Genomic DNA, 56566 nt, shown 5'->3' with positions numbered 1-56566 from the left:
AGCAGGTCGCGGAAGACGTAGGCGTTGTGCTCGCCGGGCAGGGGCGCGGGCAGGCGCGTGTGGACGGACGTGCCGCGGAAGCGCCAGGGGAGGCGTGGGACTTCGCGCTCGCCCTCCGGGTGGGCGATCAGTTCGAAGAAGCCGCCCCGTCGCAGGTGGGGGTCACGCTGGATGTCCCCGGGCGTGAGTACGGGCGAGGCACTCACCCCCGCTTCCTGGAGCGCTTGCGCCGCCTCTTCCGCGCTGCGATTGGCAGTCCACGCCTCGATATAGCGCCCGAGCTCCGCCGCGTTCTCGCTCCGAGACGGGGCGTCGGAAAGGCGCGGGTCGCGCACCAGCTCTTCCCGGCCGATCGCGCGGCAGAGGGCGGCGAACTCCTCGTCGGACGAGACGGAGACGGCGATGGTCCCCCTCCCGCACGAATAGCAGCCGCAGGGAGCGTCTGAAGCCGAAGGCGGCGCCGGCGCGCGGAGGGCGCGCTCGCCCCGAAACGACGCCGCAAGGGCGTCCCCGCGCAGCGCCACCAGGCTGCTTTCTCCCGTGCGCCGGTGCTTCACGAGCGCTACCAGGACGCCTGCCGCCGCTGCCGTCCCCAGCGTGACGTCTTCGAGCGCGGGCGGCCCGTCGGACGGCGGCAGCGACGCGATGATGAGGTCGGGCTTTGCTTCACGCAGCTGGTCCGCAGATGGCCCCGCGCCGTCAAACGCGACGACGGCGACCTGGCTCAGCCGCGCCAGCCGCAGGAGCATCGCGCGTCCGCGTTCGTCCGCGGCGTCGATAGCGCAGCCGAGCTTGTTGCGGTCGAGGTCGAAGCGGAGGGCGTCGGTCGGTGGCGTGGACGAGGGCCGCTCGACCTTGATCACCTCCGCGCCCAGGTCGCCGAGAATGCGCGCGCAGCGGGCGCCGGCAAGGCCGGCATCGAGCTCGACGACGCGGACGGCGGCGAGGGGTAGACGGCTCATGCTCAGATCACCTCTTTCGCTGCGAGCGAGGCTATCTCGTCAGGAGTCAAGCCGAGCATCTCGCCGTAGACCGCCGCGTTGTCGCCGCCGAGAAGGGGCGCCGGCTGCCGGTAGTCCACGCCCTCGAGCGCGAAGGGCAGCGGTGGATAGGCCAGGCGGCCCGCGAGGGGGTGCTCGGTCTCCACGGACGGGACGGCGGCCGCGACGGCGGGGCGCGGCGACAGTTTCGGTAGGACGCTTGTCGCCGCGAGGCACTCGACGCCCGCGACCCCGACGCGCTGGCCGCGCTCGGAGACGGCGACGCCCAAAAGACCGGCGAGGGTGGCGGCGAAGGCGTTCAGCCCCGCCTCGTACTCAGCGGCGTGGCCCGCGGCCTCGTCCGCTCCGCAGCCGACATCCGGGTTGAGCCGTCCGGCGGCGGCAAGCAGCGTCAAGTTGTCAAGGCGGTAAGCGGCGCGGGAATCCCACGGTCCGTGGGATGTGACGGAGGTGATGACAAGCCGGGGGTTCGTGCGGCGCAGGTCGTCGTAGGTCAGGCCGAGTGAGGCGAGATAGCCGGGAGGCGCCTCTTCGACGAGGGCGTCCGCCTTGTCGACAAGGGCGCGGAGCAGGGCGCGCCCGTCTTCCGCTTCGCAGTCGAGTGTTACGCTCTTCTTGCCCGCATTCAGGAAGAGGAAGAGGGCGCTATTCTCCGGCGCGGGGATGTCCTTCAGGAAGGGGGCGCGGTATCGGAGGGGGTGGCCTTTGCGCGGCGGCTCCACTTTGATGACTTCGGCGCCCGCGGCGGCGAGGAGCGAGCAGCAGTACGCGCCTGCGACGCCTCCCGCGAGGTCGATTGCGAGCAGCCCTTCCAGCGGTTGGTCAGCCATTGCGCGGCGCTCAGATGTTGGAGCGGGACTGGCCGCCGTCCACGTTGATGCAAGCGCCCGTCACCCAGCTCGCCCTGTCGGAGGCGAGGAAAGCGACGACCGCCGCCACTTCCTCCGGCCGACCGAAGCGTCCCATCGGTATGTTCGCCTCGACGAAGCGCGCCATCGCCTCTGGGTCGGCGTCGATCCGGCGCTGCCACGAGCCGCCGGGAAAGGCGATGGAGCCGGGTGCGACGGAGTTCACGCGTATGTTGTCGGGGGCAAGGGCGAGGGCCGTGTTCTTGGCGTGGCTGATGAGCGCCGCCTTGAGGGCGTTATAGGTGAGCGCTCCGCCGGACTCGCGCCCCCATATCGACGCGACGTGGATGATGCTGCCGCCGCCCTGCCGCCGCATGTGGGGCGCGACGAGTCGGGTCGCGCGGACAGCCGCCAGGAGGTTGGCGCGATAGCTGGCATCCCAGGCGTCATCTTCATCGCCGGCGAATGAGCCGCCGACGTTGTTGACCAGCACGTCGACGCGGCCGAAGGCGTCGACGGCGCGCCGGACAAGCGTCTCGACGCCGTCGCGCTGCGTCACATCGACGGCGACGGCGAGCGTCCGCACGCCGCGCCTGCCGACCTCAGCCTCCGCATCTCGGAGCGCCGCTTCGCCGCGGGCGCAGAGGACAACATCGCAGCCCTCGCCGGCGAGGGCGAGGGCGATGGCGCGCCCGATACCGCGGCTGGAGCCGGTGACTATGGCGGCCTTGCCGGCGAGTCCTAGGTCCATCTGAGCCTCCTGCGAACATGGTCAATATAGCACAGCGTCCAGTCAGGGCAGAAAGGAGGTGTGCACGGGCTGTCGTGACGGTATTCTGGCGCTTTTCGACGCTGGCGCGCTCTTAGCGCGGAGCTGGTTGCGCGTGGGCAGCGTGAGAGGTGATCGCCGTTATGTCGGGCGCCTTTCTTCCCACCCACCCGCCCAAGAAGTGTTTTTGGGAAACCAGGGGGACACCCCCTGGACCCCCGGCAGAGGGGGCCGGCCCCCTCTGCACACCCCCAGCTCTCTACTTCCCCGTATGTGCACCCTCGTCGAGGCCGAGCTGCCGGCGGTAGTCCGGCTCGACGGCGCGGATGGAACCCTGCTCGATCATGCGGTCGAGCGGGAAGAGCAATTGCGCCAGCAGCTCCATGAGGTCGGCGTCCGGCGGTATGTCGAGTATGGGCGCCGTGCCGATGATCTGGCGCGCTTCCAGGTCTGCCAGCTCTTCGTCGGAGACTCCCGCCAGCCCTTGCAGGACCTCGGCGTTGTGCTCGCCCATACTGGGGGCCGCCCGGTCGGGCTTCGGGTCCATGCGGTCGAACCTGGCGATGAGGGTGCGGGCGACGGGCCGCGGCCCGAGATCGGTGGGATGGTCCAGCAGGTCGTAGTAGTGGCGTTCCCGCAGGTGGGGATCGAGGAGCATCTCCTTGCCGTTGAGCACGGGGGCGGCCTTGACTCCCGCCTTCTGAAGCAGGTGGAAGGCCTCGATGTGGTCCTGCCCGCGCGTCCAGTCCTCGATGAGGGCGTCGAGGATGTCGTGGTTGCGGTTGCGGGCGATGATGGTGGCGAAGCGCTCGTCGTCGCGCCACTCGGCATGTCCGACCGCCTCGCAAAACGAGGCCCATTCCTCGTCATCGCTGATCGAGATCACCAGCCAGTCATCGTCGCCTTTGCAGCGGTAGCAGCCCTGAGGAGCGGCGACGGAGCTGCGATTGCCGCGGGGGCAAGGGATGCGGCCCGTCATCTGGTACTCCATGAGGGCGGCGCCGATGAAGGGGATCGCCGTTTCCTGCTGCGACATGTCGATGTACTGGCCCTCGCCCGTGCGGTCGCGGTGGCGCAGCGCCATCAGGACGGCCGCGGCTCCGGCTATCCCGGCGATGGGATCGGTGAAGGAGACGCCCGTGCGCGTGGGGCCGCTGTCCGCGTAGCCGGTGATGGAGGCGATGCCGGAGGCGGGCTCCAGCCCCATGCCGTAGGCCCCGTAGTCGCTGTAGGGGCCGGTCTGGCCGTAGCCGGACATCGACATCATGATGAGGTCGGGCCGGAGTTCGCGCAGCACTTCATAGGTGAGGCCGAAGTTGCCCATGACGCGCGGGGAGAAGGCTTCGATAACGACATCGCAGGCAGGCACGAGGCGCTTGACGAGGTTGATGCCGTCGGGATGAAGCAGGTCGAGGGTGATGCCGCGCTTGCCGGGGTTGCGGTAGTGGTAGTAGGGGCCGCGGTTCCAGAGCTCGGCGGTGAACTGGTTTTCGGCGGTCAGCAGGATGTGGGAGATGTCGAGGCGGCTCATGCCTTCGATCTTGATCACGTAGGCCCCGAGAGCGGCGAGGATGGAGGTGCAGGCGGGCCCCGCCCACACTTGGGTGAAGTCGAGGACGCGGACTCCTTCGAGGGGCAGCTTCGCCATGTCTAGATCACTCCCTGACCGCGGAGCACTTCGAGGTCTTTCTTCGTGTAGCCGAGCTCTCCCCCAAGTATCTCCTCGTTATGCTCGCCGAGGAGCGGGGCGCGCCGCAGCGGCGCCTTCATGCGATCGGCCTTGAACAGGTCGCCGGTGTACTTGAGACGGCCTGCCTGCGGGTGATCGATCTCCTGGAAGAAGCCGCGCTCCCTGAGGTGCTCGTTTTCGAGGAGTTGGGCGGCGTTGAAGACGTGGGCGAAAGGCATGCGCAGCGCCTGCGCGAACGAAACGATTTCGTCGGCGGAATTGCTCTCAAGGTATGGCTGAAGAAGCCTCTCGAACTCCTGCCAGCGGAACCAGCGGGCCCAGCGGTCGCGGAAGAGGTCGTTCTGGTCGAGCTCGACGTCGCCGAGGAGCAGGGACATGGGCGAGGCGCCCTGGTCGGTCGCGGTCGGCGACGGGAAGCCCTGAGCGGCGGGGCTGACGACGACGTGGCCGTCCTTGCAGGCGTAGATGTCGGACGGGTAGCTGAAGAGGTGGCGAGAGTAGTAGCGGCGGCGGATGGCGCCCATGAAGGCGTACATGGCGGCGCTGTACTCGTCGGCCGAGGCGGCCGCTTCCATGAGCGAGACGTCTACCTGCTGCCCCGCGTTCTCGCGGTCGCGATAGGCGAGAGCGGCGAGGGCGCCGAGCCAGGCGTACATGCCGGCGAGGTATTCCGCGGGCTCGCCGCCGGTAGTCAGCGGCTCGCGGTCGGGGGCGCCGGTGACGTACATGACGCCGCTGGTGGCCATCGCCGTCAGGCTGTTGCCCTTGTAGTCGCGGTAGGGGCCTGTCTGGCCGAAGGGGCTGATCGAGACGTAGATGAGGCGAGGGAGATCGGCCTTGAGGTCGTCGTAGCCGAGCCCCCACTGCGCCATCTGTCCCGGCGCGCAGTTCTCGATGAGGATGTCGGCGTTCTGGAGGAGGCGTCGGAATGCCAGTCGGCCCGTTTCGCCGGTTATGTCAAGCGTGACGCTCCGCTTGCTTGTGTTCAGGTGGAGGAAGGTGCCGCTTTTTTCGAGGTGGGGGATGTCTTCCGGGAACGGGCCGAAGCGCCGCGAGAGGTCGCCTGCGCCCGGCGGCTCGACCTTGATGACATCGGCGCCGTACGACGCGAGCAGCTTGCCGCAGTAAGGCCCCGCGATGCCCTGGGCGACTTCGATTACGCGCAGGTCTGAGAGGGCTGGGTCCGGCATGAGAACGCTGACTCTCTTCGTCCGGTCTGGAGGCGATAGCCTCGGCTGGCATGATACAGGCGGGACCGGCGTAGGGCAAGCGCAGGCAGGAGGCGGCCCGCCAAGCGTGGTCGGAGTCCCCTTTGTTGACTCTATTTGGGCTGGTTGCTACGATCCCCACGCTCACACCACAGCGGCACCGCGCGCCGAAAAGGCCACCATGACGTACCGGACCCTCACGCTGGAAAAGAAGGGGCATCTCGCTTACGTCAGCCTCTGCCGCCCCGCTGAGGGGAACGTCCTCAATCAGCAAGCGCTCTCCGAACTGGCCTCCGCTGCCGCCGCGATAAACGACGACCCCGACTGCTACGTCGCCATCGTCACGGGTGAAGGCGACGTCTTCTGCTCCGGCTGGGACGTCTCGCGGATCGGCGACGAGACGCCGCTGGAGTGGGCGCGGCGGGAGCGCGTCCTCGGCGGCTCATTCTCGTTCCTGAACAGTCTCAGCCGCCCGGTGATCGCCGCGGTCAACGGCGTTGCTCTCAGCGCCGGCCTGGAGCTTGCGCTCGCCTGCGACGTGCGGATCTGCAGCGACAACGCCCGCTTCGGACTGCCGGAGACGGGCTTTGGGCTCCTCCCCATGGCGGGCGGAACGCAGCGGCTGCCCCGCGTCGTCGGGCGGGCGAAGGCGCTCGAGATGGTGCTCACGGGTGAGGTCGTGGACGCGGCGGAGGCGCTGCGGATCGGTCTGGTGAGCAAGGTGACGCCGCGCCCGCGGCTGATGGCGGAGGCGGAGGCGACGGCGGAGGAGATCGCGCGCCGGGGGCCGATAGCGGTCCGCTACGCCAAGGAAGCGGTGCTGCGGGGCGCCGAGATGCCCCTCGAGCAGGCGCTCCGCTTCGAGACCGACCTCACGATTATCCTCCAGACGACGGAAGACAGGGCGGAGGGCGTGCGCGCCTTCCTCGAAAAAAGAGACCCCAACTTCAAGGGCAGGTGAACTGGATGCAGGTGATACTGGAACCGGACGAAGCGTGGTCAATCATGACGCTTGTCGTCTCGCAGGTGCTGGACAACGTCGAGCTTTCGGCGGAGGCCCGCAGGGAGATAAAGCGCTGGCGGACCGACCGGGCGGAAGGGACGGCGGAGATGAGCGACCTCGCCATCGGCATGAACGAGGCCCTTGGCAACACCCTCGACGAGAAGACGCGGCGATTGCTGCGGCGCAAGGGCTGGTACGTGTCGTCCAAGGAGACATAGGGGATGAAGGTAGAGCTTGAAGTAGACGAGGCGTGGGCGCTGATGTCGCACGTCCTCTCGCGGATGCTGGAAGAGACGCAGATATCCGACGAGGACCGGGCGCGGATACGCCTCTGGCGCAGCCAGGAGATGCAGCCGTCGCGCGAGGGGATGCGGCTGCTGGCGGAGAAGATCAACCAGGACCTGGCTAAGGCCCTGGCGAGCAAAGAGCGCAGCCAGATCCGCAGGCCGGACTGGCGCTAGTCGATCGGCGGCCCCTTGGACGGGTTCGAGACTATACTCTACGAAAAGCGCGGGCGCATCGCCTGGCTCACGCTGAACCGTCCGCAGGTGCTCAACGCGCTCAACTTGCGGATGCGCGACGAGATGTGGACGGCGATGCAGGCGGTGCGCGACGACCCCACGGTCGGGGCGCTCATAATCAAGGGCGCCGGCGAACGCGCCTTCTCCTCGGGCGCCGACATCAGCGAGTTCGGCACCTCCCCTTCGTACGTCGAGGCGCGGCGCGCGCGGCGCGAGCGCGACCTCTGGCAGCTCATGCTCGACATCGACAAGCCGCTCATCGCCGCCATCCACGGCTACGCGCTGGGCGCCGGCTGCGAGATGAGCATGTGCTGCGACGTCCGCATCGCCAGCGAGGACGCGCGCTTCGGCCTGCCGGAGGTGGGCCTCGGCTACATACCGTCGGCGGGCGGCACGCAGCTCCTGGCGCGTACAGTGCCCTTCGGCGTAGCGATTGACATGGTCCTCTCCGGCCGCGAGATCGACGCGGCGGAGGCGGTGCGGCTGGGGCTGGTGAACAGGGTGGTGCCGAGAGAGCGTCTCTACGCCGAGGCGGAGGAATGGGCTGAACGGCTGATATCCAGGCCGGCGCTCGCCCTCGCCTACGCGAAGGAGGCGCTCACCAGGGGCATCGAGCTGCCGCTCGCGGAGGGACTGGCGCTCGAGGAGCGTCTGGCGGCGCTGGCGCTGGCGTCGGACGAAGCGGCGGCGGGCCTCCGGCGGTACAGGGAAAAGCAGGCGAGCGGCTTTCGAGAATAACGCGGCAACCGGGTGTTTGAGGAAATGTGAGGGATGAAATGAACACGGCGGAGTTCCTGCAAATAAGCTCGGCGGTGGTACCCGATAGGGAGGCGCTCGTGTGCGGCGAGCAGCGCATCACCTACATGGAGATGGCGACGCGCGTTAACCGCCTGGCGAACGCGCTGCTATCGCGGGGGGTGCAGCAGGGCACGAAGGTCGCGGTGATGGCCCTCAACAGCCCGCAGTACGTCGAAACGTACTACGCCTGCGCCAAGATCGGCGCCGTCTTCGTGCCGCTGAACTATCGGGCCAAGCGCGAAGAGACGGTGCACATGCTCAACAACTCCGAAGCGTCGCTGCTCTTCGTCGGCGAACGTTATGTCGACCTCGCGCGCTCGCTGCAGCCGGAGACGCCGGGGGTGAAAGACCTCGTCTGCATCGACGGCCGCGTCGACGGCATGCCTGCCTACGATGATCTCCTGGCGTCGGGCAGCGACGAGGAGGTGTTTGTGCCCATCGAAGAGGGCGACGCCACCGTGCTCATGTACACGAGCGGAACGACAGCCCTCCCCAAAGGTGTCATCCTGACTTACCTCACCCTCTCCGTCTACGTGGTCAACACCATGAGCCCCGCCGACCCCGAGCAGCCGCTGGAGGTCACGCTGCTGTCGGTGCCCGTATACCACGTTGCCGGCCTCACGGCGATCATGTCGTCGATCTGGGGCGGGCGGAAGCTCGTCATCCTGCCCCAGTTCGAGCCCGGCCTCTGGCTGGAAGCGGTGCAGAAGGAGAAGGTCACGCACAGCTTCGTCGTGCCCACGATGCTCAAGCGCATCATGGAGCACCCGGACTTCGAAAAGTACGACCTCAGTTCGCTTCAGCTCATTACGTACGGGGCCGCGCCCATGCCCTACGAGGTGGTGCGCAGGGCCGTCGATGTGTTCAAGTGCGGCCTGATGAATGCCTACGGCCAGACGGAGAGCACTTCGACGATGACGTACCTGGGGCCGGAGGACCACCGCATCGAGGGGACGGACGAGGAGCGGGAGAAGAAGCTGCGGCGGCTGCGCTCCGTCGGACGGCCGATGGACGACGTGGAGATCGCGATCATGGACCCCAAGGGCAACGTGCTCGGCCCCGGCGAAGAGGGCGAGATCTGCGTTCGCGGCGCCCGTATCATGCGCGAATACCACGGCCAGGCAGAAGCGACGGCGGAGGCGATCGTGGACGGCTGGCTGCACACGGGCGACGTCGGCTACCTGGACGAAGACAGCTACCTGTTCATCACCGGACGGACGAAGGACCTGATCATCCGCGGCGGCGAGAACATATCGCCGGGCGAGATCGAGAGCTGCCTGGAGGAGCACCCGAAGGTCGCGGAAGCGGCGGTCATCGGCGTCCCCGACGTCGAGTGGGGAGAGAAGGTGATGGCGCTGCTGGTGCTCCAGCCGGGCGAAAAGATGACGGAAGAGGAGGTGATACAGTACTGCAAGGGCCGTCTCGCCAGCTTCAAGGCGCCGAGCGTGGTGGCGTTCGTGGACGAACTGCCGCGCAACCCGCTGGGCAAGGTGCTGAAGACGGAACTGCGAAAGACATACGGCCGGCCTGCGTAGCTACATAAACAAGACCGGACCCTTCACCCTCAGCGTTGCTGTTTAATTCGACCGGGGTGTATGATGATCGGCTGCGACCCATCACCGCAATGGCACCGAATGCGAGGGCCGCAGCGAGAGGAGGAAAACAGTGGCTCCGTCGAACGAGCTTCCCGGAAGCATCTTTTTCTATTTGATCATCCTCGGCTTCGGCGCGTTCTTCGTTCTGACCGTCATCACGCGTCTCATTCCGTTCCTGCAGTCGAAACCGGAGGCGCGTTTTGACCACCTGCCGCAGCGCGTGCGCGATTTCTTCCTGATCATGATCGCGCAGTCGAAGTTTTTCCGGCGGCAGTACTGGTACTCCGGAATACTTCACGTACTCATCTTCTGGGGCTTTCTCGTCCTCCTCGTGCGAAGCCTCAACCTCCTCCTCGACGGCGTCCATGAGGACCTGAGCCTGCAAAGCCTCCTCGGCGACGTTTACACCGGATTCCGGCCCGTTATGGACCTCTTCAACATACTGGTGATCGTCGGTATCGGCATGGCGGCCTACCAGCGCATGTTCATCAAGCCGCCGCGCATTACCCTCAACCGCGACGCGTGGACGATCTTGAGCCTCATCTTTCTGCTGATGGTGACCGATATCCTGGGCAACAGCCTCGAGATATCGCTGGAGCGCGGAAGCGAGGACTACTTCTCGTTCGCGGCGTTCGGCCTCGCGAACTTCTGGGACGCGGTGGGTCTGGGGGAGGGCGCCTCGGAGGGACTGCACACCTTCGCCTGGTTCAGCCACCTGACGATACTCTTCGCATTCCTCTGCTATCTGCCCTACTCTAAGCATTCGCACGTCCTCACTGTCGCGTTCAACGTCTTCTTCCACGACATGGAGCGCACCGGCGTCCTGAAGCCGATCGACATCGAGACGATGATGGAGAAGGCGGAGGAGGGGGCGACCTTCGGCGTGGGCAGGGTGACGGACTTCACGTGGAAGCAGCTCCTCGACTTCTACACTTGCACCGAGTGCGGCCGCTGCCAGTCGAACTGCCCGGCGTACCTGACGGAGAAGGAACTCTCGCCGAAGGAGATCGAGCACGCGGGCCGCGTCGCCCTGCTCGCCAACACGCCGACGCTGCTTTCCGTCCTGACGCTGCGACCGTCCGTGAAGCGCAACGGCGGGGAGCCGCCGCGGCCCATCGACACGATGGGCTTCGAGTCGATATGGGACTGCGTGACCTGCGGGTCGTGCCAGTACTGGTGCCCGGTGATGATCGAGCACGTGCCGGAGATCATCGGCGTGCGACGCTACCTGGTAATGGACGAAGCGCAGATGCCGGAGACGGCGCAGGCGACGCTCATGCAGATCGAGCAGCGCGGCCACCCCTGGCGGGGGACTACGTGGACGCGCACCGACTGGATGGAGGGCATGGAGGTGCCCCTGTTCGACGGCAGCCAGGAGTACCTGCTGTGGGTGGGCTGCTCCGGCGCCCTCTCCGATCGCAACATCCCCATTACGCAGGCGCTGGCGCGGCTCCTCATACGCGCGGGCGTGAGCTTCGGCGTGCTGGGCGAAGAGGAGCCGTGCTGCGGCGACCCGGCGCGCCGTCTGGGCAACGAATACCTCTTCCAGATGCAGGCCCAGCAGGCGATCGAGACAATGAATTCGAAGGGCGTCAAGAAGATAGTGACGGCCTGCCCGCACGGCTACAACATGATGCGGAACGAGTACCCCCAATTCGACGGCCGCTTCGAGGTGGTGCACCATAGCGAGCTCCTGGCGCGGCTTCTGAAGGAGGGGAAGCTCAAGATGGAAGCGGAGGTCGCGGAGCGTATCGTCTACCACGATTCCTGCTACCTCGCCCGTCACAACGAAATCATCGATGAGCCGCGCCGGGTGCTCAGGAGCCTTCCCGGGGCGCAGGTTGTCGAGATGGAGCGGTCGCGAAAGACGACGTTCTGCTGCGGCGCGGGCGGCGGCCACATGTGGGTGGAGGAGAGCAAAGGGCCGCACATCAACCACGTGCGCACCGAGGAAGCGATGAAAACGGGCGCGACGGTTGTGGCGACGGCTTGTCCGTTCTGCATCCAGATGTTCGAGGACGGCATCCCGGCGCTGGAGCCGGACGAGGAGAAGCGCATGCGCGCCCTCGACATCGTCGAGCTGCTGGAGGCGTCGACGAAGTCAAAGAAGGACTCGGTGTGGCTGGAAGAACCCCGCGAGCAGGCGCCGGCTGAGGGTGAAGAGGTAGAGACAAACCCTTGACCTTTTACGCGCTAAACCCGTAAAACTGATGTCGGCATCGATCCTGAGAGTGACCCGCGATTACAGCCAAGGAGGTAGTTCATGGCACTGAACATGATTGTCTGCGTGAAGCAGGTGCCAGACCCGGAAGCGCCGGCATCGGCCTTTAAGGTAGATGAGGCGGCGAAGAGGGTCATACCTGCTGGAGGAGTCGCCCAGGTGGTCAGCCAGTTCGACGGCATTGCCGTCGAGGCGGCGCTGCGCATAAAGGACGCCCTGGGCGATGGGAAGATCACGATCATCAGCATGGGACCGGCATCGGCGCGCGACGCGATCAAGCACGGCCTGGCCATGGGCGCCGACGAGGGCGTTCTCCTGTGCGACGACGCGTTCGAGAACGGCGACAGCTACACTACCGCCCTCGCGCTCGCCAAGGCGATCGAGAAGATCGGCGAGTACGACCTCGTGCTGTTCGGCCGCCAGGCAACCGACTGGGACGCGGGCACCACCGGTTCAGGCGTGGCGGAAATGCTGGGGATCCCCAGCGTCACCCTCGCCAAGTCCGTCACTGTCAAGGACGGCAAGATCGCCGTCGAGCGGGTGCTCCTGGAAGGGTATGACACCATCGAGGCGCCTCTTCCCGCCGCCGTCACCATCAGCAACGAGCTGGGCGAACCGCGATACCCCAAGCTGCAGCAGATAATGCAGGCGGCGAGAAAGCAGGTCACGACGTGGACGGCCGCGGACCTGGGTCTGGACGCCTCGCAGGTGGGCAGACAAGCAGTGAGACTCAACCTTGAGCGTCTGTTCCAGCCGGTCAGCGAGGTCGAGTGCGAGGTCATCGAGGGTGAGACGCCCGAGGAGACGGCCCAGAAGCTGGCCCAGCGGCTGCGCGAAGAGAAGATCCTCTAGCCCTTGTCAATAGAAAGCGAGGAGCGTGAGCTATGGCAAACGGAATAATGGTTGTGGCCGAAACAAGCGGCGGCTCTGTCGCGCCGATCACGACCGAGGTGCTGGGGGCCGCGCGTCGCGTCGCCGACCAGATGGGGCAGCCGGTCCAGGCGGCCCTCCTGGGCTCGGGCGTTGAAGGGCTGGCCAAGGACCTGATAGCGCACGGCGCCGACCAGGTGTACGTGGTCGACGACCCGCTGCTCGAGAAGTACAGCAACGACGGCTATACAGCGGCGATGCAGAAGGTCGTGGCCCAGGCCGACCCGGCCGCGGTGCTCGGCGGGCAGACAGACGTGGGGCGTGATCTGATCCCCCGTCTTGCTTTCCGCCTCGGAAGCACGGCGGCGATGGACTGCCTGAACGTCATGGCGCAGGACGGCAAGGTGATGGTGGAGCGCCCCTGCTATGGCGGGAACGCGCGCGCCATCCACTCGTTCAACACATCCCCCGTTCTGGCGACCATCCGCTCGAAGGCGCAGGACCCTCTTCCCCGCGATGACTCGCGTCAGGGCCAGGTTACGAAGGTGGACGCCGGCCTGGACGCAAGCGCGATCCGCGACAAGATCGTCGCCCATGAGGAAGTGGCCGAAGAGGGGATCCGGCTGGAGGATGCGGAGGTAATCGTGGCCGGCGGGCGCGGCATAGGCAGCGCCGAGGGGTTCGCGATTCTCGAAGAACTGGCGAAGGTGCTGGGAGGAGCCGTAGGAGCTACCCGCGCCGCCTGCGACAATGGGTGGCGCCCCGTTTCCGAGCAGATCGGGCTGACGGGGAAGATCGTCGGGCCGACGCTCTACTTCGCCGTCGGCATCTCCGGCGCCAGCCAGCACATGGCGGGCTGCAGCGGCGCGAAGACCATCGTCGCCATCAACAAGGACCCGGAAGCCATAGTCTTCAAGTCGTCGCGGTTCGGCATCGTCGACGACTACAAGAAGGTCATGCCGGCGCTGCTGGAGGCCTGCAAGAAGCTGAAGGCTTAGTCATCGATGAGGGCTTCCCGGACACCGTCCGGGTGAGACCTGACGGCAAACGGGGGCCAGGTGCAAGCCTGGCCCTCCTATTCAGCGTTGTTGACAGCGATACTACCTGCGGCTATCATCGCCGACAGCGTCTTTCGGAAGCGAGGGGCAAGCAATGAGCAGACTGGGCGACAAGATTAAGAAGGCGCTGCGCCTGGAAGCAGCCCCCATCGGCTTCCGCGCGGCGGCCGGACGGCGCGTACCGCCGCTCCTTGTGGTGCTGCGGCTGGACTCCGCGGACGCGGAAGCCGTTTCGACAGCCGTGGAAAAGGGGGCGGACGCGCTCCTGTTCCGCCTGTCGGAGGGACATCGCGTGGGGTTCTTCACGCGCGGGAAGCGGGAAGAGGGGGCGCTCGCCGAAGCCGCTGAGAGCGCGCGCAAAGCTGTCGAGGCGGCGGGCGACGTCCCGTGCGGCGTCTGGCAGGAGGAGATCGACCGCGAAGGCGTGGCGGCGCTGGTGGAGGCAGGAATCGACTTTTTCGTGTTCAGCGCCGAGAAGACGCCGGCGGCGGCGCTGCTGGAGAGCAAGGCGGGCTACGTCCTGGCGCTGCAAGGGGAAGTCAGGGACAGCCAGCTCAGGGCCATAGAGAGCCTGCCGCTGGAGGCGATCATGCTGAGCGAGCCGGATGACGCCCTCTCAGTATCGGGGCAGATTGAGCTTCGACGGGTCGTCGGGCTGGCGCGCAAGCCGCTCATGATCGCGGCCGCGCCCCCGCTCGAAACGCCTGAACTTGAATCGCTGCGCGACTCCGGAGTGTCGCTGCTGCTGCTGAACGGCAACGAGGCGCAGGTGCTGGAGGCCGTCCCAGAGCTGCGCAAGAGGATCGAGGCGGTTCCAGCGCAGCCGCGGCGTCGAGAGGAACGGGCGGCGACGCTGCCATCGATAGGCCGCGCGGGCGAAGAAGAGGAAGAAGAGGAGGAGGAAGAGGAGTAGCCCCGCGCAGTGAACCGGCTTCAGGCCGTGCCCTCAGGATAGTCCCGGCATCCCCTTTCTTTCCCCGAGTTTCCGCGCCCTAGTGGTGGGACGGCCCGTCGTCCGGCGGCGGCATCTGATCGAGGCCGAGGGTGCGTCGCAGGAGGTACCCCAGGAGGCCGAGGGCGGCGGCCGCGAGCGCCACCGCGAACACCAGCATCTGCACCGACACGAGGTCGTTGTTGTCACCTTCGGCAGCGGCGGTGCCGTCCTGGGGCTCGACGGTCGGGGCCGCCTGTAGCGACGGGCTATTGAGCTGCCGGACCACGTCGGGGCTGAGTGCGCAGAGGCAGGGGGCGCCGGCGTCGCGCGAGCGGGCGGCGGCGGCGAGGGTGGAAACGTTCGTGCAGGGCGGGCCTCCCAGGGCCAGGAAGACAGTCACCATCAGCGGGACCGCCAGGAGCCTCAGCATCGTCGTCATCCCTTCACTTTCGATTATCGGCGAGCAAATGATAGCCGATTTGCCGTGTTAGGGCCAGAGGCTGGCCCAAAGCCGCGCATTCGGGCGGGAGCTAACTGTCTTGCGAAGGCAGCGTTTCCGGAGCGGGCTTTTCTACGAGCGTCTGCGCGGCCACGATCTGTCCTGCCCGGCGGTAGACGCGGGGCACGCGGGCGCTGATACCGGCGAGGATTTCGTAGTTGATGGTGCCGCAGAGCGCGGCAAGCTCCTCCGCCGTGATCTCCTCGTCGCGCTGGCGTCCGATTATCACAACTTCGTCGTCGAGGGCGACGTACGGTATCTCGGTCACGTCGACCACGCACATGTCCATCGCTATCCGTCCGACGATCGGCGCTCGACGTCCCCGGATGAGCACGCTTCCCTTGTTCGACAGTTCCCTGCGGAGGCCGTCGGCGTAGCCGCACATCACCAGGGCAATGACGCTGGGACGGGCGGCTGTCCACGTGCAGCCGTAGCTGACGCTCTCGCCCGGCTCGAGGCGGCGTAACCGCGCGACGCGGCTCTTGAGGGAGAGGACGGGCCGCAGGGGCACGGAACGCGCCTCCGGCGACGGGTAGCAGCCGTAAAGCCCGATACCGGGCCGGACGATGTCAAACGAGAGATCGGGCATGTTGAGGAGGGTAATGGTATTGGCTACATGCCTTAGTGGAATCCAGGGCAAAGCGCCGGCGACGCGCTTGAACCTATCGAGCTGGTAATGCACGTAGCTCTTATCGTCCTCATCGCCGGTGGCGAAGTGGGTGAAGAGCGCCTCGATGCGCAACCCCGGTTCGTCGCGCAGCGACTCGGCGAGCGGCAGGAGCTGCTCGGGCGGCAGGCCGTAGCGGTTGAGGCCGGTCTCCACCTTGAGGTGGATGGGCTGGACAATGCCTTTTTTCCGGGCAAGCTGGGCGAGTGCGTGGGCGAGTTCCGGGGTGCTGACGGTGGGGGTGAGCCCCAGTTCGACGACGCGTTCCGCCTGTGAGAGAGGAGTGAACCCCATGACGAGAATGGGGACGTTGATGCCGGCCCTGCGCAGTTCATCTCCCTCGTCCACGCAGATGACGGCGAGGCGCTCCGCCCCGGCCGCGAGAGCGGCGCGGGAGACGGCGATTGCGCCGTGTCCGTAGGCGTTCGCCTTAACGACGGCCATGAGAGCGGCGCCGCCGGCCTGACGCTTGAGCTGCCGCACGTTTTCGCCCAGGGCGTCGAGATCGATATCGGCCCAGACGGGTCGACCGGACCAGTCGGTGGATTGTGCGGGGGGAGTCTCATCCATGAGAGAGGCGGCGCTAGGGAACGACTTGCCACTCGGCGGGCAGGCGGTACCGAAAGATGGAGTTGGTCATGTTCTCCCCATCGAAGACGCGGCCGCGGCCGTCGCGGCTTATCTCCCGGTACGTGTTCTGAATCTGCACGATCCTCTTAGCGGAGAGGTTAAAGATGATAGCGCCCGCCTTCACGGGGCGCAAGCTCTCCTCTCTCGTGCGGTCGTCGACGATGCGGAAGACGGGCTGCTCGTGGGGCCGACAGACGTCGAAGGCGCTGGCGATGGCGTCGTGGTTGCCGTGGGCGTTGTGTTCATCGAATACAGCCAGGCCGTTGAGGACGTACTCGCGCAAGCTACGATAGTAGGGGTCGACGCCCTCCAGGAGAGCGGTGACGGTGTCGGGACCGTCGGAGCAGGCTTTGAGAAGAGCGGGGAGGGCGTCGCCGTGGGCAACGAAGCTGATTCCTCCGGTGCAATCGATGACGGTAAAGCGAAAAAGGTTCATGGGAGATAGGTGAGGCGCTTTGACGCCGCTACCTTGCGAGTGTAACATTGGACATAATCGATGTCAACTGAACATTGAGGCCTATCCGAGAGCGCGGATATCGTAAGCGACTGAGATGCCCCTTCGTCTTTTCCTTGTGGTCCTCTCCGTGGGGGCCGTCGCCGCCTTCATCCTGTTCCGGTACGATCTCGACGGCGACGACGCCCCTTCGGAAACCGAACTGCTAACGGCGGCGGCCGGCACGTCTCAGGCCACGTCCTCTCCCCCCGATCTGGCGCTGGGGCAGGCGTACTACCGTGACGGCCGGTACGAAGAGGCGCTGGCGGTGTACGCGTCCGTGATCGAGAGGGGCCGCGAGTCCGACCGCCAGGAGGCGCGGCTGGCGTCGGCGCGGATCCTCCTGTGGGAGGAGCGCTACGACGAGGCGCATGAGCAGGCGGCGGCGTATCTGGAGGAGGCAGGGGAAGAGGGCAACCTGGCACCCGGGCATTTCCTATCGGCGCGGGCGCTGGCCGGCCTCGGACGGGACGAAGAGGCGCTGGCGATGTTTTCGCGGTACGTGACCGAGGGTGGCCTGGCGGCGGCATACGCGCGGGTGGAGATGGCGCGGCTTCTGGCATCGATGGGACGGATGGAGGAAGCCTCGCGGGAGGCGGAAGCGGCCCTGTCTGAGTTGCCCGAACGCCGGCGGCCGGCGGTGCTGCTGATGATGGCGCAGGAATTCGAGGTGGGCAGCGACGCCGAAGCCCTCAGGTGGTACGGGCGGTTGCTTTCGGAAAGCGAATCGGCGGCGGACCGCGCGCTGGCGCTCTGGCGCATGAGCGTGATAAAGCGCTCGGCCGGCGATCCGACGTGGGCAAACGACGCGCGGAAGGTCGTGACGGAGTACCCGATAACGTCGGCGGCGAGCGAGGCGCTGGCGTCGTTGCTCGACGCGGGGGTGGAAATCGACCCGTTTGACGAGGGGCTCGTCTACTACCGTCACTTCCAGAACGAGGAGGCGCGGGAGGCGCTGCAGCGGTCGCTGGAAGAGGAAGCGACGGGAGAGAGGGCGGCCGCCGCGCACTACTACTTGGGCGCGATACACGAGCGCTTGGGCGACGACGCCGCGGCGATACGGGAGTACGCGACGGCGTACGAAATGGCGCCGGAGGCCCCGCTGGCAGACGACGCGTTATGGTGGCGGGGACGGCTGCTTGAGAAGGGCGGGCGCCTGGAAGAGGCACTCGAAGTCTACGAGCTGATATCGTCGGAGTACCCGGGGGCCGAGCTGGCGCCTGAAGCGGCGTTTCGGAGCGGGCTGGTGTTGTACCTGGATGGCCGGGTCGCGGAGGCAGCGTCCATTTGGGGAATAGCGGCGGCCCTGGCGCCTTCCGAAGATGAGAGAGGACGGGCGCTGTTGTGGACCGCAAAGGCGGAACTCGCGTCGGGCAAAGAGGAGGCAGGGAAATCGCGCCTGGAAGGGCTCCGCAGCGCTCAACCGCTGAGCTATTACGGGCTGAGGGCGGATGTCCTGCTCAGGGAGAACTTCGCGGGTCGGGAGACGCCGGCTCCCGCCTCCGAAACACCTGAAGCGAAAGACGCGGGCGATTGGCTGGCGGAAGTAACGGGGCAGAGCGGGGGCGACGGCTGGATGCTCTGGCTGGACGAGCGGTGGCTGCGCGGACTCGACCTGATAGCGCTGGGAATGCCCCGCGAGGCAGGCGATGAACTGCGAGAGCTGATGTACGGCCCGAACAGCGCAAGTCGGCTGTTAGCGCTGTCGCGGACGGCGCGCGCTTTCGGGCTGACGGAGATATCGGCGCGGAGCGCGCAGCTCATTCTCGAGAGGGTGCCGGGCGATCGGTTGGGCGAGGCGCCGGGGGAACTTCTTCACCTGGGTTACCCTTATGGCTATGAGGAACTGATGGAGTCGGCGGAGGAGGCGGAAGGGGTGTCGCCGCTGATGATGCTGGCGCTGATACGTCAGGAGAGCTTCTTCGATCCGCTGGCCGGCTCATCGGCGGGGGCAAGCGGGCTGACGCAGGTAATCCCCTCTACGGGTGAGGAGATCGCGCGGGAGCTGGGACGCGAATTCGAGGTGAAAGCGCTGCTGCGGCCGGAGACGAGCGTGCGGTTCGGCGCCCACTACCTGGCTAATCAGCTTTCCACCTTCGACGGCAACCTTTATCACGCGCTCGCGGCCTACAACGCGGGGCCGGGGAACGCCGCTCGCTGGCGCTCGGCGGCGCCGGATGACGTCGATCTCTTCGTCGAGGAGATCGACCTGGGCGAGACGAAGCTATACGTGCGGCGGGTCATAGAGAACCTGGCGGTGTACCGGTACCTCCACCAGGGAGAAGCGTACCCGCGCCTTCCCTACTGACGCGGCGGACTGTCCTTCGATTTGACACGCTTTATGCCCTGCCCTATGATTGTTTGGTATTCTCTATAAGGATCGCGACTTGCCTAAACGCACCTACCAACCGAAACGTATCCCTCGAAAGCGAGAGCACGGCTTCCGTGCCCGCATGAGCACGCGAGGAGGGCGGCTCGTGCTTCGGGCGCGCCGGCTAAAGGGACGCTACCGGCTTACTGTCTCCGGATAAAGGGGGTGGGGCCGGGGCGCCATGCGACGGGCACAGCGTCTCACGAAGTCGAAGGACTTTACGACAGTCCACAAGAAAGGACGCTCCGTCGCCGACAGGCTCCTGGTATTGCGCTTCATGGAGAACAGGCTCGCCCGGAACCGCTACGGTTTCGTCGTGAGTCGGCGCGTCGGGAAGGCTGTCGTGCGGAACCGGGTGAGGCGCCGGCTGCGCGAGGCGATACGGGCGGAAGGGCTGAAGGGGGGATGGGACGTGGTGGTGATAGCGCGTGCGGGGGCCGCTGAGGCCGATTATCAGGCGCTGCGGCGCTCGCTGGTCCGATTGGTGGAAAAGGGAGGCCTGAAAGAAAGCCGGGTCTCGGCGAAAGAGGTCAGAGAAGAGTGAAACGTCTCATACTGGCGACAATCCGCTTCTATCAGCGATCGGTGTCGCCGTTTCAAGCCCCCGCTTGCCGCTTCCAGCCGACGTGCTCGCAATACGGTTACGAGGCGGTGGAGCGGCACGGCGTGCTTAAAGGCGGCTGGCTGACCCTGCGCCGTCTCAGCCGCTGCCGTCCGTTCGGCCGCGGCGGCTACGATCCTGTGCCGGAATGACCGTTTCACGTGAAACGCTAGCGGGAGGAAAGAAGATCTCAGGGAGATTCAAGAGCTTCGCACTGCTGCTGGTTCTGCTGCCGCTGTCGCTGGTCATCGTCGGATGCAGGGCGGTTGCGGGCCCGGAAGGGTGGGCAGGCCCCGCATCATCGGATAGCCTTCTGATCGCCTCCATCGACCACAACCGGCTGGTCGCGCTCGACCTGACGGCCGACAACGAGGAAGTCTGGCGGTTCCCGCCTGAAAACGTGAAGGACGCGCCCGAATTGCTCGGCCTTTACGGCACAGCCGCCGTAGCAACGCAAATGGTCTTCGTGGGCGACTACAACGACGTGCTGTACGCTCTAGACCTGGCAGACGGACGGACGGTCTGGGCTTTGGAGACGGGCGGGCCCATCGTCGGCGGGCCGGCGGTGGAAGGCGACACAGTATACGTCGGGTCGTCGGACGGCTGCCTCTACGCCCTTGCCGTCGATGACGGCAGTGAACGCTGGAAGCCCTTCTGCACGGGAGACAAGGTGTGGTCAACCCCGACTGTGAGCGGGGGCGTAGTCTACTTCGGCTCGATGGACAAAAAACTGTACGCGCTCGACGCCGCCACCGGCCAGCTACGCTGGGAGTTCGAGGCGGACGCGTCGATAACTTCGACCCCGGTGGTCGACGGCGGGCGGGTGTATGTGGGAGCGCTGAACAGCAAGTTCTACGCCCTCGACGCGTCATCGGGGGAAATGGTCTGGTCGTTCGACAGCAGCGACTGGTTCTGGAACCGCGCGGCGCTCGGCGAGGACGCGGTCTTCGTAGGCAACCTGGGCGGCGATGTCTACGCGCTGGACAGGGACGACGGGAAGCTCCTGTGGGACGGGCCTTTCAGGGCAGACGGAGGCGTTCGGGCGGCGCCGGCGCTGTCGGGCGGCACGCTTGTCGTGGCGGATGAAAACGGAGGCATCTACGGCATCAACGCCGCGACCGGTGAGGAACGGTGGTCGAAGGATGCGGGCTCCGGCGTCCTCTCCGATCTGCTGCTGAGAGACGGCACCGTTTACTTGAGCACGAAGGACGGGGCGCTGCTTGCGGTCAGCCCGGACAACGGCGACATCTCCACAATCATTGGAACCGGGGCAGGTTAAAGGTAAGTGGATATCATCAGCTTCATCTGGAACGAGGTGCTGGTCAACCCCATGACCAATGCCCTCATTATTCTCAACAACGTGTTCTTCGGCAGTTTCGGGGTCGCGATCATCGTGTTTACGGTCGTGATGCGGGCAATCATGTTCCCGCTGACGTTGCGGCAGTTGCGGTCGTCGCGGGCGCTTTCGGCGATACAGCCGAAAATGCGCGAGCTGCAAAAGAAGTACAAAGACCCGCGGCGTCGCTCGGAAGAGACGATGAAACTGTACCGCGAGGCGGGCGTGAACCCGCTAGGCTGTCTCTTCCCCATGCTGATTCAGATGCCGATCTGGATCGCGCTGTACCAGGTGATCCGTCTGACGCTGGGCTCTACGCCCGAAAGCCTGATAAGCCTGTCGCATCGGCTGTACCCCTGGTCGTACATCCAGCACGCGGTGCCGCTGAGCGACCGCTTTCTCTGGCTCGATCTGGCGCGGGGCGACCTGGTGCTGGCGCTGCTTGTAGGGGCGTCGATGTTCGTGCAGCAGAAGATGATGACGCCGCCCGCCGCCGACGAGCGTCAGCAGTCGATGAACAGCACGATGCTATGGATGTTCCCGCTGATGTTTGTATGGCTTTCGCTTTCTTTCCCGAGCGGGCTTTCGCTGTACATCTTCGTCTCGACCCTGGTGGGCATCGTGTTGCAGTACATATATGTGGGGTCGAGCGGCCTCAACTGGCGCAATCTGTTTTCGCTGCAACCGGTGGGCGCGCCGCAGCCGGGCTCAGCGGCGAAGCCGGCATCGGTGAAGGAGGAGACGGAAGTGGAGGAGGCGCCGGCAGGCACGGCCGGCGAACGTCGCTACAAGAAGAGGTCCCGTCATGGAAAGCGTAGACGTAAGCGCTAAGACAGTGGACGAAGCCATCGAGAAGGCCCTTGCCCAGCTCGGCCTGGACCGCTCCGAGGTGGAGATCGAGGTCGTAAAGGAGGGCCGGGCAGGGATACTGGGCATCGGCGGCGAAGAGGCGCGCGTCATCGTGCGCCCGAAAGAGACGGCCGCGCTCGAGGGCGAGGACGTGCGGGTGGCGGTGGAAGTGCTCGAGAAGCTGCTGTCGTTGCTCGGTATCGACGCGACGGTGCAGGTGCGGGCGCCGGAAACGCCGGGCGACGGCGTCGGGCTCGTCAAGGCGGTGCTCGACGTCAGCGGCGAGGACCTGGGCATCCTCATCGGCCGCCGGGGGGATACGCTCGCTTCCCTCCAGTACCTCGTGAACCTTATCGTCGGGCGCCGCTTGAAGACGAAGACGGCGTTCGGAATTGACGTCGAAGGATACCGCCGGCGGCGCGAGCAATCACTGCGGAAGCTGGCGCTCAGCATGGCCGAGCGCGTGAAGGCGACGGGACAGACGGTCACGTTAGAGCCCATGCCGCCGAACGAGCGCCGCATCGTTCACCTTGCCCTCGCGAAAGACTCCGCGATCATTACCGAAAGCATCGGCGAGGGGGAGAACCGCAAGGTCGCCATCTACCCTAGCTGATTGGGGGAAGCTCTTCCTCTTTACCAGGGAAGCGGCTCAACGGGAATGACGGACATCGACTTCCTGGCGGTGGGCCACATCGCCAAGGATATTACCCCCGACGGCTGGCGGATCGGGGGCGCCGTTGCGCACGCCGCCGTGCAAGCGAAACGCCTGGGGCTGCGCACGGCCGTCGTGACGCGCGCGGCGGCCGACGTGGACGTGGCGAAAGAGCTGCCCGGCGTCGAGGTGCGGCAGGTGGCGTCGGACGAGACGACAACCTTCGAGAACCATTACGAGAAGGGCCGCCGGACGCAGCACGTATGGGCGCAGGCGGGCCCGATCGGGGCCGAACATGTGCCGCGGGAGTGGCGACAAGCGCGCATCGTCCTTGTGGGGCCGGTGCTCGGCGAGGTGCCGATTGGGCTGGGTCGTCTGTTCAGCCGGTCGGTGCTTGCGTTTTCTCCCCAGGGATGGCTGCGGGAGGTGAGGCCCGACGGTCTGGTGACGCGGCGCCCCTGGCGAAAGTCGGTGTCGCTTAAGGGCTGCCGGGTCGTGGTCGCATCGGAAGAGGATATTGAGGGCGACGAACGCGCCGTGAGGTCGTGGACCCGGGACGTCCCCATCGTGGTGATTACCGACGGCCTGCGGGGAGCGCGGGTCTACGCCGAGGGGGGATGGCGGCGGATCAATGCATTCGCGCGGCGGGAGATTGACCCGACGGGCGCTGGCGACGTGTTTGCGGCAGCGTTCGTCGTGTGCCTGGCAGAAACGGGTGATGTCCCGCAGGCGGCCCGCTTCGCGGCGGCGGCGGCGAGCCTGTGCGTGGCGGGCGAAGGGATCGCCGCGATAGGGAGCCGGGAGGAAATCGAGCGCGTCCTGGCCGCGCATCCGGAGGTAACGCTGCAATGAGCGTCGTCCTGGCCGTCGCCAATCAGAAGGGCGGCGTAGGGAAGACGACAACCGCCGTGAACCTGGGCGCATGCCTTGCCGACAGCGGACAGCGCGTGCTCCTGGTAGACGTCGATCCGCAGGCGAACGCCACCACCGGCCTGGGCATCGACGCTTCGAACGCGAATAGCGTATACGAAGTGCTGGTAAACGGTGTGGCGCTGGAGGAGATCGTGGTGGAGACGGCGCAGAGCGGCCTGTGGCTGGCGCCTTCGAGCAACGACCTTGCGGGCGCGGAAGTGGAACTGGTGCCGGTGGCGAAACGCGAATCACGGCTGCAGGATGCGGTGCGGTCGGTCAAGTCGCGGTACGACATAGTCATAATAGATGCGCCTCCCTCCCTCGGCCTCCTGACGGTAAACGCCCTCACGGCGGCCGACGCGGTGATCGTCCCCGTGCAGTGCGAGTACCTGGCGCTGGAGGGACTGGGGCGGCTGCTGCATACCATCGACCTCGTGCGGCGCAACCTGAATCCCGCCCTGCGCATCCAGGGGCTTGTCCTCACGATGTACGACGCGCGGACGAACCTCTGCCGGCAGGTCGCGGAGGAGGTCAGGAGCCACTTCCCCAATACGTTTGAGACTGTGATCCCGCGCAGCGTCCGGATTAGCGAGGCGCCGAGTTACGGGCTGCCTATTCTCGCGTACGACCGGTCCTGCCGGGCGGGAAAGGCGTATCAGGCGCTGGCCGGCGAACTGCTGTCAGCGCTGCAAAAGGTGTCAGCATAGGAGGGAGAGAGATGGCAAAAGGAAAGACAGGACTCGGCCGCGGCCTCGGCGCCCTCATCCCCAGCCTTACACCCGCAACCGATTCCGTAGACATCAATCTCATCATCTCGAATCCCTTTCAGCCGCGACAGGACATGGACGCCGCGGAGCTGGCCCAACTGGCGGAGAGCATCCGGCAACATGGGGTCTTGCAGCCGCTGCTCGTGAGCCGCATCGAAAAAGACGACGGCGCGACCGCCTACCAGGTGATCGCGGGGGAGCGTCGCTTGCAGGCGGCGCGCCTGGCCGGACTCACGGAAGTGCCGGTGGCGCTCAAGGAAACGACCCCGCGCGAAGTGCTGGAGCTGGCGCTGGTGGAGAACCTGCAACGGGCCGACCTCAACCCGCTCGAGGAGGCGCAGGCGTACCGGCGGCTGATGGACGAGTTCGGGCTGAGCCAGTCGGAGGTGGGGTCGCGCGTGGGGAAAAGCCGCTCTGCCGTCGCCAATGCGCTTCGCCTGCTGGGGCTGAGCGAAGAGATCCGGTCGAGCCTGGCAAAGGGCGAGATAAGCGAAGGGCACGCGCGGGCGCTGCTCGGCCTGCCGGAGGAGGCGCGCCTCGATGCGTGGCGGAGGGTCGTGGAGCAGGCGCTGTCCGTCCGGCAGACGGAGCAGATGGTGCGCGGGTGGTCGAAGGCCCGCCGTCGACGGCCGCGCGAGAGGCGGCGTGACGCCGACATGGCGGCGCTCGAGGAGAGGCTGCGCGAAGCGTTCAGCACGCGCGTGAGCCTCGTGAGAGGACGGCGCGGCGGAAGGATAACGATCCACTTCTACAGCGATGAGGAGCTCGATAGCATAGTCGCCAGGCTGTTGGGCAGCTAGCAAGGAGAAACGCGGAAGATGACTTATCACGTGGACATCGTCGAGGGGCTGAAGACGCTTCCGGACGCGATTGCTGCTGAGGTGGAAGGGCTTTCGGAGGAAGAGCTGGGGCGGAAGCCGGACGGCGAATGGTCGATCAAGGAGGTGTGCGGGCACCTGCTGGACGACTCGTTGGTGTGGCGGCAGCGGCTGCGGATGATGATCACACAGGCCGACCCCATCCTGCCGCGCTACGAGCAGGAGTCGCTTGTGGCGGAGCGCGGGTACCAGCAGGCGGAGTTTGCGTCCATTCTGGGGCAGTTGAGGGCGGTGCGAGTCGAGATAGCGGAGATGCTGTCGGCGCTGCCGCGGGACGGCTGGAAGCGCATCGGCCGTCACCAGGAGCGCGGTCGGCTCAACATACGCCAGGCGATGGAGTGGGTGCTGGAGCACCAGGAGATACACCTGCGCCAGATCCGCGAGGTGAAAAGTCGGGTCGCCGCAGCGGCGCAGGCCTGAAACAAATAGGCGGGGCTTCTAGCCCGGTAGAAGGTAGCGGTCGCCGGCGGGCGCGCGGGCGGGCAAGATGCCCGCCCTATGGTCAAAATGAGGGCGCGCCCTATTGGTGAGGAGGGCCGAGAGCGAGGCCGATCAGGCGGTACGCCAGCTTCGCCGCCAGCACCCCGCACGCGAACGGCCCGAGATCCGGCGCCAGCTCGACGACGTCGCAACCCACAATCCTCCTCTCCCGCGCCACCGCGGTAAGCAAGTCGATCACCTCGTCCCACAGCAGCCCGCCGGGCTCCGGCGTGCCGACGGCCGCCATCTGCGACGGGTCGAGCCCGTCTAGGTCGACGCTCACGTACACGTTCTCGGTCAGCAAGGCGCTTATCGCCGCCGGCGCGCCGACAAGCGCGCGATAGGCCTTCGTCGTAAGAAACGGCAGCTTCCGCTCCTCAATCAGACGCGCCTGATCGGCGCTGGCGCTGCGCATTCCGACCTGGACGGCAGGGCAGACATCGAGGACGCGCCGCATGACGCAGGCGTGATTGTAAGGAGAATCGAGGTACTCCTCGCGGAGGTCGGCGTGGGCGTCGAACGAGAGCACTGAGAGGTCGGGGAATCGGCGCGCGTGCGCCCTGACGGCGCCGACGGTAATCGTGTGCTCTCCGCCCAGCGTCAGAACGAACTTCCCATCGTCGAGCAGCGAACCGACGACCCTTTCCACCCTGTCCACCATTGCCTCCGGGCTGCCGCTGTGGGGCGCCACGTCGGGGAGGGTGTGGATGCCGTGCGCCGACGTGTCGTAGCCGAGGGCGAGGTCGTACGGCTCGAGGTCCTGGGAGGCGGAGATTATCGCATGTGGGCCGTCGCGGGCGCCGGCGCGGGCGGTCACCGTGGAGTCGTAGGGGACAGGCAGGACGACGGCGCGCGACGCCTCGTAGGCGGAGCGCTCGGGGGTGAGAGCGAGAAAGCCGTAAGGCGGGTAGAAGTCTTCTTGTCTCATCGCTTTTCCTGCCAGGGCGGCCAGGCGCCGGGCATTTCCTCGAAGTTGATCACTGGCGGCCGCCGCTTCTTGATAACGTCGGCGCTGCGTTCCGCGAGGGCGCTGACGATGATGGGCAGGGCGACCGTCGCCTCCACGTTCACCGTCACCATCGATGCGTCGGTGGCGATCTTTCGCCACGACTGGGCCTCCTCGAAGGTGCAGCCCGAGAGACCGCCCCACTGCGGCTGGTCCATGGTGATCTGGATGGCGTACTTGTGCCCGGGAAGCTCGCGCTGGAAGATGTAGCCCGCGACCTCCGACTGCTGGATGAAGTTCTTGGGCGTGCCCCCGCCGACGTAGATGACCCCGGTCGCGGGCGCCGTGGCCGAGATGTGGCCCGTTTCCAGCACGTCGCCGATGATGTCGAAGAGGAGCGGCGGCTCCGGCTGCTGCCCCGACTGACCCCGTTTCACGCGCGTCTGGGCGATGGCCAGCCCGTGCACGCTGTCGCCGAGGGCGGGGCTGTAGACCGGCACGCCGTGCTTGGTGGCGGCGGTAAGTATCCCTTCTTCCCGGGCGACCGGCGCCAGGGCGAGGCCGATGAGGCGGAAGTATTCCCGCGTCGTGTATGGGCGGCTGGTGTCGAGTGTGCGCGCAAAGTAGGCGACAAAGTCCTCGGCGGCGGAAAAATCGGCCTCAGGGGCAAGGACGTCGTAGAAGCGGTTTATGCGGCGGCGCCCCAGCTCGAGGTCGTCGCTCTCCGGGCTCCCCTGGTAGTGGGGCTTTCCCAGCGTCTCGTAGACGTCGTGAAAAAGGTTGGCGCCCGTGCTCACCAGACAGTCGATGAGCCGGTTCTCGATCAGGTAGACAATGACCTTGCGCATGCCGCCCGGGACCATCGCGCCTGCGAGGCCGAACATGATGACGACTTCGTCTTCGAGCATGCGCGACCATATGCGGGCGGCCTGGGCGAGGTTTCGCGCCTGGAAGGCGGTGCCGCCCATGCGTTCCAGCAACTCGCCGACCGTCATCCCCTCATCGACGGAAAAGGGCGCAAGGCGGGTATGGAAGAAATCGTCCACCGCTGCCGTTTCTCCTGCGTAGACTCGCCGGGACCTAGGAGGGTAACAAGGGGTGGGCGGCTGCGCTCCCGACGCTGTGCAGGGAGCCAGCGACCCGATGTCGCTCGACGGTTGACTGGGCCGCCGCCGATGCCACCGCCTTAGGGTACTCAAGGCCGCGCGGCAGGACGCGCACCGCGCAGTGCTCGATGGCGAACGTGCGTTTAGCGCTTTCGACGGCGTTCGCGGCGTCGAAGGTCTTGCACGAAAAGATGTCGACCCAGACATAGCCGTGTTCGGGGAAGGTATGGACGGAGATGTGACTTTCGGCGATGAGGACGAAGCCGGAGACGCCCCAGTCCTCGGGTTTAGTGCCGACGTAGCGGCAGATGTGAGGCGGCGCGATCTTGGTCATCCCGATCTGTTCCGGACACGAGTCCAAGAACGCGCGCACCAGGTGTTCATCGGCCAGTTTTTGCGGGTCGCCGTTGTACCCGTCAACGGTAACGTGCATTCAACCCCCCCTTTCCATCCTTGTCCCGCCGGTCCCGAACCGGGTGAGTCCGGCGGGTCTGAAGAACAAAGCTTCGCCCTGGCGGCCGGGGGCCGACAAGACGCAAGCCGCATGATAGCATAGGCGAAATGGGTATGCAATAAGACAGGGGGTTCACTTGATGGCACTTCGGCTTCGAAAGCGGCCTGTGACGTTCCTGCTGCTGGCTGCGGCGCTGGCCCTCATGGCCGCAGGCTGTGGGGAAGGGAAGGGGGAGGGGCGCGAAGGCGAGACTCTCGTGTTCGAGGGGGTGACGTATCAGGCGGCCGGCAGCTTGGGCGTCGACGCCCTTTCAGAGGAGGAAGCTGAGCAGGTGGGCGAAAGCGAGGGCGGGCAGGCGGTCTACCGCCGGAAAGCGCAGGGAAAAGACTGGCAACTCCTGACGCAGGACGAGGGGGGCTGGACGGTATGGGAACCCTCGGCCGTCGCCGTGGCGATCGACGACCTTGCAGGGCGTCTCGACGCGCCGGCGGAGGAGATCGAGGTACAGGAGGTGACGCGGGTCACGTGGCCGGACGCCTGCCTGGGGGCGGCGCAGCCGGGCGAGGCGTGCGCGCAGGTGCTGACCGACGGGTTCAGAATCATCCTGAGCGTGGAGGGGCGGGCCTACGAGTACCACAGCGACCTGCATGTCGCGGTCCGTCCGTTGGGCTGATTGAGGTAACGGAAGGCGGCGGGGGCCGTTCTAAATTTAGGAAAGGAGCGCCAGCAAGCGGAACGGAAAACGGCGGTACTCTGTTGAGGCGTTGAACCGGAGCCCGCCCCTGATCTTGGTCACCGGGGCTTCGGGGAGCCAGTGGTGAAACCGGCAACAGAAGGTCGAGCACGGCCGGGTTGCCGGTTTCCTTTGCGCGGCGCTATCGATAAGTGCTGAGAGTGCTGTCCCGTTCGTCGTTGGTCAGGCTCGCGCCGCTGCTGGTGCTGTCGTTGCTTTCGCTGTTCACGGTTGCGGTGGCGCCGGTCTGTCAGGCGCAGGAGGCGCGCGAGCGGTACGGCGTCGAGATCGTGCTCGAGGGGCAGAGCTGGGACGAGCGCAGCCTGGGCGCGGTCTTCGATGCGCTGGGCCGTCTGCCGCCGCACGTCGTGCGGGGACTCGGCAGCCGTTCCGAGGGCAGGCTGTACATCTCGTGCAACACGGAGGCCCGGACACTCTCGGGCAGAAGCGTCTTCCCAAACGGCGCCAACTTCTACTGGAACGGCGAGGGACGCAACGAGATCGTGCTTTACCCCGGGCAGGGAACGCTCACAGTGCTCCATGAGCTGGGACATGCCTATCAGTTCCGCCTGACGCCGGGCGGCCGCTACGCCTGGGTGCTTTTCGAAGCCGAGATGCGCGATTTCATGAACGCAACGGGCTGGACGCTGTTGAGCACTGACGCAGAGGTGGCTGCAGCGGTCGACCATACAGGGTTGCGTTTCGCCTACGCCGGGCCGCAAGTGTGGGAGGTCATGTCGCATGCCGACCCGCTCGAGGACTACGCCAATTCTTTCGCCCTCTTCTTCTACGACCCGGAGCGGCTGCGGTCGCTCTCCCCCGTGCGGTACGAATGGATGCTGCGCCATGTGGCGGTGGAGGCGCGCTAGCCTCGGGGTCGACGCTGCTGTGTCTCCGGTTGCGGCGGGTGCCCAACCAAAGCAGGGGTCAGACGGAGAGCGCTTTCCGGAGCGCTTCGGCGTCCGCCTGCGGCCCGACGGCTGCCATCGCTATCTTGTCAGTGGCGATGAGGCGCTTCGCCAGCGCCTGCACGTCCGCCGCCGTCACCGCGCGCAGCCGGCCCACCACGTCGTCGATGTCCTCGATCTCGCCCAGCGTGAGCAGGTCTTCGCCCGTGTACTGGGCGAGGGACATCGTCGTCTCGAGGCCGAGGCGGAAGTTGCCGGTTGTGTAGTCGCGGGCGCGCGCGAGCTCGTCGTCGCTTACCGGCTGGGCGGCCAGCTTCAGTAGCTCTTCGACGATGACCTTCGTGGCCTCGACCGCCTTATCGGCGCCCACGCCGGCGCTTATCACCAGCGCGCCCGTGTCGTAGTACCGCGAGAATGAGGAGCCGACGGAGTAGGCGAGGCCCCGTTTCTCGCGCACTTCTTTGAAGAGACGCGAGCTCATGCCGCGCCCGAGGATGCTGTTCAGAATGGCGAGCGTGAAGCGGTCGGGGTCCGTCCGGGAGACGGCCCGGATGCCGAGGGCGAGGTTGTTCTGGTCGGTCTCGCGCGATTCCACCTGTATTCGTTCCTTCGGCAGCTCATGGACCGCTGGCGAGAAGGGGGGCGGCTGAGAAGGGCGCATGGCGCCCATCTTCTTGTCGACGAGCGAGAGCGCCTGCTCGTGCTGGATGTTGCCGGCAACAGCGACGACCGTGTCATCGGGGACGTACCGGGTGTTGACGTAGTCGGCGAGGTCCTGGCGCGATACGGCGCCGACGCTCTCTTCGGTGCCGGCGACCGGCCAGCCAACAGGCTGATCGCCGTAAAGCGCGCGCGACAGCAGCTCGCTGGCCCAAGCGGCGGGCTGGTCGTGGGCGCGGCGTATCTCCTGGAAGATGACAAAGCGCTCCTTCTCGATCTCCTCCGGCTGAAGAAGGGGCCTCGTCGCCATGTCGCCGAGAACGTCGATCGCGAGCCAAGCGTAGTCGTAGGGCACTTGAGTCCAGTAGCAGGTGAGCTCTCTGTTCGTGTAGGCGTTCAGCACGCCTCCCGCTCCCTCAATTGCCTGAGAGATGTCGAGCGCGCTGGGCCTGCTTTCGCTGCCCTTGAACAGCATGTGCTCGAGGAAGTGGGAGATGCCGTTGACCCGCCGTTCCTCCATGCGCGAACCGGCGCCGATGAAGATGCATACTGCAACGGACTGGGCCGTGGGCACGGGTGTCGTGGCAACGCGCAGATTGTTGGCGAGCTTGCTCACCTGCCAGGTTATCGCCATGCGAAGGCCTTTCTGTCGTGCAGGATATCACGCCGGGGCGCAGCCGGTATCGGACGCGAGGAACGGGGCAAGCGAGCGGCCCCGGGTCGCTCTTGTTGACAACCTTGCGGCTGCGCCGATATACTTCCACCTACATCATACAGCAAGGCTTCGGGCGGAGATAGGCGGAACGGCGGGGTCGCGGACGCGACCGGGGCCATGCGGGCAAGGGCGAAAACGGGCTGATTCCCCGGAAAAAACCTGGGGACGGGCCTTTTCATTAAAGTACAAGTGAACGACAATAGATACATGACTTCGTCAGATAGACTTCCTCTTCAGGAGGCACTTGCGGTCTCGGTAACGGCGGACATCGCCGCAAACGGCGTGCCCTTCAGCCGGGACCGTGGCGTAATCCTTCTCCTCTTACGCCTGCTGCCCGTCCGGTAGGCGGGCGCGCCTGCGCCAGGCGGGCGTGTTTCCAGGCAGGCGGCTCACACGAATTCTTCGATCACAGGTCTCGACGCGCAACGCGTATCTTAAAAGGGGGGGTTTTTCAGCATGAAAATGACAGGTGCTCAGATAATCATGGAGTGCCTGGTGAGGGAAGGCGTGGAGCTGGTGTTCGGTATACCGGGAGGGTCAACGCTGCCCTTCTACGATGCCTTCCGGCATTACCCCCAGATCCGGCATATCCTCGTTAAACATGAGCAGGGGGCCGCGCACGCCGCCGACGCCTATGCGCGGGTAACCGGCAAGGTAGGGGTCTGCTGCGCCACGTCCGGCCCCGGCGCCACCAACCTTGTGACCGGCATCGCCAACGCCTGGATGGACAGCGTCCCCATGGTGGCGATCACGGGGCAGGTTGTCACCTGGCTCATCGGGCGCGACGGCTTCCAGGAGGCGGACACGACAGGAATAACGCTGCCGATAACGAAGGCCAACTGGCTCGTGCTCCAGGCAGACGACCTGGCGCGCACGGTGAAGGAAGCCTTCCACATCGCTCGCACCGGCCGGCCCGGCCCCGTGCTCATCGACGTGCCGCGCGACGTTTTCATCCAGGAAGCGGAGTTCGAGTACCCGGAGACGGTCGATCTGCCGGGCTTCCGGCCAACGCTCGACGGTCATCCGGCGCAGATAAGGAAGGCGGCGCAGCTCATCGCCGAGTCTGAAAAGCCGCTAATCCTCGCCGGCCACGGGGTGAAGATATCGCGGGCGTTTGAGGAGTTGAAGGAGCTGGCGGAGAAGGCGCATATCCCCGTGATCACCACGCTCCTTGGCATCAGCGGTTTCCCCGGGTCGCACCCACTCTGCATGGGGATGCCGGGAATGCACGGCATGTACTGGAACAACCTGGCGATAGGACAGGCCGACCTCCTGATTGCGATCGGCATGCGCTTCGATGACCGTGTAACGGGAGCGCTGAAGGACTTCGCTCCGCATGCCCGCGTCATCCACATCGACATCGACCCGGCCGAGATCGGGAAGAACGTCAAGCCTACAGTGCCGATTGTCGGTGACGTGAAGCGGGTGCTGGCGGCGCTCAACCCGCTTGTCAAAGAGAAGCGCCACGACGAATGGCTGGCGTGGATCCGCAAGGTGCGCGAGGAGCACCCATCGATCGCGATTCCCGACAACGATGAGCTTCTGCCGCAGTACGTGGTGAAGAAGATCTACGAGTTGAGCGGTGGCCAGGGGTACGTTGTGACCGGCGTCGGCCAGCACCAAATGTGGGCGGCGCAGTACTTCTGGAACGACAAGCCGAACTCGTTCGTCACGTCCGGCGGCCTGGGGCCGATGGGCTTCGAGGTGCCGGCGGCGATGGGCGTACAGTTCGCCCACCCAAAGGAGCTGGTGTGGTCAATCTGCGGCGACGGCGGCTTCCAGATGACGATGCAGGAGCTGGCTGCCATCGTCGAGCACGAACTGCCCATCAAGTTCGCCATCCTCAACAACTCGTTCCTGGGGATGGTGCGTCAGTGGCAGGAAATGTTCTACGGCAACCGCGTGTTCGCCACCCGCGAGTTCGGCCCCGATTACGTGAAGCTCGCGGAAGCCTTCGGTCTCATGGGCCTGCGAGTGACCGAGAGGAAGCAGGTTGAAGGGGCCATCCACTTGGCGCTGACGCACCCCGGGCCGGTGCTGATCGACTTCCAGGTGAAACCGGACGAGTGCGTTTACCCCATGGTCCCGCCCGGCGCGAGCCTTTCAGAGACAATCGACCAGCCGCCGGTCGAGGCAAAGCCGACGCCGCGGCGCGAGAAAGTGAAAGCAAAATGACGAAGAACACAAAACACACAATTGTCGCCCTGGTCGAGAACAAGCCCGGCGTATTGAACCGCATCGCCAGCAAGTGGCGGCAGAGAGGGTTCAACATCGAAAGCCTGGCCGTCGGTCACAGCGAAATACCGGGGCTCTCTCGCATGACGTTTGTCCTCGGCGGGCCGGCGGCCGATGTGGAGCAGGTTACCAAGCAGCTCTATAAGGTCGTCGACGTAGTAAAGATAAGCGACCTCACGGAGGAGGAGATCGTCACCCGGGAGCTGGCCCTGATCAAGGTGAACGCGACCGATCAGAACCGAGGCGCGATCATCGAGATCGTCGACATCTTCCGCGGCGAGATAGTGGACGTCAGCCCCGATTCCGTCGTGGTCGAAATCACCGGAACGGAAGACAAGGTCGATGCCGCGTTTGAGATGCTGAGGCCCTATGGGATCCGCGAGCTGGCGCGGACGGGCCGCGTGGCGGTCACACGCGGACGCGCCACGTCGACGCTGGAACTGGAGAGCGCGGGGGAACGCAAGTACCGTCCTGCGGGGCAGGGCAAGCCGCGGGTGGGCAGCCTGCTCTAGTGTTTGCGCGTACGTCATGAGCGGGAGAAAGGAAACGGAACGTCATGGCTAAGATCTACTACGACAGCGACGCGGACCTGGGTCTCGTCAAGGACAAGACCATAGGGATAGTGGGCTACGGTAGCCAGGGGCACGCCCACGCCCAGAACCTGCGCGACAGCGGCTGCAACGTGCTCGTCGCCGAGATCCCGGGGCCGCGATGGAAGGAGGCCGAAGAAGCGGGCTTCACCGTGCAGACGGCGGCGGAGGTGGCGTCGAAGGCGGACATCATCATGGTCCTCGTGCCGGACCAGTTCCAGCGCGCCGCCTACTACGACTCCATCGAGCAGGGGATGCGCGCGGGCAAGACGCTCATGTTTGCGCACGGCTTCAACATACACTTCGGCCAGATTCTGCCTCCTGCCGATGTCGATGTGAGCATGGTGGCGCCGAAGGCCCCCGGGCACCTGGTGCGCCGGCTGTTCACGGAAGGCGTCGGCACGCCGGCGCTCGTCGCCGTGCAGCAGGACGCGAGCGGACGCGCGAGGGAGACGGCGCTCGCCTACGCGAAGGGGCTGGGCAGCACGCGCGCGGGCGTCATCGAGACGACGTTCAAGGAAGAGACGGAGACCGACCTTTTCGGCGAGCAGGCGGTGCTCTGCGGCGGCGCGACGTCGCTCGTGAAGGCCGGCTTCGAAACGCTGATCGAAGCGGGCTATCAGCCGGAGATCGCTTACTTCGAGTGTCTGCACGAGCTGAAACTCATCGTCGACCTGATGTACGAGGGCGGGCTCATGCACATGCGTCACAGCATCAGCGATACGGCCGAGTACGGCGACCTTACGCGTGGGCCGCGGGTTATCGACGATTATGTGCGCGAAACGATGCAGGAGATACTGAAAGAGGTGCAGGACGGGACGTTCGCGCGGGAGTGGCTGCTGGAGAACCAGGTCGGGCGCCCGTCGTTTCAGGCGTTGCGGCGTCAGGACAGCGAGCACCTGATCGAGCAGGTGGGCGCCGAGCTCCGCGCCATGATGAGTTGGCTCCGGAAGTGAAGCGCTGCCATGTGGGGAGGGGCTTAGCCACTGCGGGAAAGGAGGCTCGGAAGTTACAGGTGAGCGATGACGTTCTCGACTCGTCTTCCTTCGGTTTCGTCGTATCAGGCTCGGATACTGTCTCTTGGATGGTGCGTTGGCCTATGTCGAACGTGTGAGCGATCGCGCGCTGAGATATGAGGCCAACGATCTGGTTCAGCTGCAACTGGAGATGAGGCGAGCCTATTATGAGGAATTGCGTGGGCGCATCCGGAATCTGAGGAGGGCCCTCCAGAAGCAACAGAACGCAGCTCTCTGCCAAGACGAGAATGCGGCGTTCAAGTGGACGATGTTGTCGCCTGAATCGGCGACTGGAAGGTACATGCGAGAACTGCACGACACGGCGGTGTTCTGGCTGGGGATTCTTTGCAGCAGACCTGGGTCAGAAGATCTGCGGAAGAGCGACCGACTGCGCTCTATGTACTCTACCCCAGCCTGAAGGCTGGGGCATAGAGAGGCTGGGGCATGAGCATCAGCTAGGGTCTGGACGATGCCGTTGTACCACGTCTGGTTTGTGACGAAGCGCCGCAAATGGCTGCTTGAAGGCGAGGTTGGTGAAACCGCTAAGGAGCTTATAGCTGAGGTTGCGCAGCAAAGACACATCGAGTTACTCGCCTGCGAGAGCGTGGTGGACCATGTTCATCTGCTGCTGCGGGTTGGCGACAGGAGCGAGCTTTCTAGGGCCATGAACCTCATCAAGGGCAAGACGTCGAGGCTGCTGTTCGAACGCTTCCCAGACTTACGAATGGACGCAAAGACCAGCCGTTTGTGGCAGCATCGCTACGGCGCGACCATAGTGCCAGACGTCGCTGGGGAGGCTGTGAAAGGGTACATTGCTACCCAATGGAACCGACTGGAGAAATATGAACGCCCTTAATGTGAACTGCCCGGAGGCAAACGGTTCGCCGGTCCTCATGCCCCAGCCTTCAGGCTGGGGTGCAGAAGCGCGATGGTCGCTTTCGCTGGCCCGAGGGGGAACCGCGAGCCCTTCCATGCCCAGCCATCCCTCGGACTTCTCTTGCTGGCGGGGTTGTCCATTGCTCAACCTTCGAGTGCCCTCCCCGTTGTCAGCGGGCGAGGGCCGGATGAGATCGCACTTCAGCCAGCGATATCAGCAGAAGGAGGTTGAGTAAGATGGCAGAAAGAGTGTTCATATTCGATACGACGCTCCGCGACGGCGAGCAATCCCCGGGCGTGGCGTTGACCGTGCAGGACAAGCTCCAGATCGCGCGCCAGCTCGAACGGCTGCGGGTGGACATAATCGAAGCCGGCTTCCCCGTGTCGTCGCCGGGCGACTTCGAGGCGGTGAGCACGGTCGCGAGGGAGATCCGGGAGTGCATCGTCGCCGGGCTCGCCCACGCCAACCCGGACGCCGTTGACGCCTGCTGGGACGCGGTGAAGAACGCCGCCAGCCCGCGGATACACGTCTTCCTCTCGAGTTCCGACATCCACATGGCGCACCAGTTGCGGAAAGGCCGCGACGAGGTGCTGGAGATGGCGCGGACGCAGGTCGCGCGGGCCAAAGGCTATACATCGGATGTCGAGTTTAGCCCGATGGACGCCACCCGCTCTGACCCCGAATACGTCTACCAGATGGTGGAGCAGGTGATCGACGCGGGGGCAACGACGGTGAACATCCCCGACACGGTGGGCTACGCTTTCCCGGAGGAGTTCGGCGAGTTCATTCGCAGCATCTTCGAGCGGGTGCCGAACATCCACAAGGCGATTGTCTCCGTGCATTGCCACAACGACCTGGGAATGGCGGTCGCCAACTCCCTGATGGCGGTGCGAGCGGGCGCCCGGCAGGTCGAGTGCTGCATCAACGGCATCGGCGAGCGCGCGGGCAACGCCTCTCTGGAAGAAGTCGTAATGGCGCTGCGGACACGGCAGGACTTCTTTGGGCTCGAGACCCGCGTAAACACGAAGGAGATACACCGCACAAGCCGGCTGGTGTCAGACCTGACGGGAATGACGGTCCAGCCCAATAAGGCGATCGTCGGCGGCAACGCCTTTCGGCACCAGTCGGGGATCCACCAGGATGGCGTCCTGAAGATGCGTGAGACGTATGAGATCATGGACGCGCGTGACATCGGCCTGTCGTCCGCAGGCGCCGACATCGTGCTCGGCAAGCTGTCGGGACGCCACGGCTTCAAGGCGCGGCTCGACCGCCTAGGCTACGAGCTGACCGCGGAGGAGTTTTCGCGCGCCTTCGCCGCCTTCAAGGAGCTGGCCGACAAGAAGGCGGAGATCGACGACCGCGACATCGAGGCGCTGATAGGGGAAGAGTTGCGGACGGAGGAAGAGGTGTACCACCTGGACCTCCTGCAGGTGTCGTGCGGGAACCAACTCGTGCCGACAGCGACGGTGCGCCTCATCGGGCCCGGCGGCGAGGAGCTGGTGCAGACGGCGACGGGCACGGGCCCCGTGGACGCCGCCTTCGAGGCGATAAACGCTATCGTCGGCGTGCCGAACAGGCTGCTGGAGTTCTCGGTGAAGAGCATTACCGCCGGCATCGACGCCATCGGCGAAGTGCTGGTACGGATTGAGTCCAATGGCAGCACGTACGTCGGACGGGGCGCGGACACGGACATCGTCGTCGCATCAGCGAAGGCGCTGATGAACGCCCTTAACCGGATGCCCGTCGTGCAGGCGCGCGCCGCCGGCGGAGCGAAAGGCAAGCGGTAAGAGATACGATGGCGCCAAGCAATGAAGAAGCAAGTAAAGCAAGAGAACGATTGACAAAGCGTTCCGCTCCTCGTAAAGTGAAAGAGACGGGACTGGCCTATTTCACGGAGGGAGCGAAGGCTATGTCGGATGTGGCCGTCGCCAAGCTATCGAGCAAGCATCAGATCACGCTGCCCGCCGCCATGGTCCGACGGTTGCGACTCGAGCCGGGTGACACACTTGCGGTCGGCTTGGAAGATGACAAGATCGTGCTGCGTCCCCGGCCGAGGGACTGGGTCAGGTATTACCGGGGCCGGCTCCGAGGAGTTTATGGGTCGAGCGTGGAGGAGATGGACGAGTACGTACGCAAAGAGAGGGAGAGTTGGCGACGCCGCGCGGAGCAGCTCGATTCTTGAAGGCGCTCTCTAAGTGCCGGAGGGTGAATCTCGATACTAATGTCCTGGTCTACTACCTGGAGGACAGGGCGCCGTACGCCGAGCTTATGGAGGCCTTGTTCCGCCTGGTCAGCGAAGCGCAACTGGAAGCCGTGATATCGTCCATCGCTCAGATGGAGTTGCTCGTCAAGCCCATTAGGGATGGGGACTTGGAGGCCACAGGCGAGATAATCGAACTGACAGAGCGAACCCCGAATCTGCGAGTGGTTGACGTTTCTCGACCCGTCGCTTTGCACGCGGCAGTTGTGCGCGCGCAGGGGCTGGATGTCCCGGACGCTCTAATAGTGGCAACGGGGGCTTTTGCCGAATGTGATGCCACGATAACAAACGATGGTCGCTGGCGCCGTGCCGTCGAGGCCCTGGGCGTCCGCGGCCCGGCAATGATTCGCGGAGAAACGCGCTTGAACATGCCGGAGATCATTTATCTGCATGATTACGCTGACGGCTAACCGGTGAAGGGGCGCGAATTGGGGATGACGCTGGCTGAGAAGATTCTGGCGGCGCACTGCGGCCGCGAATCGGTGCGGCCCGGCGAGCTGATAAGCGCGCGGGTCGACTTCGTGATGGCGAACGACGTAACGGCGCCGCTCGCCATCCAGGAGTTCCGCAAATTGGGCGTGGACCGCCTTTTCGACCCGCGAAGGGTGGCGTTCATTCCGTCGCACTTCATCCCCAACAAGGACATCCAGAGCGCGCAGAACGCGAAGTTCATGCGCGAGTTCGCGCTCGAGCAGGGAGCCGTCTACTACGAGCAGGGCCGCGCCGGCGTTGACCACGTGCTCCTCCCCGACGACGGCTGGGTGCTGCCCGGCGACGTCGTTGTTGGGGCGGACTCGCACACCTGCACTTACGGCGCCCTCGGCTGCTTCGCTACTGGGATGGGCAGCACCGACATCGCCTGCGCCATGGCGACGGGCGACATCTGGATGCGCGTGCCGGCGACGATCAAGGTCGTCTACAACGGCAGGCCGGCTCGCTGGGTCGGCGGCAAGGACATTATTCTGCACACTATCGGCGATATCGGTGTCGACGGAGCACTGTATTGCGCCCTCGAATTTCACGGCGAGGCGCTGCGGCACATCGGCATGGAGGGCCGCTTCACGATAAGCAACATGGCAATCGAGGCCGGCGGCAAGGCGGGGCTGATGGCGCCGGACGAAACGACGCTGGCGTACGTGCGCGAACGGGCGAAGCGGGACTGGCGCGTCTACGAGCCGGACCCCGGCGCCGAATATCGGGAGGCGCGCGAGTACGACGTATCGAACCTTGAGCCGATGGTCGCGCTGCCGTCGTCGCCCGCGAACGCGGTGCCCCTGAGCAAGGCGCCGCGCGTGAACATCGATCAGGTGTTCATCGGCAGTTGCACCAACGGGCGGCTGGCGGATCTGCGGCTGGCGGCGGAGGTCATCCGCGACCGCAAAGTGCACGAGAACGTGCGCTGCATCGTCGTGCCGGCGTCGCACGAGGTGTATTTGCAGGCGCTGCGCGAGGGGCTGCTGGAGACGTTCGCTGAGGCCGGCTGCGCGGTATCGACGACGACGTGTGGGCCGTGTCTGGGCGGTTACATGGGCATACTGGCCGAGGGAGAGCGCTGCGTGAGCACAAGCAACCGCAACTTCCCCGGCCGCATGGGGCACGTGCGGTCGGAGGTGTACCTGGCTAACCCCGCGGTGGCGGCGGCGAGCGCCGTCGCCGGGCGGCTGGCCGGCCCCGAGGAGGTGGTGAAGTGACTCTGCGCGGACATGTGCACAAGTACGGGGCGAACGTGGACACGGACGCCATTATCCCCGCCCGCTACCTGAACATGACCGACCCGGCAGAGCTCGCAAAGCACTGCATGGAGGACATCGACGAGGGGTTCGCGGAGCGGGTGCGCCCGGGTGACGTAATAGTCGCGACGACGAACTTCGGATGCGGCTCCTCGCGGGAACACGCGCCGCTGTGCATAAAGGCGGCGGGCGTAAGCTGCGTTATCGCCAAAAGCTTTGCGCGCATCTTCTATCGCAACGCCATCAACATCGGCCTGCCGATTCTTGAGTGCGACGACGCGGTTGATGGGACGGACGCCGGCGATGGGCTTGAGGTGGAATTGGAGTCGGGCGTCATTCGCAACCTTACGAAGGGTTCGACGTTCCGAGCCAAGCCCTATCCCGACTTCATGCTCGAGCTGATGCGGGCGGGCGGCCTGGTGGAGTACACCAGGCGGCGTCTCGCCGAAAGGAAGCCCTAGGCAGAGCGAGCGATGAGCAGAGGCGGACGACGGTACCGGCCGGGCCTGAGGGCCGTGTTCACAAACTGGCGGGAATCACCGCTGCCATTCCACCGGAAGGTCGGCGTTGCTGTCGCGAACAACTGGCGGAAGTTGCGCAGCGGCCGCAGTTGCTGCGGCCATTACGGCGAGCCCGGCTGCTGACAGGTGGCGCGAGAGCCCCGTGAGGGCGGACAAGAGAACAAATAGAGGAAGGATACGGGAGAAGTGTATCGGATTGCGGTGATACCGGGCGACGGGACGGGCCCTGAGGTCGTGCGCGAAGGGCTGAAGGTGCTGGAGGCAGCCTCGCGGGCGGAGGGCTTCCGGTACGAGACGACGGAATACGACTTCGGCGGCGACCGCTATCTCAGGACGGGCGAGACGCTGCCGGACAACGCCATCGAGGAGTTGCGGCGCTTCGATGCCATCTACCTGGGGGCCATCGGCCACCCGGACGTGGCGCCGGGCATCCTCGAGAAGGGCATCCTGCTGCGCCTGCGCTTCGAGCTCGACCAGTACATTAACCTGCGCCCGGTGAAGCTTTACCCCGGCGTCGACTGCCCGCTCAAGGACAAGGGCCCCGAAGACATCGACTTCGTGGTCGTGCGCGAGAACACGGAAGGGTTGTACGGCGGCATGGGCGGCTTCCAGTACAAGGGGACACCGCAGGAGGTGTCGACGCAGGTCCACCTGACCACGCGCTTCGGCGCCGAGCGTGCGATACGCTACGCCTTCGACGTGGCGCGAAAGCGCAACCGGATGAAGCAGCTTCACCTCGTCGGCAAGACGAACGTGCTCACGTTCGTTCACGACACCTGGTGGCGGGCGTTTAACGAGGTCGGCGAGACCGACTACCCCGACATCCGGCGGGAGTACGCGCACGTCGACGCCACGTGCATGTGGTTCGTGAAGAACCCCGAGTGGTTCGACGTGATCGTTGTCGAGAACATGTTCGGCGACATCATCACCGACCTCGGGGCGATGATACAGGGCGGCATGGGCATCGCGGCGGGCGGGAACATCAACCCGAACGGCGTATCGATGTTCGAGCCGATAGGGGGCAGCGCGCCGAAGTACACAGGCCAGAACGTGATCTGCCCCCTGGCGGCGATCGGCGCCGTGCAGATGCTCCTGACTGAGCTGGGCGAGGAATCGGCGGCGGACCGCGTGGAGCAGGCGATGGTGAAGGCGCTGACGAGCGGGCAGATCAAGTCGCTGAGCGCGGGTCGCATGGGGCTGAGCACATCGCAGGTAGGCGACCTCGTCGCCTCGCTTGTCTAGTCGGAGGCATGAACGGCCAGGGCTTGTGCGCCAACGAAGCAACGACAATTGCTAACTCGGGAGTAATTTGCTACAATAGGCCCGAAAAGTTGGCATTCCCGGTGAATTTGCAAGTGGTGGTGTTTTGCTAAATAGTGTACGCATTGCAGCATAGTCCATGCGGCAGGGTAGTACCGACAATTCAGGGGCAGATGGCTTTTGTGCCCGACCCGTTGCCGCGCCAAATGGACTTGGATGCTTCTCTCGTGTTCCTGCTCGACCGGGCGTCGCGCTCGGTGGCCAGACTTGCCGGAATCGGCGAGACGCTGCGTAACCCTCATCTGCTGATCAGACCTTTTGTGCGGCGCGAGGCTGTCCTCTCCTCAAGGATCGAGGGAACTCAGGCGTCGATATCGGACTTGTTCTTATTTGAGGCTGCCGGGGAGAGGCGGGCTCGGGGGGATGTCAGGGAGGTCGCCAATTATGTTCGGGCCCTGGAGTACGGCCTCGCTCAACTCAATCTGTTGCCGATCAGCATAAGATTGGTCAACCAGATTCACGCCGAGTTGCTGGCCGACGTGCGCGGCAAAGACCAGAGGCCGGGTGAACTTCGGGGATGCCAGGTATGGATCGGTTCAGAAGGGACAAGCATCGAGGAAGCGCGATACATCGCGCCTCCGCCTGACCTTGTGCCAGAAACACTGGCAGACTGGGAGAGATTTGTAAACGAGGATGTGCTGATCCCTCCGTTGGTTCAATGCGCGATGATGCATTATCAGTTTGAAGCCATACACCCTTACCGTGACGGAAACGGCCGCATCGGGCGGCTCTTGATAACCCTCTTCTTGTGTGCGAAAGGCGTACTACCCACTCCGCTGCTGTATCTTAGCGCATTCTTTGACCGTCACCGAAACGAGTACTATGACCATCTTTACGATGTAAGCGCGCGCGGCGCCTGGCATTCGTGGCTGCGGTTCTTCCTTCGAGGCGTGGCAGAGCAGGCGCAGGATGCGCTGGTAAGGTCGAGACGAATCAGGGTGCTGCAAGAGGAATACAGGGCAACGCTGCATGCGGCAGGCGTGTCGGGAAACGCTGTGCGTCTGCTGGACGAACTGTTTGCCTATCCGTTCATGACCGTGCCTTTCGCTCGGCGGCTTTTGGGGAGCAGCGCGCAAGGGGCTCGAAACGCCCTTGAGAAGCTGAGGAAGACCAGCATAGTGCGCCTGGATAAGGGTAAGTGGCCGCGAGTCTATGTTGCATCGGAACTCCTTGAGGCGATTGAGGCACCGGTCGTAGCGGAGATCAGTGTTGACAAATCGTGACCTACTACCGGCGTCGGCCCGGCCTGCCTGTGTCTAGAATGGGTGCTGCTATGAAAAGCGTGGAGCTGTACGATACGACGTTGCGTGATGGGACGCAGATGGAGGGCATTTCCCTCTCCGTCGAGGACAAGCTGAAGATCGCGCAGAAGCTCGATGAGTTGGGCATCCACTACATCGAGGGCGGCTGGCCCGGCTCCAACCCCAAGGACGCGGAGTTCTTCGTGCGGGCGCAAGCGCTGCGACTGCGGAACGCGAAGATCGTCGCCTTCGGAAGCACCCGTAGGGCCGGTGTGGCCGTCGAGAGCGACGCGAACCTGCGCGCGCTCGTCGATGCCCGCACGCCCGCGGTCACCCTCGTGGGGAAAGCGAATGAGGAGCACGTGCGACTGGTGCTCGAGACGTCACTCGAAGAGAACCTGGCGATGATCACCGATTCCATCGCTTTCATGAAGTCGCACGGCCTGACGGTGTTCTTCGACGCGGAGCATTTCTTCGATGGGTTCCGCGATAACCGCGAATATGCGCTGGAGTGTCTGCGCGCCGCCGCGAAGGCAGGCGCCGATTGCCTGGTGCTATGCGATACGAACGGGGGCACCGTCACGAGCAAGGTCGTCGAGGCCGTGGCGGCGGCGCGCGCGCTGGGCGCGCCTGTCGGTATTCACGCCCACAACGATGCCGATCTCGCCGTCGCCAACTCCCTCGCCGCTGTGGAAGCGGGCGCCGTCCACGTCCAGGGCACGATGAACGGCTACGGCGAGCGCTGCGGGAACGCCAACCTCGTCAGCATTATCGCCAATCTCAAGCTGAAGATGGGCATCGATTGCGTGAGCGATCAGCAGCTCGCGCGACTGACCGAGATCTCGCACTACGTGAGCGAGATCGCCAACATGGTGCCGGACGACCACGCGCCTTACGTGGGCGCAAGCGCATTCGCGCACAAGGCGGGGATGCACGTTGCGGCCGTCGTTAAAAGCGAGTCGTCGTACCAGCACATCGATCCGGCCGTGGTGGGTAACGAAAAGCGGGTGCTTGTCTCTGAGTTGGCCGGGTACCGCAACGTCATCAGCAAGCTGAAAGAGCGGGGAGTCGATATCGCCCTCAGCAACGAGGAGGCGCGGGAGCTCCTAGAGCGGGTGAAGGCGAAGGAGGCGGAAGGGTACCAGTACGAGGGCGCGGAGGCCTCGTTCGAGTTGCTGGCGCGCCGCAGCCGGCCCGGGTACGAGCCGCCGTTCGAGCTGAAGGACTTCCTGGTCGTCGTGCGCCGTCACAGCGAGCCGGAGCGCGGCGAGGCAGGCGAGATGCTCGCCGAGGCCGCAGTCAAGGTGCGCGTGGACAGCGAGACCATGCACACGGTCGCTGAGGGCGACGGCCCGGTCAACGCGCTCGACCTGGCGGTACGGAAGGCGCTGCTGGAGTTCTACCCCACACTTGAAGCCGTCAAGCTGGTCGACTACAAGGTACGCATCGTCGACAGCCCATCGGGGACGGCGGCCATCGTGCGCGTGCTCATCGAATCGACGGACGGCGAGCACGCGTGGACGACGGTCGGCTGCTCTCCGAACATCATCGAGGCGAGCTGGCTGGCGTTGTCGGACAGCCTGGAGTGGTGGCTGGTGCGGCGTTCGCGGTGAACGTCAGAGCTGCTTCCGGCTCAGCGGGAGCGCCACCGTAAACTCGGTCCCTTCTTGCTGCGAGCTCTTCACCGTTATCTCGCCGCCGTGCGCCTGCACCACCTCCGAGGCGATAGCAAGGCCGAGCCCCGTGTGACCTTCGTCCGCGCCTGAGCCGTTCACCTGATAGAAGCGCTCGAACAGGTGCGGCAGGTGTTCGGGAGGTATGAGCGAGCCGCTGTTGCGCACGGATACCCTCACGGAGCCGTTGACGACTTTCGCCTCCACGCTGATGTGGCCGCTTTCCGGGGTGTGGCGCACCGCGTTGTCGACGAGGTTGGAGAAGACCTGCTCCAGGGCCCGCCCGTCGCCCTCATATTGTGGGAGGTCGTTAGCCCTGAGGCGCATTTCGATCTGCTTCTCTGTTGCGCGCTGCTGGAACCGCTCAACTGTCGCCTGCAACAACTCCTCCAATTGCAGCGGCTCGATTTGCAGCGCCGCCTGGCCGGCCTCGATGCGGGAAAGCTCGAGAAGCTCGTCGACGAGGGTGCGCATGCGCTGCGCCTCATCGTTTATGATGCGCGCCGCATCGGCGAGCCCTTCCGGGGTATCGATTGCGCCGTCGACCATCGCCTGGCTGAAGCCCTGGATTGAGGTGAGGGGCGTGCGCAGCTCGTGGGAGGCGTCGGCGAGGAACTGACGCAGGGCGCTTTGCGAGCGATCGACCTCTCTTGCCATGGTGTTGAAAGCGGTCGCCAGGCGTCCCACTTCATCGCGTCCGCGCACGTCGATCTGCTGGTCGTACCTGCCGCGGGCCATCTCCTCGGAGGCGCGCGTGATCTGGGCGAGCCGGCCGGAGATGGAGCGGGAGAGGAGCAGGGCGACGGCGACGGATATGACGAGGGCGATGCCGCCGGCGACGGCAAGGCGGGGCAAAACGTCCAGCCAGGCGGAGGTGATGTCCTCTTCCGGCACCGCCACAACCGTGCGATAACTGCTGAGAATAGTGGGGCTCGGGCGCTCTCCCCCCGCCGTTGTGTCGAGCGGGGTGAAGAGGAGCAGGTTCGTACCGTTTTCGCTGAAGCGGATCTGCCAGACGTATATCGGCCCCACGCGTTCGGTGCCTGCTGTCGCGGTGTTGAAGGCGTCGACAGTGGCTCCCTCTAGGCGGTCCTCGGTATCGAAGACCACCCGCGAGGTCGCCTTGTCGACGAGCAGGAGACGGACGTCGAACCGCTCGGCGTAGCTTTTCAGGACGGAAGTCATATCCTCCGTGGACAGTCCCACCCATTCCAGATACGTGACCTGGAGGGCGAGGGGTTCCGCAAGCCGTCCTACGCGCTCCCGCGCTTGTTCCACCTCCGAATCGCGCAGGAACAGAACGAAGGCTGTGCCCGCGGAGAAAAGGCATACGAATATGATGAAAGCGAACGCGGCGATGAGCTTGGTGCTAAGGCTTCTCGGCATCTTCCGCCACCACCAGCTTGTAGCCGATGCCCCAGACGGTCTGAATGTGGACGCGCGAGCCCGCGAGCTTCTCGCGTAGCCACGCGACGTGGACGTCGATTGTGCGGCTGTCGCCGTAGAAATCGAGTCCCCAGACCTGCTGGATCAGCCGCTCGCGGTCCATGACCATTCCCTCATTGCGAAGAAAAGCGGCGAGCAGGTCGAACTCTTTGCTGCGCAGGTTCAGGGGACGGCCGTCGAGGACGGCTTCGCGTCGGCCGACGTCGATCCGGAGTCCGCCTGCCTCGAGCACGGCAGCGGGTTCCGCCGCCGCCTGCGCCCGGCGGAGAACGGCCTTCACCCGCGCCACAAGCTCTCTGGGGTTGAACGGTTTCGTGACGTAATCGTCGGCGCCCAGTTCGAGCCCCACCACCTTGTCCACGTCCTCGCCTTTTGCCGTGAGCATGATGATGGGCACGTTGCTCTGCTTCCGGAGTTCGCGGCAGACGGTGAGGCCGTCGACCTCAGGCATCATGAGGTCGAGGACGATGAGATCGGGGCGGTGCGCCTGCGCCTTTTCGAGCGCCTGGCGGCCGTCGTATGCAGCCTCGACCTCGAACCCCTCTTTCGTGAGATAGAGGCGCGTTAGCTGCACGATGTTCCGCTCGTCGTCGACGACAAGGATCGTCTGTGCCATCAGCGGCCGCCTTATCCGTACGGCGTTGATCTTGACAGATTACAACCCGGGGAGCAAATCGGCAGGTGATCGGCGATTCGATAAGATGCCGATCGCTCCAGGGAATTATCGTGCGTTATGCCCCCGTTAATGATACGCGAATCGCGGGGAATTGCCACTCGTTGGCGGGCGGCGGCACGCGTGGCGGCGCTCGTGACGTGAGTGCTATCATTCGGACGTCCGGCAATTGACGCAGCAAAGAACGATGCGCGGCTGCCTGCAGGCGAGGAGGGAGAATGGCAGAGCTGTTTGGCCGTGAATGGAGCCGCGAGGACCTCGCGGCGATGACGGGAGACATATCTCAAATCGGCGGCGTGAAGCTCGCGGAACTTACCGACGGCCCCGAGCGCGGCGTGCGCGTCGCCGATTGCCGCACCGGCGGCGGACTCAGTTTTACGGTGCTTCTCGATAGGGGGATGGACATCGGAGCGGCAGAGTACAAAGGGGTGCCCCTGGCCTGGCTTTCGGGCGCCGGTTTCGCCCATCCTGCGCATTATGAGCCGGAAGGTGTGGGATGGCTGCGGACGTTCGGCGGCGGGCTGATGACGGGCTGCGGACTGACCCAGATCGGCGCGCCGAGTGAAGGGATGGAGAAGGAGCCGCTGGGGCTGCACGGGCGGCTGTCCGTCATCCCGGCGCGAGGCGTAATCGTCGACAGTGAGTGGGAGGGCGACGAGTACAGGTGGCGCCTCCAGGGGCGGATGAAGCAGTACCGGCTGTTCAGCGAGCACCTGGAGTTGCGGCGGACGATCAGCTTCCGCCTCGGCGGGCGCGACATCCGGATAGAAGACAGCGTGACGAACCTGGGCGACACGCCGTCGCCGTTCATGCTCTTGTACCACGTGAATCTCGGGTTCCCGTTGCTCAGCCCGGAAAGCGAGATGGTGGCCGCGCCGCACACCGTGGAGCCCCGGGACGACGTGGCCGCCGGGGGGCTGGACGCGTGGGCCAGGTTTCAGTCGCCGGCAGCGGAGTTTCAGGAGCAGGTGTTCCTTCACGATCTGCCCGCAGACCATGAAGGAATGGCCGAGGCGGCGCTGCGCAACCCCTGGTTGGGGCTGTCGGTGCACGTGCGTTACCGAAAGGCGGAGCTGCCGTATCTCACGCAATGGCGGATGATGGGGAAAGGCACGTATGTGCTGGGACTTGAGCCCGGCAACGCTTTCGTCTTGGGACAGGCGGCGGAACGTGCTGCCGGCCGGCTCCAGACAATTGAGCCGGGAGAGGAGAAGCGGCTCTTGGTCGAAATCGGTGTGCGCGAGGAATAACAGGCGGCGGCGCGACGGGAATAAGCGCCGCGATGGTTTTCGCAGAAACTGTTGCTAAAAAGTATGCGCATTTGCTATACTCAGCGCCGCGTAGAGCCCCGCACGGTCATGGAGTGACGGGCAAGGCAGCCCGTCGACAGCCGGTGCCGCAAAGCCCCGGCCGGGGAGGTGGTTCGTGGAAATACCCGTTTTGCCAAAATGTCAGAAGTGCAAGATAGGAGACCTCGTTCCCCTATCTGATTTTGGCAGTCAGGGCGCACCCATTCACTACAAAGCATGGGCTTGCACTAACCCCGAATGCGGTTTCAACATCAAGATCCGCAACGGCGACCTCTACATAGACGAGCCCATCACGAGCGGCGCCCTGCACACTCCCCGCTACCGCTGACCGCGCTGGTCCAATGTCATAGGAGGGCAATCATTGGAGGACGCTCCCGGAGGGGCGTCTTTTCACCTGCCGATGCCCAGGTAGCGCAGTCCCGCCGCCTCGATTGGCTCCCTTCGAAGCGCGTTGCGCCCGTCCAGCACTACCGAGCAGCCCCGGAACGATGCCGGATCGAGGCCGCGGTACTGGTCGTGGAGCGCCTGGACAACCACCGCGTCGACCTGCGGCGGCGGGAAGGCGGGCGGCGGCTGGAGGCCGAGCGCGCGCACCTCCGCATCGCTGAAGTAAGGATCGTGGACAAGGACGCGCGCGCCGGCAGCGGAGAGCTCGCGCGCCAGTGCGAACGTGCTTGAGTAGGCGGCTTCCTTGACGTTGGGACGGTAGGAGAGGCCGAGAATAAGGACGGTCTTGCCGGAAAGACCGCCGAGCGCCCGCGAGAGCTTTTCCGCCGCGTAGCCGGCCATGCCGTCGTTCGTCTCCCGCGCCGTCCGCGGCAACGACATGGCGGGCGCGTTCTCGAGCAGAAAGCGCGGGTAGACGGGGATGCAGTGTCCGCCCACGCCGACGCCGGGCTGGTGGATGTGCGAGAACGGTTGTGAGTTGGCGGCCGCTATCGCCTCCGTCACGTCGACGCCGAGGTCGTCGGCTGCGCGCGCCAGCTCGTTGGCGAGGGCGATGTTGACGTCGCGGTAGGTGGTCTCCGCCAGCTTCACGAACTCGGCCGTCTCGCAGGAGGCGACGGGCGTCACCGTGGCGTCGAGGGCCCGCTGATAGAACGTGACGGCCCTTCGTGTGCTCTCCGCATCGATCCCGCCCACGATCTTGGGGTAGCGCCGGAGGTCGGCGAGGACGCGCCCGACGTAGACGCGCTCGGGGCTGTAAGCGAGGGCGAAGTCGCGCCCCGCTTTCAGGCCGCCCGCTTCCAGCAGCGGGCCGAGGCGCCGCCGCGTGGTACCCACGGGAACGGTCGTCTCCAGGACTACGAGGGAACCGCGTCGGAGCCGGGGGGCGATGGCGCGGGCGGCGGCGTCGAGGGCGCTGAAGTCGGGGCGCTGCTCCGCCGTCAGCCCGACGGGGACTATGATTACGATAACGGCGCTCTCCGCCACCGTTGCCGCCGTATCGGTCGTCGCCGAGAAGAGACCCGCGTCGTGGGCCGTCTTCAGCAGTGGCTCCAGCCCGTCCTCGTCTTCGTACGGGCAGGCGCCGGCCGCCACCCGCGCCACGAGCGCCGCGTCGATGTCGCAGCCGGCAACGGGCAGCCCCTTCGACGCGAACTGCGCGGCCAGGGGCAGCCCGATGCGTCCCAGCCCGATGACGGCCGCCGGCGACAGGTCTTCGCTCACGGCGCGGCCTCTCTATTACGGACGCAGTCGATGGGCCGGTGCGCGCGCGCGGACTCGACGAGGCGGTAAGCGATGTCGAGGGCGGCCAGCCCCTCGTCGGGCCCGACGGGCGGCGGGTCGCCTCTCCGTACGGCGCCGGCGAACGCTTCCAGCTCCACCCGCAGCGGCTCGCGTTTCTCCACCGGAACCAGCTCCGCCTCTGCTTCTTCGATGCCCGGCGGCGACGCGCCCTCCGGAAGCTCCGCCCGCCCGGCGAAGAAGCGCAGCTCCTGCTTCAGGTAATCGAGTGTGAACAGCCCTCTCTCTCCCAGGACGGCAAGCTGCCTCACCTTGACGGGCGTCAGCCAGTTGACATCGAGCAGGCCAACGACGCCGTTCTGAAAGCGCAGCAGGCCGCAGAGCATGTCCTCGTGCTCGGTGCTGATGCGTTGCTCCGTTTCCGCATACAGGCGGGCCACATCCGAGTCGAGCAGGAAGCGCATGACATCGATATCGTGGGGCGCGAGGTCGAGGACGACGCCGACGTCGCGTACCCTCTTCGGGAAGGGGCCGGTGCGCCGGGCGTGGACCTGAAAGACGCGCCCGAGTTCGCCCGCCCGCAGGCGCCGCCTCAGCTCCAGCACCGCCGGGTTGAACCGCTCGACGTGGCCGATCATGAGGGGCACGCCCGCCTCGAGCGCGGCGCGCGCGATCTCTCGTCCTTCATCGAGACCGGCCGCTATCGGCTTCTCGATAAGCGTGGCGACGCCCCGCTCGATAGCGGCGAGGGCTACCTCGCGGTGGAGGCGCGTGGGCACGCACACGGAGAGGAGGTCGACGCTCTCCTCGGCGAGCAGGCGGCGGTAGTCCTCGTACCGGCGAGGGCCCGGCACGAGGCGCAATCGCGCGGGATCGATGTCGGCGACGGAGGTAAGCTCCACGCCGTCGATCTCGCGGTAGACGCGGGCGTGGTTCAGGCCCATCGAGCCCAGTCCGATGACAGCGGCGTTGAGCGGCGCTGTCAACTCCCACCTCCGTCAGGCAGGCTTTCGTTCACTGCCTTCACGATCGCCGCCAAATCGTACTCGGTGAGGCCGGGGTGCACCGGCAAGGACAGCACTTCATCGCTCAGGCGCTCCGCTACCGGTAGCTCGTCGCGGTAACCCATCTGAAGGTAGAGCGGCTGGCGGTGCACGGGCAGCGGGTAGTGGACGCTCGTCTGGATGCCGGCATCGAGAAGGCGCGCGGCCAGGGCGTCGCGGGCGGTGGGGCCGCCTTGCGGCGACGGGACGCGGACGGTGTACTGGTGGTAGACGTGGCGGCAGCCCGGCCTTTCCCTGGGGGTAATCACGGAGCGCAGGTTTTCGGTCAGGAAGCGGGCGTTGGCGCGGCGGCGCTCGTTCAACTCGTGGAGCTTGCTTAATTGCACGAGGCCGATAGCGGCCTGAATCTCCGTCATGCGGAAGTTGTAGCCCAGCGTTTCGCTGTGGTAGCGGGCGGTCTCCCCGTGGTCCCGCAGCAGACGGGCGCGACGGGCGATCTCGGGGTCGTCTGTCGTGATCATGCCCCCTTCAGCCGTGGTCATGTTCTTCGTCGCGTAGAAGGAGAAGCAGCCGGCGCCGAAGCTGCCCGTCCTGCGCCTATCGATGGCGGCGCCGTGCGCCTGGGAGGCGTCTTCGATGACGGCGAGGCCGCGCGCGCCTGCGATGCGCATGATCTGCTCCATGTCGGCGGGATGGCCGTACAGGTGCACGGGCAAGATAGCCTTCGTATTGGAAGTGATCTTCGCCTCGATGAGCGCTGGGTCGATGTTGAAGTCGCTTTCGCTGACGTCGACGAAGACAGGGCGGGCGCCGGTGAAGACGATGGCGTTGGCGGTGGCGATGAACGTGAACGGACTCGTGATAACTTCGTCGCCGGCGCCGATGCCGCAAGCGAGGAGGGCGGCCATCAGCGCCGTCGTGCCCGACGAGACGGCCACTGCTTCCCGTACGCCGCACATGGCGGCGAAGGCCTCTTCGAAGCGCTGGACGCGCGGCCCCTGCGCCAGCCGCCCGGAGTCGATGACCTCCAGGACCGCTTGCTTCTCCTCATCTCCGAGAAGCGGTTGAGCGATAGGAATGAGGGTCATCTGCAGCTCGGTGCCGAGAGATCGAAGAAGGCGCCGCAGGCGTCGCAGAGCCAGTGGCCGCAGGCGGCATCGTACCGGAGCGGGCGGCCGCAGCAGCAGACGTAGCCGGTCACGCGTGCGGGACTGCCTTTGACGAGCGCGTGGTCGGGCACGTCGCGGGTGACAAGCGACCCGGCGCCCACCATGGCCCAGCGGCCGATGGTCACGCCGAGGAGGATGACGGAGCCCGCGCCGATGGACGCGCCGTAGCGCACGAGCGTTGGCTCCGGCTCCCAATCGTCGTCGGTGCGCAGGCGGCCGTCGGGCGTGATCGAGCGGGGGTAGCGATCGTTGGTGAAGGCGACGTGCGGTCCGATGAAGGCGCCGTCCTCGACCGTCACGCCCCGGTAGAGGGAGGCGCGGTTCTGGACCTTCACCTTGTTTCCTACCACCACGTCCCTGTCGATGTAGGCACCCTTGCCGATGATGCATTCGGCGCCAACGACAGCCCCCTCGCGGACCTGCGCCTCGTTCCAGATGACCGTCTTCTCGCCGATCTTCGCGTCCGGCGAAACTTCAGCGCTGGGGTGGATCATCCCTTCAGGACCCTCACGATCTTCTCTGCGGCGTGGCCATCGCCGAAGAGCGGCGGCCTGTCGCCGGTCGGCGGCGGGCGCTCAACGGCGGCGGCAATGCGCTCCGCGTCCGCGCCGGCGAGCGTGTTCCAACCGCACGCTACAGTCTCGGGCCACTCCGTTTCGTCCCTCAGGGTAACGCAAGGGACGCCGAGAAGAAAGGCCTCTTTCTGCATGCCGCCGGAGTCGGTGAGGACGCGATGGGCCTCTTTTTCGAGGGCGAGCATGTCGCCGTAGCCGACGGGGTCGATCACGCGGACGTTAGGAGGCGGCGAGAGGCGCGCGGCGGCCATTGCCTTGAGAACGCGCGGGTGCGCGGGGAAGACGGCGGGCAGCGCGAGCGCGCCGAGGGCGTCCAGGATGGCGCGGAGACGGCGCGGATCATCGGTGTTGGCGGCGCGGTGAACGGTCACGAGAACGTACCCGCGGGGGGTAAGCGCCAGGCGTTCGAGCTTGGCCCGCGGGTCCAGCCGCTCCAGTTGCGCGAGAAGGGCGTCGTACATGACGTCGCCGACGAGGTGGACGCCGGCCGTTATCCCTTCGCGGGCCAGATTGTCGACTGCGGTCTGCGTGGGGCAGAAGAGGAGGTCGGCGCAGTGGTCGGCGAGGATGCGGTTGAGCTCTTCGGGCATCGTGCGGTCGCCGCTGCGGAGCCCCGCTTCGACGTGGGCGAGCGGGATGTTGAGCTTGGCGGCGGCGAGAGCGCCGGCGAGGGTCGAATTAGTGTCGCCGTAGACGAGGACGCGCTGCGGCCGCTCCTTCAGCAGCACGCGCTCCAGTCGCTCGAGGATTTGCGCCGTCTGCTTTCCGTGCGTGGCGGAGCCGACGCCGAGATGGTAGTCCGGCGGCGGCAGATCGAGCTCGGAGAAGAAGACATCGGAAAGGAGGGGGTCGTAGTGCTGGCCGGTGTGGACGAGCACCTCCTGGTGGCGGGCGGACAGCACGCGGCTGAGGGCGGCGGCCTTTATGAACTGAGGGCGCGCTCCCACCACCGAGACGATCTTCACGGCGAGGTTCCTGTGCAGCGCTAAGTGGCCGTCGGCGCGGAGAGGTCGAGGCGGGCGAGGGCGTGGAGCTCGGCGGCGACGGCGTCGGGGCCGCGCGCGAGGTGCATCTCCGTCTCGGCGATGCGGCGAAGCAGTTCGTCGGAAGGGCAGACGGCGGGCCCGCGGGCGGCGAACACCTTCGGGTGCGCGGTCGGCTGAAGGGCCTCGCCCTCGCCGACAAGGTCGTCGCGCAGCTTCTCGCCCGGACGCAGCCCCGTGAAGACGATCTCCATGTCGCGCCCCGGCTCGAACCCTTTGGAGCGGATCATGCGCTCCGCGAGGTCCGCAATCTTGACCTCTTCGCCGACGTCGAGCACGAAGACGTTGCCTGTGTCGGCGAGGACGGCGACCTGCAGTATGAGGCTTGCGACCTCGTGGACGGTGAGGAAGTAGCGGGCGACGTCGGGGTGGGTGACGGAGACGGGGCCGCCGCGCTGGATCTGGCGCCAGAACGTGCTCATCACGCCGCCGCGGCTGTCGATGACGTTGGCGAGGCGGACGGCGGCGATCTTCGTCCGCTCGTCGCCGAGGCTGCGGGCAAGGAGCTCGCCGATGCGCTTGGTGGCACCCATGACGCTGGAGGGGTTCATGGCGGCGTGGCTGGAGAGGAAGATCACCTTCTGGGTGCCGACGTGCCTCGCCGCCTGAAAGACGTTAAGCGTGCCAAGTACATTGACGAGGAAGCCCTGGTCGGGGTTCTCTTCCAGCAAAGGCACGTGTTTATAGGCGGCGGAGTGGAAGACGAGGTGGGGCCGCGCCGCCTCGAATGATTGGAAGACCTTGTTCCTGTCGTTGATTCCGCCCATCCAGGGCCTGATCTGGCAGTCCTCCGAGCGCTGGGAAAGCTCGACGCGCAGCTCGTGGAGGCCGCCCTCGTTGGCGTCGAGGAGGTGAAGGCTGGCGGGCTTGAATTCGAGGACGCGCCGCGCAAGCTCGGAGCCGATGGAGCCGGCGGCGCCCGTTATGAGTATGGACTTGCCCTCGATCAGCTCACGGCAGCGCGGCAGGTCGATCCCCACCTCGTCGCGGTCTATGAGGTCGTCGATGGTGACCTCGCGCATCTCGCCCGGCTTGGCCTTGCCGCTTACGATGGCGTCGAGGGGGGGCACGATGCGCACGGGAACGTGTATCGACTCGCAAAGGGTCAGAAGTTCGTGGATGCTGGCCGCCGTCGCCGTGGGGACGGCAAGGGCGACGAGGTCGGCGCTGTGCTTGTCGACAAGCGTGGGGATGTCGTAGCGGTTGCCGAGGACGGGCACGCTGTGGATGCGCACGCCCTTCTTCTTCGGGTCGTCGTCGATGAAGCAAAGCGGCCGGTAGTTCCAGTGCGGATTGTGCAGCAGCTCGCGGGCGAGGAGCTGGCCGGTGCTCCCCGCTCCGACGATGATGACGCCGCGCCCGGCGCGGGAGCCGAAGCGCAGGGGGGCCGCCGTGCCTGAGATAAGACGCGGAGAAAGCTTCACAAGACCCATGAAAAGGAGGATGAGTGCGCCGCTTATCAGGTTGACGCTGAGAGGGATGGGCCGGTGCTCCAGCATGGCGTTTATGCCGAATGCCAGCAGGGTGACCAGGCTGACGGCCAGCCCCAGATAGAAGGCGTCGGTGAGGCCTCCGTACTGCCAGGCGGTGCGGTAGACGCCGAACACCAGGTTGCTGAAGAGATACGCGACACCGATGAGGGGGACGGCCCAGAAGAACCAGTTCCACGACTCTTCGGGGACGTTGCCGTCGAAGCGGAGGGCCAAACCGGCGGCGTAGGCGGCCATCACGATGAGAAAGTCGATCGCCAGGAAGGGCAGCGCCCGCACGAACAGTCTGATCTGGCTCAGGTCTCGCATCCTTGTCTAGCCGCCTCCTCCCTTAAGGGCTTTGCGCGGGGCCTCTCTCAACGGGCTCCTTCCTTGCGCAAGACGACCGCCACCGTCTTCATTAGAATGGCGAGATCGCGAGAAAAGGGGTGATTGTCCACGTAGTCCAGATCGTAAGCCATCATCTGAGAGTACGTCAAATCGGAGCGGCCGTTGACCTGGGCGAGGCCGGTGATTCCCGGCTTGACGTCGTGGCGGCGGTGGAACTCCGGACGGTACTGCTCGACGAGATAAGGCTCGTCCGGGCGGGGGCCGATGAGGCGCATGTCGCCCTTGATGACGTTGAGGAGCTGCGGGAGTTCATCGAGGCTGGCGCGCCGCATGATGCGCCCCAACCGCGTGACCCGCTTGTCGGGCCAGATGGAGTGAAAGACGAAGGTCGAGAAGTCGTTCACTCGCTGCGGCGGGTGCGGTTGCTCGTGGGCGTTCGCGGTCATGGTGCGGAACTTGTACATGGTGAACGGCCGCCCGCGTAAACCGATCCGTTTCTGGGCGAAGAGGGCAGGGCCCGGCGAATCGAGCTTCACCAGCAGGCCGAGAAGAAGCACGAGCGGACTCAGGACGACGAAGCCCAGCGTAGCAGCCACCCGGTCGAAGAGCTCTGCCGGCAATAAAGGTTTAGCGTCGGTGGTTGACAATGATCTCCTCCAAAGCGGTTGCCACGCGTTCAACATCGTCATCGCTCATGCGGGTGAACAGGGGTAGCGAGAGGAGCCCGGAGAACACCTGGTCGGTGTTGGGGAAGTCGCCGGGCTTCCAGCCGAACGCCTGCTGATAGTAAGGATGATGATGGATGGGTATGAAGTGGACGGACGTGCCGATCCCGCGCGCCTTGAGTTCTTCAATGAGCTCGTCGCGCCCGATGGTCAGGCCGTCGTTCTTGAGCACGATGGGGTAGAGGTGCCAGGCGTGCCGCACCTCGGGCCGCGCTGCGGGCAGAATCAACTCGGGCAAGCGCGACAGACGTTCCTCGTAAAGGGCGACAATCTGGCGCCGTCTCCCGAGGAAGCCCTCCAGCCGCTCCAACTGGTGGAGGCCGAGCGCGGCCTGGACATCCGTCATGTTGCACTTGAAGCCGGGCGCGAGCACCTCGTAGTACCAGGAGCCACGGGCGTCGTAGCGCTTCCAGGCGTCGTGGCTCATGCCGTGCAGCCGCAGCAGCCGGAGCTTGTCGGCGAGGGCGTCGTCGTTA

At 65.6% G+C, this 56566-nt stretch carries 57 protein-coding genes and 1 riboswitch (2 of these 58 cut by a window edge); of the genes, 35 read left to right on the top strand and 22 right to left on the bottom strand.

Annotated features, from left to right (window positions below; translation table 11 throughout):
* From QME71_06300 to QME71_06280, 5 genes are all read right to left on the bottom strand, one after another.
* Positions 1-962: the 5' portion of a CoA transferase gene (locus tag QME71_06300; GenBank protein MDI6857908.1), read on the bottom strand. The gene continues 61 nt to the left of window position 1, outside the view; only the first 962 of its 1023 coding nucleotides appear in the window; its start codon is at positions 960-962; the stop codon falls past the left edge of the window.
* 2 nt (positions 963-964) lie between these two features.
* Positions 965-1831 carry a CoA transferase gene (locus QME71_06295; protein MDI6857907.1) on the bottom strand — a complete coding sequence of 289 codons (867 nt, stop codon included), beginning with the start codon at positions 1829-1831 and terminating at the stop codon, positions 965-967.
* A gap of 10 nt (positions 1832-1841) precedes the next feature.
* Positions 1842-2600: a glucose 1-dehydrogenase gene (locus QME71_06290; protein ID MDI6857906.1), complete on the bottom strand. Its 759-nt coding sequence runs from the start codon at positions 2598-2600 to the stop codon at positions 1842-1844.
* 277 nt (positions 2601-2877) lie between these two features.
* Positions 2878-4266 carry a CoA transferase gene (locus QME71_06285; GenBank protein MDI6857905.1) on the bottom strand — a complete coding sequence of 463 codons (1389 nt, stop codon included), beginning with the start codon at positions 4264-4266 and terminating at the stop codon, positions 2878-2880.
* A 2-nt stretch (positions 4267-4268) separates the two neighbouring features.
* Positions 4269-5498 carry a CoA transferase gene (locus QME71_06280; GenBank protein MDI6857904.1) on the bottom strand — a complete coding sequence of 410 codons (1230 nt, stop codon included), beginning with the start codon at positions 5496-5498 and terminating at the stop codon, positions 4269-4271.
* A 199-nt stretch (positions 5499-5697) separates the two neighbouring features.
* Between QME71_06280 and QME71_06275 the strand changes: the two genes are divergently transcribed.
* From QME71_06275 to QME71_06235, 9 genes are all read left to right on the top strand, one after another.
* Positions 5698-6477, top strand: coding sequence for an enoyl-CoA hydratase-related protein (locus QME71_06275; protein ID MDI6857903.1), 780 nt, complete (start codon positions 5698-5700; stop codon positions 6475-6477).
* A 5-nt stretch (positions 6478-6482) separates the two neighbouring features.
* Complete coding sequence (locus tag QME71_06270; GenBank protein ID MDI6857902.1) at positions 6483-6737, top strand: hypothetical protein; 255 nt, start codon at positions 6483-6485, stop codon at positions 6735-6737.
* 3 nt (positions 6738-6740) lie between these two features.
* Positions 6741-6980 (top strand): hypothetical protein, encoded by a 240-nt coding sequence (locus tag QME71_06265; protein MDI6857901.1) that lies wholly within the window; start codon positions 6741-6743, stop codon positions 6978-6980.
* 15 nt (positions 6981-6995) lie between these two features.
* On the top strand, positions 6996-7778 hold the full coding sequence (locus tag QME71_06260; protein MDI6857900.1) for an enoyl-CoA hydratase-related protein: 783 nt from the start codon (positions 6996-6998) through the stop codon (positions 7776-7778).
* Positions 7779-7816: 38 nt separating this feature from the next.
* Entirely contained in the window at positions 7817-9373 is a 1557-nt protein-coding gene (locus QME71_06255; protein ID MDI6857899.1) for a long-chain-fatty-acid--CoA ligase, read from the top strand.
* A gap of 130 nt (positions 9374-9503) precedes the next feature.
* Positions 9504-11615 carry a (Fe-S)-binding protein gene (locus QME71_06250; GenBank protein ID MDI6857898.1) on the top strand — a complete coding sequence of 704 codons (2112 nt, stop codon included), beginning with the start codon at positions 9504-9506 and terminating at the stop codon, positions 11613-11615.
* A gap of 81 nt (positions 11616-11696) precedes the next feature.
* A complete protein-coding gene (locus QME71_06245) occupies positions 11697-12506 on the top strand; it encodes an electron transfer flavoprotein subunit beta/FixA family protein (protein ID MDI6857897.1) in 810 nt (269 codons plus the stop codon).
* A gap of 32 nt (positions 12507-12538) precedes the next feature.
* Positions 12539-13522: an electron transfer flavoprotein subunit alpha/FixB family protein gene (locus tag QME71_06240; GenBank protein ID MDI6857896.1), complete on the top strand. Its 984-nt coding sequence runs from the start codon at positions 12539-12541 to the stop codon at positions 13520-13522.
* A gap of 154 nt (positions 13523-13676) precedes the next feature.
* Complete coding sequence (locus QME71_06235) at positions 13677-14495, top strand: hypothetical protein (GenBank protein ID MDI6857895.1); 819 nt, start codon at positions 13677-13679, stop codon at positions 14493-14495.
* A 79-nt stretch (positions 14496-14574) separates the two neighbouring features.
* Here QME71_06235 and QME71_06230 read toward each other — a convergent pair whose 3' ends face one another.
* From QME71_06230 to QME71_06220, 3 genes are all read right to left on the bottom strand, one after another.
* Positions 14575-14955 carry a hypothetical protein gene (locus QME71_06230; GenBank protein ID MDI6857894.1) on the bottom strand — a complete coding sequence of 127 codons (381 nt, stop codon included), beginning with the start codon at positions 14953-14955 and terminating at the stop codon, positions 14575-14577.
* Between the two features lie 91 nt (positions 14956-15046).
* The gene (gene alr / locus QME71_06225) at positions 15047-16252 is read right to left on the bottom strand and encodes an alanine racemase (GenBank protein MDI6857893.1); all 1206 of its coding nucleotides are present in this window, start codon (positions 16250-16252) and stop codon (positions 15047-15049) included.
* Between the two features lie 13 nt (positions 16253-16265).
* A complete protein-coding gene (locus QME71_06220) occupies positions 16266-16748 on the bottom strand; it encodes a hypothetical protein (GenBank protein MDI6857892.1) in 483 nt (160 codons plus the stop codon).
* A gap of 115 nt (positions 16749-16863) precedes the next feature.
* Here QME71_06220 and QME71_06215 point away from each other — a divergent pair, with 115 nt between their 5' ends.
* The 11 genes from QME71_06215 to QME71_06165 all read left to right on the top strand — a co-directional run bounded on the left by QME71_06215 (position 16864) and on the right by QME71_06165 (position 25591).
* Entirely contained in the window at positions 16864-19113 is a 2250-nt protein-coding gene (locus QME71_06215; protein ID MDI6857891.1) for a transglycosylase SLT domain-containing protein, read from the top strand.
* 79 nt (positions 19114-19192) lie between these two features.
* Complete coding sequence (gene rpmH, locus QME71_06210; GenBank protein MDI6857890.1) at positions 19193-19336, top strand: 50S ribosomal protein L34; 144 nt, start codon at positions 19193-19195, stop codon at positions 19334-19336.
* Positions 19337-19357: 21 nt separating this feature from the next.
* Positions 19358-19720: a ribonuclease P protein component gene (gene rnpA / locus QME71_06205; GenBank protein ID MDI6857889.1), complete on the top strand. Its 363-nt coding sequence runs from the start codon at positions 19358-19360 to the stop codon at positions 19718-19720.
* A complete protein-coding gene (gene yidD, locus QME71_06200) occupies positions 19717-19929 on the top strand; it encodes a membrane protein insertion efficiency factor YidD (GenBank protein MDI6857888.1) in 213 nt (70 codons plus the stop codon). Before rnpA ends, yidD begins: the two co-directional genes overlap by 4 nt.
* Positions 19926-21056 carry a PQQ-binding-like beta-propeller repeat protein gene (locus tag QME71_06195; protein MDI6857887.1) on the top strand — a complete coding sequence of 377 codons (1131 nt, stop codon included), beginning with the start codon at positions 19926-19928 and terminating at the stop codon, positions 21054-21056. Before yidD ends, QME71_06195 begins: the two co-directional genes overlap by 4 nt.
* Before the next feature lie 6 nt (positions 21057-21062).
* Positions 21063-21944 carry a YidC/Oxa1 family membrane protein insertase gene (locus tag QME71_06190; protein MDI6857886.1) on the top strand — a complete coding sequence of 294 codons (882 nt, stop codon included), beginning with the start codon at positions 21063-21065 and terminating at the stop codon, positions 21942-21944.
* The gene (gene jag, locus QME71_06185; GenBank protein ID MDI6857885.1) at positions 21919-22575 is read left to right on the top strand and encodes an RNA-binding cell elongation regulator Jag/EloR; all 657 of its coding nucleotides are present in this window, start codon (positions 21919-21921) and stop codon (positions 22573-22575) included. Before QME71_06190 ends, jag begins: the two co-directional genes overlap by 26 nt.
* A 45-nt stretch (positions 22576-22620) precedes the next feature.
* Complete coding sequence (locus QME71_06180; GenBank protein MDI6857884.1) at positions 22621-23466, top strand: PfkB family carbohydrate kinase; 846 nt, start codon at positions 22621-22623, stop codon at positions 23464-23466.
* Positions 23463-24233, top strand: a complete 771-nt coding sequence (locus QME71_06175; GenBank protein MDI6857883.1) for an AAA family ATPase — start codon at positions 23463-23465, stop codon at positions 24231-24233. Before QME71_06180 ends, QME71_06175 begins: the two co-directional genes overlap by 4 nt.
* 11 nt (positions 24234-24244) lie before the next feature.
* Complete coding sequence (locus QME71_06170; protein MDI6857882.1) at positions 24245-25093, top strand: ParB/RepB/Spo0J family partition protein; 849 nt, start codon at positions 24245-24247, stop codon at positions 25091-25093.
* 18 nt (positions 25094-25111) lie between these two features.
* A complete protein-coding gene (locus QME71_06165) occupies positions 25112-25591 on the top strand; it encodes a DinB family protein (protein ID MDI6857881.1) in 480 nt (159 codons plus the stop codon).
* 100 nt (positions 25592-25691) lie between these two features.
* On the opposite strand, the gene speB is transcribed toward QME71_06165, so the two are convergent.
* Genes speB through speD form a run of 3 tightly spaced genes read right to left on the bottom strand, consistent with a single transcriptional unit; the run spans position 25692 to position 28136 of the window.
* Positions 25692-26579: an agmatinase gene (speB, locus tag QME71_06160; protein ID MDI6857880.1), complete on the bottom strand. Its 888-nt coding sequence runs from the start codon at positions 26577-26579 to the stop codon at positions 25692-25694.
* On the bottom strand, positions 26576-27643 hold the full coding sequence (locus QME71_06155; GenBank protein MDI6857879.1) for a deoxyhypusine synthase family protein: 1068 nt from the start codon (positions 27641-27643) through the stop codon (positions 26576-26578). The genes speB and QME71_06155 overlap by 4 nt, the downstream gene beginning before the upstream one ends.
* A 34-nt stretch (positions 27644-27677) precedes the next feature.
* Complete coding sequence (gene speD, locus QME71_06150) at positions 27678-28136, bottom strand: adenosylmethionine decarboxylase (GenBank protein ID MDI6857878.1); 459 nt, start codon at positions 28134-28136, stop codon at positions 27678-27680.
* 160 nt (positions 28137-28296) lie between these two features.
* Between speD and QME71_06145 the strand changes: the two genes are divergently transcribed.
* Together QME71_06145 and QME71_06140 are read left to right on the top strand one after the other, a co-directional pair.
* On the top strand, positions 28297-28830 hold the full coding sequence (locus QME71_06145) for a hypothetical protein (protein MDI6857877.1): 534 nt from the start codon (positions 28297-28299) through the stop codon (positions 28828-28830).
* A 75-nt stretch (positions 28831-28905) separates the two neighbouring features.
* Positions 28906-28995: riboswitch (cyclic di-GMP riboswitch) on the top strand.
* Positions 28996-29042: 47 nt separating this feature from the next.
* On the top strand, positions 29043-29759 hold the full coding sequence (locus QME71_06140; protein MDI6857876.1) for a hypothetical protein: 717 nt from the start codon (positions 29043-29045) through the stop codon (positions 29757-29759).
* A gap of 58 nt (positions 29760-29817) precedes the next feature.
* Here QME71_06140 and QME71_06135 read toward each other — a convergent pair whose 3' ends face one another.
* Positions 29818-31092, bottom strand: coding sequence for a pitrilysin family protein (locus QME71_06135; GenBank protein ID MDI6857875.1), 1275 nt, complete (start codon positions 31090-31092; stop codon positions 29818-29820).
* A 537-nt stretch (positions 31093-31629) separates the two neighbouring features.
* Here QME71_06135 and ilvB point away from each other — a divergent pair.
* From ilvB to cimA, 12 genes are all read left to right on the top strand, one after another.
* Positions 31630-33348 (top strand): biosynthetic-type acetolactate synthase large subunit, encoded by a 1719-nt coding sequence (ilvB, locus tag QME71_06130; protein ID MDI6857874.1) that lies wholly within the window; start codon positions 31630-31632, stop codon positions 33346-33348.
* Positions 33345-33920, top strand: a complete 576-nt coding sequence (gene ilvN, locus QME71_06125; GenBank protein ID MDI6857873.1) for an acetolactate synthase small subunit — start codon at positions 33345-33347, stop codon at positions 33918-33920. The genes ilvB and ilvN overlap by 4 nt, the downstream gene beginning before the upstream one ends.
* A gap of 44 nt (positions 33921-33964) precedes the next feature.
* Positions 33965-34954, top strand: a complete 990-nt coding sequence (gene ilvC / locus QME71_06120) for a ketol-acid reductoisomerase (protein ID MDI6857872.1) — start codon at positions 33965-33967, stop codon at positions 34952-34954.
* Between the two features lie 535 nt (positions 34955-35489).
* Positions 35490-35870, top strand: a complete 381-nt coding sequence (tnpA, locus tag QME71_06115; protein ID MDI6857871.1) for an IS200/IS605 family transposase — start codon at positions 35490-35492, stop codon at positions 35868-35870.
* A 257-nt stretch (positions 35871-36127) separates the two neighbouring features.
* Positions 36128-37678 carry a 2-isopropylmalate synthase gene (locus QME71_06110; protein MDI6857870.1) on the top strand — a complete coding sequence of 517 codons (1551 nt, stop codon included), beginning with the start codon at positions 36128-36130 and terminating at the stop codon, positions 37676-37678.
* 122 nt (positions 37679-37800) lie between these two features.
* Positions 37801-38073, top strand: coding sequence for an AbrB/MazE/SpoVT family DNA-binding domain-containing protein (locus QME71_06105; protein MDI6857869.1), 273 nt, complete (start codon positions 37801-37803; stop codon positions 38071-38073).
* The gene (locus tag QME71_06100) at positions 38070-38561 is read left to right on the top strand and encodes a PIN domain-containing protein (GenBank protein MDI6857868.1); all 492 of its coding nucleotides are present in this window, start codon (positions 38070-38072) and stop codon (positions 38559-38561) included. The genes QME71_06105 and QME71_06100 overlap by 4 nt, the downstream gene beginning before the upstream one ends.
* A gap of 18 nt (positions 38562-38579) precedes the next feature.
* On the top strand, positions 38580-39842 hold the full coding sequence (gene leuC, locus QME71_06095; GenBank protein ID MDI6857867.1) for a 3-isopropylmalate dehydratase large subunit: 1263 nt from the start codon (positions 38580-38582) through the stop codon (positions 39840-39842).
* Positions 39839-40342 carry a 3-isopropylmalate dehydratase small subunit gene (leuD, locus tag QME71_06090; GenBank protein MDI6857866.1) on the top strand — a complete coding sequence of 168 codons (504 nt, stop codon included), beginning with the start codon at positions 39839-39841 and terminating at the stop codon, positions 40340-40342. Before leuC ends, leuD begins: the two co-directional genes overlap by 4 nt.
* Positions 40343-40588: 246 nt before the next feature.
* Positions 40589-41644 (top strand): 3-isopropylmalate dehydrogenase, encoded by a 1056-nt coding sequence (locus tag QME71_06085; GenBank protein ID MDI6857865.1) that lies wholly within the window; start codon positions 40589-40591, stop codon positions 41642-41644.
* Positions 41645-41835: 191 nt separating this feature from the next.
* Positions 41836-42945, top strand: a complete 1110-nt coding sequence (locus QME71_06080) for a Fic family protein (protein ID MDI6857864.1) — start codon at positions 41836-41838, stop codon at positions 42943-42945.
* A 50-nt stretch (positions 42946-42995) separates the two neighbouring features.
* Positions 42996-44576, top strand: coding sequence for a citramalate synthase (cimA, locus tag QME71_06075; protein MDI6857863.1), 1581 nt, complete (start codon positions 42996-42998; stop codon positions 44574-44576).
* Between the two features lie 3 nt (positions 44577-44579).
* Here cimA and QME71_06070 read toward each other — a convergent pair whose 3' ends face one another.
* Positions 44580-46022 carry a HAMP domain-containing sensor histidine kinase gene (locus QME71_06070; protein MDI6857862.1) on the bottom strand — a complete coding sequence of 481 codons (1443 nt, stop codon included), beginning with the start codon at positions 46020-46022 and terminating at the stop codon, positions 44580-44582.
* Positions 46006-46698, bottom strand: a complete 693-nt coding sequence (locus tag QME71_06065; protein MDI6857861.1) for a response regulator transcription factor — start codon at positions 46696-46698, stop codon at positions 46006-46008. Before QME71_06065 ends, QME71_06070 begins: the two co-directional genes overlap by 17 nt.
* 275 nt (positions 46699-46973) lie before the next feature.
* On the opposite strand from QME71_06065, the gene QME71_06060 reads away from it, so the two are divergent.
* Complete coding sequence (locus QME71_06060; GenBank protein ID MDI6857860.1) at positions 46974-48005, top strand: aldose 1-epimerase family protein; 1032 nt, start codon at positions 46974-46976, stop codon at positions 48003-48005.
* Between the two features lie 450 nt (positions 48006-48455).
* On the opposite strand, the gene QME71_06055 is transcribed toward QME71_06060, so the two are convergent.
* The 8 genes in view from QME71_06055 to QME71_06020 are tightly spaced (at most 47 nt apart) and all read right to left on the bottom strand, a layout consistent with a single transcriptional unit that may run on beyond the window.
* Positions 48456-49736, bottom strand: coding sequence for a nucleotide sugar dehydrogenase (locus QME71_06055; GenBank protein ID MDI6857859.1), 1281 nt, complete (start codon positions 49734-49736; stop codon positions 48456-48458).
* Positions 49733-50740, bottom strand: coding sequence for a Gfo/Idh/MocA family oxidoreductase (locus tag QME71_06050; protein MDI6857858.1), 1008 nt, complete (start codon positions 50738-50740; stop codon positions 49733-49735). Before QME71_06050 ends, QME71_06055 begins: the two co-directional genes overlap by 4 nt.
* Positions 50737-51846, bottom strand: coding sequence for a DegT/DnrJ/EryC1/StrS family aminotransferase (locus QME71_06045; protein ID MDI6857857.1), 1110 nt, complete (start codon positions 51844-51846; stop codon positions 50737-50739). The genes QME71_06050 and QME71_06045 overlap by 4 nt, the downstream gene beginning before the upstream one ends.
* Entirely contained in the window at positions 51843-52421 is a 579-nt protein-coding gene (locus QME71_06040; protein ID MDI6857856.1) for an acyltransferase, read from the bottom strand. The genes QME71_06045 and QME71_06040 overlap by 4 nt, the downstream gene beginning before the upstream one ends.
* A complete protein-coding gene (wecB, locus tag QME71_06035; GenBank protein MDI6857855.1) occupies positions 52418-53467 on the bottom strand; it encodes a UDP-N-acetylglucosamine 2-epimerase (non-hydrolyzing) in 1050 nt (349 codons plus the stop codon). The genes QME71_06040 and wecB overlap by 4 nt, the downstream gene beginning before the upstream one ends.
* Before the next feature lie 20 nt (positions 53468-53487).
* Entirely contained in the window at positions 53488-55344 is a 1857-nt protein-coding gene (locus QME71_06030) for a nucleoside-diphosphate sugar epimerase/dehydratase (protein MDI6857854.1), read from the bottom strand.
* Positions 55345-55391: 47 nt separating this feature from the next.
* A complete protein-coding gene (locus QME71_06025; GenBank protein MDI6857853.1) occupies positions 55392-56012 on the bottom strand; it encodes a sugar transferase in 621 nt (206 codons plus the stop codon).
* Positions 55993-56566, bottom strand: the 3' end of a protein-coding gene (locus QME71_06020; GenBank protein MDI6857852.1) for a DegT/DnrJ/EryC1/StrS aminotransferase family protein. 620 nt of this gene lie beyond the right edge of the window; the window shows 574 of its 1194 coding nt (coding positions 621-1194); its start codon lies off the right edge, out of view; its stop codon occupies positions 55993-55995. The genes QME71_06025 and QME71_06020 overlap by 20 nt, the downstream gene beginning before the upstream one ends.

The organism is Dehalococcoidia bacterium (genome assembly GCA_030018455.1).
GTDB lineage: Bacteria > Chloroflexota > Dehalococcoidia > DSTF01 > JALHUB01 > JASEFU01.
The sequence above is the reverse complement of the archived record's forward strand: the minus strand, read 5'-3'. Positions and strand labels throughout refer to the sequence as shown.

Bases quoted from the DNA above. Each gene is read 5' to 3' on its own strand.
- QME71_06295 (MDI6857907.1), bottom strand. From the start codon at position 1,831: ATGGCTGACCAACCGCTGGAAGGGCTGCTCGCAATCGACCTCGCGGGA.
- QME71_06290 (MDI6857906.1), bottom strand. From the start codon at position 2,600: ATGGACCTAGGACTCGCCGGCAAGGCCGCCATAGTCACCGGCTCCAGC.
- QME71_06285 (MDI6857905.1), bottom strand. From the start codon at position 4,266: ATGGCGAAGCTGCCCCTCGAAGGAGTCCGCGTCCTCGACTTCACCCAA.
- QME71_06280 (MDI6857904.1), bottom strand. From the start codon at position 5,498: ATGCCGGACCCAGCCCTCTCAGACCTGCGCGTAATCGAAGTCGCCCAG.
- QME71_06275 (MDI6857903.1), top strand. From the start codon at position 5,698: ATGACGTACCGGACCCTCACGCTGGAAAAGAAGGGGCATCTCGCTTAC.
- QME71_06270 (MDI6857902.1), top strand. From the start codon at position 6,483: ATGCAGGTGATACTGGAACCGGACGAAGCGTGGTCAATCATGACGCTT.
- QME71_06265 (MDI6857901.1), top strand. From the start codon at position 6,741: ATGAAGGTAGAGCTTGAAGTAGACGAGGCGTGGGCGCTGATGTCGCAC.
- QME71_06255 (MDI6857899.1), top strand. From the start codon at position 7,817: ATGAACACGGCGGAGTTCCTGCAAATAAGCTCGGCGGTGGTACCCGAT.
- QME71_06245 (MDI6857897.1), top strand. From the start codon at position 11,697: ATGGCACTGAACATGATTGTCTGCGTGAAGCAGGTGCCAGACCCGGAA.
- QME71_06240 (MDI6857896.1), top strand. From the start codon at position 12,539: ATGGCAAACGGAATAATGGTTGTGGCCGAAACAAGCGGCGGCTCTGTC.
- QME71_06235 (MDI6857895.1), top strand. From the start codon at position 13,677: ATGAGCAGACTGGGCGACAAGATTAAGAAGGCGCTGCGCCTGGAAGCA.
- QME71_06230 (MDI6857894.1), bottom strand. From the start codon at position 14,955: ATGACGACGATGCTGAGGCTCCTGGCGGTCCCGCTGATGGTGACTGTC.
- alr (MDI6857893.1), bottom strand. From the start codon at position 16,252: ATGGATGAGACTCCCCCCGCACAATCCACCGACTGGTCCGGTCGACCC.
- QME71_06220 (MDI6857892.1), bottom strand. From the start codon at position 16,748: ATGAACCTTTTTCGCTTTACCGTCATCGATTGCACCGGAGGAATCAGC.
- QME71_06215 (MDI6857891.1), top strand. From the start codon at position 16,864: ATGCCCCTTCGTCTTTTCCTTGTGGTCCTCTCCGTGGGGGCCGTCGCC.
- rnpA (MDI6857889.1), top strand. From the start codon at position 19,358: ATGCGACGGGCACAGCGTCTCACGAAGTCGAAGGACTTTACGACAGTC.
- QME71_06195 (MDI6857887.1), top strand. From the start codon at position 19,926: ATGACCGTTTCACGTGAAACGCTAGCGGGAGGAAAGAAGATCTCAGGG.
- jag (MDI6857885.1), top strand. From the start codon at position 21,919: ATGGAAAGCGTAGACGTAAGCGCTAAGACAGTGGACGAAGCCATCGAG.
- QME71_06180 (MDI6857884.1), top strand. From the start codon at position 22,621: ATGACGGACATCGACTTCCTGGCGGTGGGCCACATCGCCAAGGATATT.
- QME71_06175 (MDI6857883.1), top strand. From the start codon at position 23,463: ATGAGCGTCGTCCTGGCCGTCGCCAATCAGAAGGGCGGCGTAGGGAAG.
- QME71_06170 (MDI6857882.1), top strand. From the start codon at position 24,245: ATGGCAAAAGGAAAGACAGGACTCGGCCGCGGCCTCGGCGCCCTCATC.
- QME71_06165 (MDI6857881.1), top strand. From the start codon at position 25,112: ATGACTTATCACGTGGACATCGTCGAGGGGCTGAAGACGCTTCCGGAC.
- speB (MDI6857880.1), bottom strand. From the start codon at position 26,579: ATGAGACAAGAAGACTTCTACCCGCCTTACGGCTTTCTCGCTCTCACC.
- speD (MDI6857878.1), bottom strand. From the start codon at position 28,136: ATGCACGTTACCGTTGACGGGTACAACGGCGACCCGCAAAAACTGGCC.
- QME71_06145 (MDI6857877.1), top strand. From the start codon at position 28,297: ATGGCACTTCGGCTTCGAAAGCGGCCTGTGACGTTCCTGCTGCTGGCT.
- QME71_06135 (MDI6857875.1), bottom strand. From the start codon at position 31,092: ATGGCGATAACCTGGCAGGTGAGCAAGCTCGCCAACAATCTGCGCGTT.
- ilvB (MDI6857874.1), top strand. From the start codon at position 31,630: ATGAAAATGACAGGTGCTCAGATAATCATGGAGTGCCTGGTGAGGGAA.
- ilvN (MDI6857873.1), top strand. From the start codon at position 33,345: ATGACGAAGAACACAAAACACACAATTGTCGCCCTGGTCGAGAACAAG.
- ilvC (MDI6857872.1), top strand. From the start codon at position 33,965: ATGGCTAAGATCTACTACGACAGCGACGCGGACCTGGGTCTCGTCAAG.
- QME71_06110 (MDI6857870.1), top strand. From the start codon at position 36,128: ATGGCAGAAAGAGTGTTCATATTCGATACGACGCTCCGCGACGGCGAG.
- QME71_06105 (MDI6857869.1), top strand. From the start codon at position 37,801: ATGTCGGATGTGGCCGTCGCCAAGCTATCGAGCAAGCATCAGATCACG.
- QME71_06080 (MDI6857864.1), top strand. From the start codon at position 41,836: ATGGCTTTTGTGCCCGACCCGTTGCCGCGCCAAATGGACTTGGATGCT.
- cimA (MDI6857863.1), top strand. From the start codon at position 42,996: ATGAAAAGCGTGGAGCTGTACGATACGACGTTGCGTGATGGGACGCAG.
- QME71_06070 (MDI6857862.1), bottom strand. From the start codon at position 46,022: ATGCCGAGAAGCCTTAGCACCAAGCTCATCGCCGCGTTCGCTTTCATC.
- QME71_06065 (MDI6857861.1), bottom strand. From the start codon at position 46,698: ATGGCACAGACGATCCTTGTCGTCGACGACGAGCGGAACATCGTGCAG.
- QME71_06060 (MDI6857860.1), top strand. From the start codon at position 46,974: ATGGCAGAGCTGTTTGGCCGTGAATGGAGCCGCGAGGACCTCGCGGCG.
- QME71_06045 (MDI6857857.1), bottom strand. From the start codon at position 51,846: ATGACCCTCATTCCTATCGCTCAACCGCTTCTCGGAGATGAGGAGAAG.
- QME71_06040 (MDI6857856.1), bottom strand. From the start codon at position 52,421: ATGATCCACCCCAGCGCTGAAGTTTCGCCGGACGCGAAGATCGGCGAG.
- QME71_06030 (MDI6857854.1), bottom strand. From the start codon at position 55,344: ATGCGAGACCTGAGCCAGATCAGACTGTTCGTGCGGGCGCTGCCCTTC.